Genomic DNA, 57671 nt, shown 5'->3' with positions numbered 1-57671 from the left:
ATGGCGGGCCCGCTGATCGGCATGATGCGCTCGATGGGCGGCGCCATGTTCGGCACGCAGATCGGGCAGGCCGTGGGCGTGCTCGCGGGCGAGGTCGTCGGTTCCACCGACATCGGCCTGCCGCTCGGCCCGGCCGGCAAGGCCGCGCTGCTCCCGGCCAACGTGGAGGCGTTCGGCAAGGACCTCGGCGTGCCCCAGGAGGAGGTGCGGCTGTATCTGGCCCTGCGCGAGGCGGCCCACCAGCGTCTGTTCGCGCACGTGCCGTGGCTGCGCTCGCACCTGTTCGGCGCGGTCGACGGGTACGCGCGCGGGATCAAGGTCGACACCGCCAAGCTGGAGGACGTCGTCGGCCAGTTCGACCCGCAGAACCCCGAACAGCTCCAGGACGCGCTCCAGCAGGGCATGTTCCAGCCGGAGGACACGCCCGAGCAGAAGGCCGCCCTGGCCCGTCTGGAGACCGCTCTGGCGCTCGTCGAGGGCTGGGTGGACGCAGTGGTCCACGCGGCGGCGAAGCCGCGTCTGGCGTCCGCCGACGCCCTGCGTGAGACGCTGCGCCGCCGACGCGCGACCGGCGGTCCGGCGGAGCAGACGTTCGCCACGCTGATCGGCCTGGAGCTGCGCCCGCGCCGGCTGCGCGACGCCTCCCGCCTGTGGGCCTCGCTCACGGACGCGCGCGGGGTCGACGGCCGGGACGGCCTGTGGGCCCACCCGGACATGCTGCCGACGGCCACCGACCTGGACGACCCGGACGGCTTCGTGCACCGCGAGCAGCTGGACTTCTCCGAGCTGGACAAGATGCTGGGCGAGGCGGCGGACGGCTCTCACGGCAGGCCCGACCTGCGCAAGAAGGACGACGACGGCAAGGGCGACGACACCGAGTGAGCCTGCACGACGACGCGGTCCTCGTCCTCAAGGAGCACGAGGGCCAGGGCGAGCTGCGCCGAACCTACCTGGACCACTTGGCCGCCCACCCGGACGGCATGTGGAAGGCCTGTCGTGCGGGCCATCTCACGGCGAGCGCTCTGGTGATCGATCCCTCGCGCGAGCGCGTCCTGCTCACCCTCCACAAGAAGCTGCGCATGTGGCTGCAGATGGGCGGCCACTGCGAGCCGGGCGACGCCTCGCTCGCGGCGGCGGCCCTGCGCGAGGCGGCCGAGGAGTCCGGCGTGCCCGGGCTGGCCCTGCTGCCCGGCGGGCCGGTGCGCCTGGACCGGCATCCGATCCCGGCGCCGTGCCACTGGCACTTCGACGTCCAGTACGCGGCCCTGGCGCCGCACGACGCCGAGCACGCGATCAGCGACGAGTCACTGGACCTGCGCTGGTTCGCCTACGGCGAGGTGGCGGACGTGGCCGACGCGTCGGTCGTACGCCTGCTGGAGGCGACCCGCGCCAGACTCTGAACGGGCAAGGGGTGAGCGCCCGTGCGGCCACCCCTTGCCCGCTGCCCGCGGTTCAGCTCCAGACGTTGCCCTGGTTCTGCCCGCGCGCCCCTTGCTGCCCCATCCCGAACTGGGCGGCGAGGCCCTGCCCGATCACAGCGTTCTGCGGCGGCAGCAGCTCGCTGGGCTGGACCAGCGCGAACCCGGACCCCATGAAGCTCAGCTCCCAGCCCTCACCGGTGTTGCCGCGCCGGCGCCACACCCCCGAGGAGTGCGTCTGCGCCTGCATCTGCACGCGCAGACCGGTGGACCAGGCGACGATCGCGTCCGCGTCGCAGTTGACGTACCTGTCGGGCGTGACCTGCATCAGCAGCGGCGAGCCGGAGGTCATCAGGGCGACCTTGCCGCGCCCGGTGATGTTCAGCTGGTACTTCCCGGAGCCGGAGATGCCGTAGAGGCTGTCGACGGCGATGACCTCGTGGTGCAGCGAGGAGTCCATGGCGAGGACGTAGGAGCTGTCGACGGTCAGTCCGTCCTGCTCGACGTCCATGATGTGCACGTGCTGGGCGAGGTTGGCGAGGTACACCGTGCCCTGTCCGTGACAGCGCATCAGGTCCAGGCCCTCGCCGGTGTACGCACGCGCGCGTGCCTGGTTGTTGCTGCGGTACTCGGCGTCGAACTCGACCAGGCCCTGGTAGGCGACCATGGTGCCCTTGCGGGCGAGGATGTCGTCGTGGCCCTCCAGGCCGACGCGGAGCAGCTGCGAGTTCTGCAGGCTCCAGCGCTCCTGCGTCTGGAGTTCGTTGTACGCGAAAAGCGGGCTCTGCATGGCTTTCTGGCTCCCCCTCAGCCCCGGATCCGGAGGCGGTCGGTGCTGTCCTCGCTGGGCTGGACGACGACGATGCCCTGGCCGGAGAAGGCCATCTGGTAGGCCTCCCCGCTGCCCCGGCCGATCAGCGACTGGGCCTTGAAGCTGCGCTTGCCCTTCACCTTCAGATTGGGCGACCAGGCGACGAGCGCGTCCGGGTCCACGTACGTCTCGTTCTCGCCGCCGCCGCAGTCGACGACGATCGGCGTGCCCCGGGAGGTCAGCGCCACCCAGCCCTGTCCGGAGATCTTCGTGTTCCACAGGCCCTGCCCGGCGAACTTCGCGAGCCCCTTGACCCGTTCCACGCCCCAGCTGAGGTGGGCGTCGAAGGCGAGCAGGTTGGTGGCGTTGACGGAGATGCCGTCGCCGCCCAGGTTGATCACGACGACATCGGCGCCGTAGTCGGCGAGGTAGAGCAGCCCGTCACCGGTGCACTTCATCAGCGGGGCGCCCTCGCCGGTGATCCAGTCCCGGGCGATCTGCCGGACGGCCGGCGGGTTGGGCTCGTACTGGACGAAGCCTTCGTAGGCGACCATCGACCCCACCCGCGCGAGGAGGTCGTTCCCGGTCTGCATGGCGACCTTGAGCATGTGGTTGCCGTGGTTCTCCATGCGGGCGGTGACGGGTGCGGGGGCGAAGCCCGCGAGCGGCTGGTTCATGACGGGCTCCCCTTAGACCTCGTAGGGCTGGACGACGATGAAGTTCCCGGGCGCGCCGCGGAACTGGAGGTTGACGCTCTCGCCGGTGTCGCCCGGGTAGGCGTTGCGGCGCATGCGAACCTGGCTGGAGACGATCACCTGGGAGGCCGCGGACCAGGCCACGACGGCGTTGCAGTCGGCGAAGGTGGTCGGCGTGACCGGCAGGACCACGGGTGTGCCGTGCGTCTTGACCACGATCGTGCCGGTGCCCTGGAACTGCATGGTGAACAGCGCGCCGCCGGGAATGCCGTGGCCCTCGATGCGGCGCACCTCGTGCTGCAGGCTCTCGTCGAAGGCGAGGACGTTCTCCGCGGACACGCAGATCGCGTCGCCCTGGAGCTCGACGGGGTGCAGATGGGTGGAGTTCTCGGCGAGGAAGACCTGGCCCTGGCCGGTGCAGCGCATCAGCTGCATCTCCTGGCCCGTGGCGTGGCCGACGATGCGACCGGCGAACCCGGCGCCCTTGTAGCTGAAATCGACCTTGCCCTGGTAGAGCACCATGCTGCCCTGCCGGGCCAGGACGGGCTGCCCGCCGATGCCGAGGTCGACACGGATCAGCTTCTTGTTCTGCTGCGTCCAGCGCTGCCCGGTGGGCGCCTCCCTGAACTTCTGCAGGGCGACCGACACTCCGGCACCGCCCTGGGGCGCGCCCTGCGGCACTCCGTAGGCGGCGGGCTGCCCGCCGGGGGCCTGGCCGTAGCCGGGCGGCATCGGCGGGGCCGGCTGACCGCCGTAGGAGGGCGGCTGCTGGCCGTAGCCCGGGGGCATGGGAGCGGTCGGCTGACCGCCGTACGACGGCTGCTGGGGTGGCCCGCCGTACGGCTGCCGGGGCTGTCCGTAGGGTGCGGGCGCCGGGGCCGGGGGCGGGACGGTCCCGCCGACGGGCGGGACCATGGGGGCGATGACCGTCGGCGCGCCGTGTACGTTCGGCGCGGGCGCCGGGGCGGGGGGCGGGGTGTGCCCGGGCGCGGGCGTGAAGCCCTGGGGAGGCGTGGCGCCGGGCTGCGGGGCGAAGCCCTGCGCGGGTGCGGCGCCGGCGGGCGGGGCGAACGCCTGGGCTGCGGGCTGCGGGGCGGGAGCCGGCGCGGGAGGCGGAGTCGGGGCCTGGACGGCGGGTGTGGGCTCGGGGGCGGCCGGGACGGCGAACGCCGGCGGGGCGAAGCCGGGGGCGGCGCCGCTCTGCGGCTGCTGCGGGGCGGCTGGCGCCTCCTCCTCCAGCACTTCGCCGCCGAAGTTCTTCAGCAGCGCCTCCAGACCGCCGTCGAAGCCCTGCCCGACCGCGGCGAACCGCCACACGTCCTTCAGGTAGATGTCGCCGAGCATCACGGCCCGCTCGGTGGAGAACTCCGCGCCGTCGAAGGAGTACCGCGCGACCTCCTCGCCGCCCGCCACGATGCGCAGGTAGCCGGGGGCGATCTGCGACATCTGGCCGGCACCGTCGACGGTCGCCGTGAAGGACAGCTTGTGGATGTGGGAAGGGAGCCGGTCGAGTGTGATCCGGAACGACTCCGTGTCGCCCGCCTGGGAGCCCAGCAGCTGGATGGCCTCCTCCGGGGACTTCGGCTGGTTGAAGAAGACGAAGTACCGGTCGTCCGAGAGGCGCTCGTCGGCGTCCAGTCCGAAGCAGCTGATGTCGAAGGTCAGCCCGGGGGCGGAGATCTGCACGCCTACGTACAGATCCGTGCCCGCCGTGAGGTCACTGATCCTGGCCTTGTGGCCGCGTTGGAATTCCCTGGGCATGCGTTACGACCGTCCCCCATCCCGAATGCGAGTGCGTCGCGCCAGGCTAACGGCAAAGCCCGGCATCGGGCGCAGCCGGTACAGACCCGGTACACAACCGCGCCCGGAGGGGGACGGACCGCGCCGGGCTCACTCCGCGCGCGCTCCCGGCACATACGGCAGCCGTTCCGCGGCGACGACCCCTTCGAGGTAGCCGCGGGCCCGCTCGGTGCGCGGGTAGACCTCCAACAGCCGCCAGAAGTCCGGGCCGTGACCGGGCACCAGCAGATGGGCCAGCTCATGGCAGAGGACGTAGTCGACGACGTACTCGGGCATGCCCTGCAGCCGGTGCGAGAGCCGGATGCTGCCCTCCGCCGGGGTGCACGAACCCCAGCGGGTGTTCTGGTTGGTGACCCAGCGCACGGAGGCGGGGCGCGCCCGGCCGTCGAAGTACTGGGCCGACAGCCGCCCGGCACGCTCGGCCAGCTCGGTGTCGCCGAGCACCCGCCTGCTCTCCTGCGCGGCGAGTTTGTCGAGCATGACGGTGATCCAGCGCTGCTCCTCCGCCTTGGACATCCTGGCGGGGATCAGTACGACGGTGCGATCGCCCTCGCGGTACGCGGAGACCGTCCGGCGGCGCCGGGCACTCCTGCGGACCTCGATCGCGCTCGCCCCCGAGCCGCCGGACGGCGGGCTCGTCGTGCTGCGCTGTGGCTTTCCGGCGCTGTGCAGTGGGTCGGCGGGCACGCCCCGACGTTACCCGCTGGGCATGGCCAAAGTCCCGGCTCCGGGACGGTTCGATCCCGATCCCGCACCATGCGTTTGATTTCTGTGATTCCTACGACTGTCCCGTCCATCCGATTTATCCAGCCTCTTACGCCCGGTTTTGTACCCTTTACCTCACGGCCTTTTCGGCCGTCTTATATGACAAACACCCACAGTCTGTGGATAACTCTCGGCACGGAAGACCCCGGCACGGCATGCTGGCAGGCGTCGGCGGAGCGTGACCGGCTCCACCGGCGACAGGATGTCCCGCGATGCTCTCTACGGATACGGGGGGACCAGTCATGCATCCGGTGGTGAAACCCGCGCTGCGGCGCGGCTGGCGTGATCGCGACACCGTGCAGTTCGGAATGACGCCGGCCCACGCGCTGACCCTGGGGCCGATGAATCCGGCCACACGCGACTTCCTGGACCTCCTCAACGGCACCCGCGGACTGCCGCTGCTGCGCGCGGAGGGCCGCCGCATGAACCTGCCGGCCGGTTATGTAGACACCCTGCTGGAACGGCTCACCCGAGCAGGCCTGCTCGACGACGCGCACACCGGCGGACCGGCCGCGGACACCCTGCGCGAGAACACGGACGTCCTGCGACGGCTGCGCCCCGACCTCGCCGCCCTGTCCCTGACCACCACCGAGCCGGGCGGCGCGCTCGCCGGGCTCGCCGCCCGCCGCGCCCAGCGCGTACAGGTGCGGGGCGCAGGACGGGTCGGCGCCGTGCTGGCGTCGGTGCTGTCGGGCGCCGGAGTCGGCGAGATCGACGTGCGCGACCAGGGACGCGTGGAGCCCTGGGACGTGGCACCGGGCGGGCTGCCCGCCGAGTCGCTCGGCGAGCGCCGGGACACCGCCGCGCGCGCCGCCGCGCGCCGCGCGGCACCCGACGGCCCGGCATGCCGCACCCACTCCCCCGGATCCGGCACCCGGGACCCCGGGCTCTCCCTGGTGATCCTCGCCCCCCGGGACGACGTGGCCGTGCACGCACCCGACCCGGCCGAGGCCGAGCCGCTCCTGTCCTCCGGAACGCCCCACCTGTACACCGGCGTCGTCGAAGGCACCGGCGTCGTCGGCCCACTCGTCCTGCCCGGTGAGTCCGGCTGCGCCGGCTGCCTGCACCTCGACCGCACCGACCGGGACCCGGCCTGGCCCCGGCTGACCGCCCAGTGGCGCTGCCCCAGAGCCCGCCGGATCGGGGCCTGCGATGTGACGCTGGCCACGGCGGTCGCCGGCCTGGCCGCCGCACACGCGCTGGCCTTCCTCGACGGGGAGTCGCCGTCCAGCACCGGCACCCGCTGGGAGACGTCCAGGCCCGGCCTGACCTGGCACGCCCGGCCGGTCGCACCGCATCCGGAATGCGGATGCGGTGCCGCGGAGAAACCCGAAGGGGAACACGCATCAACCGGCGGCGAACCGCGGGAGACAATGGCGGTGCAACGGCCGTCGACGGAGCGACCACGCAAGGCAGGCACGGCGCGGCCGACTGGGACTTGGAGGACGCATGTCTGATCTTCCCCGGAAGGCGGTCACCCGTACCGCCAAGCTCGCCGCGCTCCCGCTCGGCTTCGCCGGCCGGGCGACCTGGGGGCTGGGCAAACGGATCGTGGGTGAGTCCGCGGAGATCGTCGGCCGGGAACTGCAACAGCGCACCGCGGAGCAGCTGTTCAAAGTGCTCGGCGAGCTGAAGGGCGGTGCGATGAAGTTCGGGCAGGCCCTGTCCGTCTTCGAGTCGGCGCTGCCCGAGGAGATCGCCGGGCCCTACCGCGCCGCCCTGACCAAGCTCCAGGAGGCGGCGCCGCCGATGCCGACCCGCACGGTGCACGCGGTGCTCGAGGAGCGACTCGGTGCGGACTGGCGGGATCTGTTCGAGGAGTTCGAGGACAAGCCCGCCGCCGCGGCCTCGATCGGCCAGGTGCACCGGGCTGTGTGGCACGACGGCCGCGAGGTCGCGGTCAAGGTGCAGTACCCGGGCGCCGGCGAGGCCCTGCTCTCCGACCTGAACCAACTCAGCCGCTTCGCCCGTCTGCTGGGGCCGCTGATTCCCGGCATGGACATCAAGCCCCTCATCACGGAGCTGAAGGACCGCGTCTCCGAGGAGCTGGACTACGCACTGGAGGCACAGGCCCAGTCGGTCCACGCGGAGGAGTTCGCGGACGACCCGGACGTGGCGGTCCCCGCAGTGGTACACCAGTGCGATCAGGTCCTGGTCACCGAGTGGATCGACGGCATCCCGCTGTCGGAGGTGATCTCGGACGGCACCCCGGAGCAGCGGGACCGCGCCGGCCAGCTCCTGGCCCGGTTCCTCTTCTCGGGCCCGGCCCGCACCGGCCTGCTGCACGCCGACCCGCATCCCGGCAACTTCCGGCTGCTGCCCGGCGGCCCGGCCGGCGAGGACGGCTGGCGCCTCGGCGTCCTGGACTTCGGCACGGTCGACCGGCTGCCCGGGGGACTCCCCCTGCCGATCGGTACCTCACTGCGCATGACACTGGACGGCGAGGCCGAGTCGGTCTACGAGATGCTCTGCACCGAAGGATTCGTGAAGGAGTCCATAGAGCTCGATCCCGACGCGGTCCTCGACTACCTGCTGCCGATCATCGAACCGGCCCGCGTCGAGGCGTTCACCTTCACCCGCACCTGGATGCGCAGCCAGGCCGCCCGCATCGCTGACCCCCGCTCCCCCGCCTACCAGCTGGGCAAACGGCTCAACCTGCCGCCGGCCTACTTGCTGATCCACCGGGTGACGCTGAGCACCATCGGCGTCCTGTGCCAACTGGGCGCGACGGTCCGCCTCCGGGAGGAACTGCAGGAGTGGCTGCCGGGATTCGTCCTCGACGTCCCCGGTGACGAGCCGGCCGAGGGGGAATCGGCGGCGGAGGCGTGATCCGGGGGGCTGGGACGAGGCTTGACCCTGGGGCGCTGGGTCGAGGCTTGATCCTGGGGTGCCGGGACGGGACTTGATCCTGGGGTGCCGGGAGAGGGCGGGGTGTGGGGTGCCCTGAAGCGGGTGCTGTGTGCCTCGGTGGAAGGGGTGGGGTGGGGAGGGGGAGGGTGGGGGGAGGGGCCCCCGGGAGAAGCGGCTCACCACCACTGCGAATCCAGTCGCCCCTCGATCGCCCGCAGGTTCTCCCTCGAGCAGACGTCGCAGAAGTACTGGCGGATGCCGTTCTCCACGGAGCAGGTCCAGGTGACCGGCTGGGGGCCGTCAGCGGGGGTGCCGCAGCGTGCGCACACGAGCATGCGGCGCTCCGGGGTGGAGCCGCCCTGATCACTTCCACCGGGAAGACTCGTCACCTGGCGACGATAACCCCGCCGGCGGCGGATCGCCCGGCACAACGCACCGCGGGGACCGGTCCGTTCGGCCGGACCGGTCCCCGCTCCAGAAGACTTCGCCTCCCGGGCCGGGAGGCCACCGCTTCTGTCGGTGTGATCGTTACTGCATGACCGCCATGGCGAGCGCGCGGCGGGCGCGCAGCGAGGCGCGCTCGGCCCGTCGCTGCATCCGCCGGGCGACCAACAGGCGCACGGCCTGGCGTTCCCGCTCGGCTTCGTGGAGTCGCTCGCGCATATGCGCACGAGCCAGGGCTTCTTGCATGAGTTGCATCTCTCGGGTCCTGTTCTGGCGCGCTTCGGTCGCGCCGGTGGTGGTGACGTCTGGAGTCGCGGAGCCGGCGGGCTCGCTGGTGGACGGCTTCATCGGGGCCTGCTTCTGGGGGTCGTGCGTGAGGGGGCGATCGATCGTTCCTGCGGTGTTCATGCCGTGACCGGGTTCTTCCGCGGGCGGCCACGCGGCCGCTTCCGGGCGACGACGACACCCTGGATGAACAGCTCGCCACCCCAGACGCCCCAGGGCTCACGCCGCTCCTTGGCGCCGGCGAGGCAGGCCTCGATCAGCGGGCAGGTGCGGCAGAGGGACTTGGCGTACTCGACGTCCGCCGGCGACTCGGCGAAGAAGACCTCCGGGTCGTAGGAACGGCAGGGGACGGGTACGCCGAGGTTCTCGATGGCGTCGTCGAGCGCGGTGAGCGCGGTGAGGGGGGTCAAGGTGGAGTCCTCCGTGAGGCCGGGCGGGGGGATCGTTTGCGAAGGCGGTACGGACGGGGCGTGCGCTTCGAGTTGCACGGTTGGTCTTCCTCGTCTGGTCGTTCCGGCCGGTTGACCGGGTGTCGGCTTGGTACCGGGTTCTTTTCCTGTCCCGAGGCCCCTTCGCTCCGTCGTCCCCGTTCGGGGAAAACAGAAGGGCCGCGGATCCCGGATGGGGTTCCGCGGCCCTGAAGGCGCCGGCCTGATCGGATCAGGCTGGATCACTCCAGGGTTCTGGCCCACGGAAGGCCCACATCAGGTGGTGCTGCGTCGTCTGCTTCCGGAATCCGGCACCGGCCGCCGCAAAGGCATAGGCCTGCGCCTGTGCCTCTACCGCTTCCAGTGCCTTGGTCGGTCGCTCATTGCGCTCACGGACGGGAAGACCCGTGAGAGCGAGGGAGGACGCCGGACGGTCGGCACGGATGCCGGACAGACCGGTGCCCTGGTGGGAGGCGCCGAGCATGCACAGGGAGACGGTCGAGCGATCGGTCAGTTTGGCCGTGCTGATGGTGCTGGTGTTGATGCTGATCACTGGACTCGCCTCCTCTCGGCGTCTCAAGGGACTGGGGTGAGCCAGTCCGTTCGGGTATGCAAGTACAACACGGAGTCAGGGCTTTGGAGAAGGCCGCCGCTTCCGTGTCTAGAACCTATGGGGATTGCTGGGGCATGCGCAAACTATTTTTTCGACGAGTTCGCATCAGTCGTCCTCGGTGGCTTCCCGGACGTCGTGGCCTGCGCAGATGGCCAGAACGTCGGTTCCGTAGCTGCGCAGCTTGCGGCTGAGGACGCCGGGGATGCGGGAGAGCTCGGCGGGGTTTTCGGGCCGGGCCTCGGCGATGGCCATCAGGGTGCGGTCGGTGAAGACGCAGAAGTCCGGCTGTCCGCTGTGCTCGGCCTGGACGGCCCGCCATTCCCGCAGCCGTTCGTAGAGCCCTTCGTCCATGTCGGAGGGGCAGTCCTCGCAGCGCATCAGCTTCATCTCGCCCGCGTCGGTGAGGGTGCGGCCGCAGACCCTGCAGCGGGCGGGGGTGCGCTGGGCGCGCCGTTGAACGGTGGCGGTGCTGCCGGGGGTCCCGTGTTCGATGCCTCCGGTGGCGGCTGTGCCGGTGCGGCCGACGGTGGCGGTGGTGCCGGGTCGCAGGCCGTCGAGGAAGTGGCTGGGTCTGCGGTTGGGGCGGTTGCCGGGGGACCGGGACAGCGCCCAGGAGAGGTGGAGCCGTTCCCGTGCGCGGGTGACGCCGACGTAGAGGAGGCGTCGTTCCTCCTCGATTTGCTCGTCGGTTCTGGCGTAGGTGATGGGCAGCATGCCCTCGGCGATGCCGACCAGGAAGACGACGTCCCATTCCAGGCCCTTGGCGGCGTGCAGGGAGGCGAGGGTGACGCCCTGGACGGTGGGGGCGTGCTGGGCGTTCGCCCGTTCGTCCAGTTCGGTCACGAAGTCGCCGAGGGTGGCGCCGGGCCGGGCGGCGGCGAGGTCGTGGGCGAGGTTGACGAGTGCGGCAAGGGATTCCCAGCGCTCTCTGACGGCTCCGGAGCCGGCCGGGGGCTGGGTGGTCCAGCCCTCTCCGGACAGCACGGCACGGACCTGGGAGGGCAGGTCCACGGCGTCGTCCAGCAGGGAGTCGTTGCCGCCGAAGCGGGCGGCGCCGCGCAGGGCGATGCCGGCCTTGCGGATCTCGGGCCGGTCGAAGAAGCGTTCGGCGCCGCGCAGCTGGTAGGGGACGCCGGCGTCGGCGAGGGCCTGTTCGTAGGTTTCGGACTGGGCGTTTGTCCGGAACAGGACTGCTATCTCGGCGGCGGGGACGCCCGCGTCGATCAGTTCGCGGATGCGGCGGGCGGCGCCTTCGGCCTCGGCGGGCTCGTCGGTGTATTCGGTGTAGACCGGTTCGGGGCCGGGGGCGCGTTGGGAGATCAGTTCCAGCCGGTGGTCGGCGGCGCGGCCGCGGGCCTGGGCGAGCAGGCCGTTGGCGAGGTGGACGACCTGGGGGGTGGAGCGGTAGTCACGGACGAGTTTGACGACGGTGGCTCCGGGGTGCCGGGTGCGGAAGTCCAGGAGGTGGTCGGGGGTTGCTCCGGTGAACGAGTAGATGGTCTGGCTGGCGTCGCCGACGACGCAGAGGTTGTCTCGGTCGCCGAGCCACAGGTCCAGCAGCCGCTGCTGCAGGGGGCTGACGTCCTGGTACTCGTCGACGACGAAGTGCTGGTACTGGGCGCGGATCTGTTCGGCGATGTCGTGCCGGTCCTGGAGGATGGCGACGGTCAGCAGCAGGACGTCTTCGAAGTCGATCACCGCTCGGTCGCGTTTGAGGTCTTCGTAGGCCGCGTAGAGGTGGGCGATCTCGGCGGGGTCGCGCGGGGCCTCGCGGCCTGCCTTCGCGGCCGCGTACGGATAGTCGGCGGGGATGGTCTGGGTGACCTTGGACCATTCGATCTCCGCCGTGACGTCCCGCAGCTCGCCCCGGTCGAGCCGGGTGCCCAGGTTTGCGGCCGCCTCGGCGACGAGCTGGACCTTGCGGTCGACGAGCCGGGGCATGCCGCCACCGATCGCTTTCGGCCAGAAGTACTGGAGCTGGCGCAGGGCGGCGGAGTGGAAGGTGCGGGCCTGGACGCCGTGGGCGCCGAGCTGGCGCAGTCGGCCGCGCATCTCGCCGGCGGCGCGGTTGGTGAAGGTGACGGCGAGCACGCTGGAGGGCTGGAGGACGCCCGCGCGCACTCCGTAGGCGATGCGGTGGGTGATCGCCCGCGTCTTGCCGGTGCCCGCTCCGGCCAGGACGCACACCGGGCCGTGCAGGGCGGTGGCCACCGCGCGCTGCTCGGGGTCGAGCCCTTCGAGTACCGCGTCGGCCGTGTCCGGTACCTGCGGGAAGAGGGTGGAGTGCGTTGCTGCTGTCACACCGCCATGCTGCCAGGTCGCCCGGGAGTGCCGTGTCGGTTGTCCACAGGCGGGTACGGATGGTCGTATGAATGCGGCAGGTGTCACAGCCACCTGTGGATACCCCGGGCGGGAATGGCGGGGGGCCGGCGTACGTTCTCCTCCACGACGTTTTTCCGAGCTGCCTGAGGAGCGCGAGAGACATGCAGGGCACTGTGACGATGTACAGCACGACTTGGTGCGGCTACTGCCGGCGGCTGAAGAGCCAGCTTGACCGGGAGGGCATCGCCTACACCGAGATCAACATCGAGCAGGACCCCGAGTCCGCCGCTTTCGTGGAGAAGGCGAATGGCGGAAACCAGACGGTCCCGACGGTGCTCTTCGGGGACGGTACGACGCTGACGAACCCGTCGCTGGCGCAGGTGAAGCAGAAGCTCGCCGCGTGACGCTCCGCGGGTTTCCGCGGTGATCGCAGCAGGGCGGCCCCCGATCGGATCGGGGGCCGCCCTGCTGTGTCTCGGCTGCTGTGTCTCAGACGAAGCTGCGGGTCGGCAGCGGCTTGCCGTACCACATCTCGATCAGGCGGGCCGCGATGGAGATGCCGTAGGGCGGCAGCACCTCGCCGGATTCGAAGGCGTCGTGCAGTTCCTCGCGGGAGAACCAGCGGGCCTCGTGGATCTCGTCGCCGTCCACCTCGATCTCGGTGGAGGTGGCGCGGGCCATGAAGCCGAGCATCAGGCTGGACGGGAAGGGCCAGGGCTGGCTGGCCACGTACTCGACGGGGCCGACGGCGAGGCCGACCTCCTCGGACACCTCGCGTCGCACCGCCTGCTCGATGGACTCGCCGGGTTCGACGAAACCGGCGAGCGTGGAGAAGCGGCCCTCGGGCCAGTGGACCTGGCGGCCGAGGAGGATGCGGTCGTCCGCGTCGGTCACGGCCATGATCACGGCCGGGTCGGTGCGCGGGTAGTGCTCGGCGCCGCAGGCGGGGCAGCGGCGGATGTGGCCGGCGGCGGCGATGACCGTGCGCTCGCCGCAGCGGGAGCAGAACCGGTGGGTGCGCTGCCAGTTCTCGAGGCCGACGGCGTGCACCATGAGGCCGGCGTCGCGCGGCGAGAGCAGCAGGCCGGCCTCGCGCAGCCCGGCGGGGCGTGCGGACTGGTCGATACGGCCGGGCAGCGCGTCCTTCTGGAGGGCGAAGTAGCTGACGCCTTCCTCGTCGATGCCGAGGAAGTAGCGGTGCGCCTCGGTGAGCGGGGCCTCGAACGAGGGTGTCATGACGAGCTCGGTCCGGCCGTCCGGCGTCTCGTCGACGAGTACCTGGCCGCCGGAGACCACGAAGCAGCGGGTCGTGGGGTGGCTCCACGCCGCGGCGAGCCAGGCCTCGTCGAGCCGGTGGTGGGCGGCTCGGTCGATGCCGCTCGGGGCGGTCAGCGAGATGGGTCGATCGGCTGTGTCGTCGGTCCAGGTGGTCACGGGTGCTTCCAACTCCCCCAGTGCAGCGGTTCGTTCGGCGGGCGGTTCGGCGGGACGTGGGCGGGAGGGCACCGGGCCGGGCGCGGGCGAGACGGCGGGGCGGTCCTTCCAGTGTGCCCCGCGCGCGATGTCTCGTACGGCGCCGGCCGGTCAGGTCGTGGGACGCCAGTGCTCGGCCAGGTCCCCCCACAGGTAGGCGCTGGTCTCGACGCCTTTGAGGAGGAGGTCCAGTTCGACCTTCTCGTTCGGGGCGTGCCAGCCGTCGGAGGGGACGGAGATGCCCAGGAAGAGCACCGGGGCGCCGAGGACTTCCTGCAGGTCGGCGGCGGGTCCGGAGCCGCCCTCGCGGGTGAAGCGGACCGGTTTCTCGAAGGCGCGGCCCATGGCGCGGACCACGGACTGCAGTGCGGGGTGGTCGAGCGGGGTCAGGCACGGGCGCGTGGCGGCGCCGAAGACGATCTCATGGCGGATCCCGGCGGGCACCTGTGTCCCGGCCCAGGCGCGGACGGCCTTCTCGAGGTGGTCGGGGTCCTGGCCGGCGACCAGCCGGAAGGACAGCTTCACCATGGCCGAGGAGGGGACGACGGTCTTGCTCCCGGGGCCCTGGTAGCCGCCGCCGATGCCGTTGACCTCGGCGGTCGGGCGGGCCCAGATGCGCTCGAGGGTGCTGTATCCGGCCTCGCCGTGGGTGGCGCGGGACTTGGCGGTGCCCAGCCAGCGCTCCTCGTCGAAGGGCAGTTCGGCGAAGAGTTCGCGTTCGTGGTCGGTCAGCTCGACGATGCCGTCGTAGAAGCCGGGGACCGCCACGCGTGCGTGCTCGTCGTGCAGGGCGGCGACCAGGCGGGCGGCCGCGGTGGCCGGGTTGGGCACGGCACCGCCGAAGGATCCGGAGTGGATGTCCTGGTCGGGGCCGTACAGCCGGATCTCGCACTCGGCGAGGCCGCGCATGCCGGTGCAGACGGTCGGGGTGTCTTCGGCCCACATGCCGGTGTCGGAGACGATCACGGCGTCGGCGGCGAGCCGTCCCGCGTGCTCCTCGACGAGGGCCCGGAAGTGCGGGGAGCCGGACTCCTCCTCGCCCTCGATCAGCAGCTTCAGGTTGACCGCGGGGGCGGTGCGGCCGGTGGCGGCGAGGTGGGCGCGCACGCCGAGTGTGTGGAAGAACACCTGGCCCTTGTCGTCGGCCGCCCCGCGCGCGTAGAGGCGGTTGCCGCTGACGACCGGGTCGAAGGGGTCGCTGTCCCAGCCGTCCTCGCGGGCGGCGGGCTGCACGTCGTGGTGGCCGTAGACGAGGACGGTGGGTGCCGTCGGGTCGTCCGAGGGCCACTCGGCGAAGACGGCGGGGGCGCCGGGGGTCTGCCAGACCTCGGTGGTCGGGAAGCCGGTCTCCGCGAGTGCGGCGGCCAGCCAGTCGGCGCTGCGGCGTACGTCGGGCGCGTGGTCGGGCTGGGCCGACACGGAGGGGATGCGCAGCCATGCCATGAGGTCGTCGAGGAAGGCGGCGCGGTGCTGCTCGATGTACGTGCGGACGGCGCTGTCCGGGGTCTGGCTCATGCTGACGAGCCTATCGGCCCCCGCCGGCATCCTCGGCGGGCGGTTCGTCACACTCAGGTCGCCCGGTGTGCCGTTTCGGAGTGTTCCGCGAGGAGCCGTTCCAGGGCGGCCCGGTCCGGCAGGTCCGGCGGTCGTACGACCTCGCCCGTGCGGACGTACAGGAAGGCGGCCGTGACCGACTCGGGCGGCACGCCCTGCTGCTCGGCCCAGGCCAGCCGGTACACGGCGAGCTGGAGCGGGTCGGCGGTGCGGGTACGGCTGGTCTTCCAGTCGACGATCTCGTACGTCGCCCCGTGGCCGTCGCCGTGCTTGTAGACGGCGTCTATGCGGCCGCGTACGACGCGGCCGGCGAGGTCGAGCTGGAAGGGTGCCTCGACCCGGTAGGGGATGCGCCGGGCGTACTCGCTGCGTTCGAAGGCTTCCTTCAGGGCTTGCAGGTCGTTCTCGTCGGCGATCTCGGCGTCGCTGCCGGGCAGCTCGTCCGGTTCGAGCAGGGGCAGCGTCAGTTCCTCGAAGCGGGCTTCGACCCAGGCGTGGAACCGGGTGCCCCGGCGTGCGGCGGGTTGCGGAGGGCGCGGCATGGGGCGTGCGAGTTCCTGCGCGAGCCCGTCCGGGTCCTCGGCCAGGCGCAGCAGCTGGGATGCGCTGAGCGTGGCGGGCAGCGGTACGTCGGTGACGGCCTGCCGGGCGCGCAGCAGCTCGCCGGTGAGCGCGTCCAGGTCCCGGTCCCAGGAGGCGATGGTGCGAGCCTCCTCCGGGGTGAGGTCGCCGGGGTGCCGCGGCTCGGCGGGGCGGGGGCGGTGCCGTGGGGCGGGCGCCTGGTGCGGGACCGTGGGCCGGCCGGTGCTCCGGTCGTTGCGGTCGGCGGGGGCGCCCGGGGTGGGGGTGTCCGCGTCGTAGGGCGGTTCCGCGTCGTAGGGCGGCTCAGGGGTGTCGTACGGCGGTTCGGCGTACGGATCCATGCCGTAGGGGTCGTCGCCGTAGGGGTCGTCGCCGTAGGGGTCGTCCTCCGGGGGCGGGGGCCAGTCCGGGTCGTCGAGGGCGGCGGGGTCGTGGGGGGCCCGCGGGTGGGCGGTGTCCTGGGCGGTGAGGGCGTCCAGGTGGGCGAGGACGGTCTCGGCGGCGGCGCGGCGGCGGGCCAGGGCGGCGGCGTCCAGCGGGAGCGGCCACACCTGGTCGGTGCCGGCCGTGTGCAGGGCGGGGTTCTCCTCGTCCTCGGCGGGCTCCTCGGCCCACGCCTCGATCTCGCCGCGTCCGGCGGCGCAGTGGTCGTGGAGTGCCTGGAGGAAGCCGGAGGGACCGCGGGGCTTCTTCTGGCTGGGCCCCCACCAGTGGCCGGAGCCGAGCAGGAGGGAGCGGGGGCGGGTGAAGGTGACGTAGCCGAGGCGGAGCTCCTCGGTGTGCTGGTGGTCCTTCATGGCCTCGTGGAAGGCCTTCATGCCGCGCGCGTCCCAGCTGTCGATGTCGGGCAGGGTGTCGCAGTCGCCGCGCAGGGCGTGTGGCACCACCTTGGCCTGCGCCGTCCACTTCTCGCGGCCCTGTGCGCTGGGGAACGTCCCCTTGACCAGTCCGGGAACGGCGACGACGTCCCACTCCAGGCCCTTGGACTTGTGCGCGGTGAGCACCTTGACGGTGTTCTCGCCGCCGGGCAGGGCGTTGTCGAGGCCCTTCTCGTACTGCGCGGCGGTGCGCAGGAACCCGAGGAAGGCGAGGAGGGTGGCCTCGCCGTCACCGGCCGCGAAGGACGCGGCGATGTCCAGGAAGTTGGACAGTGTCTCGCGGCGGCGTGCGGCCAGGGCGTGCGGGGACGCCGACAGCTCCACCTCCAGGCCGGTGACGGCGAGGACGCGGTGCAGGACGTCCATGAGCGGGTCGGACAGGGAACGGCGCAGGTCGCGCAGCTCGGCGGCCAGCCGGGCGAAGCGCACGCGGGCGTCCGGGGAGAACGGCAGCCCGTCGTCGCCCCGGTCCTCGAAGCCGCCTTCCCTGGGCGATTCGAGGAAGGTGTCCAGGGCGTCCGCGAGCGATATCACCTCGGCCGGGTCGACGCCTTCGACGGCGGCGGTGAGCCGGCGGTCCGGGTCGTCGGTGTCGTCCACGCGCGCGTGGGCGACCAGCAGCCGGGCGCGGCGGCCCAGCAGCGCGAGGTCGCGGGGGCCGATGCGCCAGCGCGGGCCGGTCAGCAGGCGTACCAGGGAGGCGTTGGCGCCGGGGTCCTGCAGGACCTCGCAGACGGCGACGAGGTCGGCGACCTCGGGCAGGTGCAGCAGCCCGGACAGGCCGACCACCTCGACCGGGACGTCGCGGGCGACGAGGGCGCCCTGGATCTCGGCGAAGTCGGTCGCCGTACGGCACAGGACGGCGATCTCACCGGGGGCCGTGCCGGTGCGGACGAGGTGGGCGATCGAGCCGGCGATCCAGTCGATCTCCTCGGCGTGGGTGGGCAGCAGGGCGCAGCGGACCGTGCCGTCGTACTCGGCGCCGGGGGCCGGGCGCAGGGCCTCCACGCCCGCGTGCATGGCGCGCAGCGGTTCGGCGAGGCCGTTGGCGAGGTCGAGGAGGCGGCCGCCGCTGCGGCGGTTCTCGCTGAGCGCCTGCCGGGTGGCGGGGCGGCCGTCGGCGTGCGCGAAGTGCGCGGGGAAGTCGTCCAGGTTGGCGACGGAGGCGCCGCGCCAGCCGTAGATGGCCTGGCAGGGGTCGCCGACCGCGGTCACGGGGTGGCCGGTGCCGCCGCCGAACAGGCCGGCCAGCAGGACGCGCTGGGCCACGGAGGTGTCCTGGTACTCGTCCAGGAGCACCACGCGGAACTCCGCGCGCAGCAGCCTGCCCACCTCGGGGATGCCGGCGAGGCGGGCGGACAGGGCGATCTGGTCGCCGAAGTCGAGCAGGTCGCGCTCGCGTTTGGCGGCCCGGTAGCGCCGCACGAGGCCGGCCAGCTCACGGCGTGCGGCGGCCGTCTCGGGGACCTTGCGCAGGTCGGCGTTGGTGAGTGTGGCGCTCCGCAGGAAGCGCAGCAGGTCCGCGTCCCAGGCGCGCAGCTCCTCGGGGTCGACGAGGTGTTCGGCGAGTTCGGAGTCGAGGGCGAGGAGGTCGCTGACGAGGTCGGCGAAGGAGCGGGTCAGCGCGGGGTAGGGGCCGGGGGCCTCGCGGAGCACGCGCGCGGCGAGCTGGTAGCGGGTGGCGTCGGCGAGCAGCCGCGAGCCGGGCTCCAGACCGAGGCGCAGGCCGTGGTCGGTGAGCAGCCGGCCGGCGAAGGAGTGGTACGTCGAGATCACCGGCTCGCCCGGCGGGTTGTCCGGATCGATCACGTCCGGGTCGGTGACGCCGGCCCTGACCAGGGCCTTGCGGACGCGTTCGGCGAGCTCTGCGGCGGCCTTGTTGGTGAAGGTCAGACCGAGGACCTGCTCGGGGGCGACCTGGCCGGTGCCGACCAGCCAGACGACGCGGGCGGCCATCACGGTGGTCTTGCCCGATCCGGCACCGGCGACGATCACCTGCGGGGCGGGCGGCGCGGTGATGCAGGCCGTCTGCTCCGGGGTGAACGGGATGCCGAGGAGCTCTTTGAGCTGCTCGGGATCGGTGATACGGGCGGGCATGTCGCAAAAGGCTAGCGGCGGGCACTGACAGCTGGCGCGGATCGGCCGTCCGGGAAGGAAGAGACGCAGGTCAGCGGCTGTGGTGCTGTGCGTCACCACGGCCCGTGCGGTCGCTCACTCGACCACGTGGCGTCCCTCGGGCCGGGCGCTGCACGAGGCGCGGAACGCGCAGTGCGTGCAGTGCTGGCCGGCGTTCGGTGCGAACCGCTCGTCGAGGACCTTGCCCGCGGCGGTGGCCAGCAGCTCGCCGACCCACTCCCCCGACAGCGGTTCCTGGGTCTGCACCTTGGGCAGGCCGTCGCCGCCGTCGCGCTTGGCGGCGCCCTGCCTGAGGTGCACCAGTTCGGCGCCGCCCGGTTCGGGGCGCACGCCGTCGAAGGCCTCGTCGACGGCTCCTTCACGGACGGCGAGCTGGTAGACCGCGAGCTGGGGGTGGCGGGCCACCTCGGCGGCGCTGGGTGCCTGTTTGCCGGTCTTGAAGTCCACCACGTAGGCGCGGCCCTCGCCGTCCGTCTCCACTCGGTCCATCTGGCCGCGGATGCGGACCTCGTAGTCGCCCGCTTCGAGGGTGACGTCGAAGTCCTGTTCGCTCGCCACGGGGGTGCGTGTGCCGTTCAGGACGTGCCAGTTCAGGAACCGTTCGAGCGCCACGCGCGCGTTGTCCTTCTCCTGCTGCGACTTCCAGGGCGCGTCGAACGCGAGCGCGTTCCACACCGAGTCCAGGCGTTCCATGAGGACGTCCAGGTCGGCCGGGCTGCGGCCGGAGGCGACCTCGTCCGCGAGGACGTGGACGACGTTGCCGAAGCCCTGCGCGGTGGTGGCCGGGGCGTCGGCCTTCACCTCGCGGCCCAGGAACCACTGGAGCGCGCAGGTGTTGGCGAGCTGGTCCAGGGCGCTGCCGGAGAGCACGACCGGCCGGTCGCGGTGGCGCAGCGGCACCTTGCTCTCGGTCGGGTCGTGCATGCCCCACCAGCGGTAGGGGTGCGCGGACGGCACCAGGGGGCGGCCGTCCTCGTCGGCGACGGCGGCGAGCCGGGCCAGGCGGCGGGCGGCGGCCTCCCTCAGCGCTGCGGACGCACGCGGGTCGACCGTGGTGGCGCGCAGCTCGGCGACGAGCGCGGCCACGGACAGCGGGCGCCGGGGCCGGCCGGTGACGTCCTTGGGCTCCACTCCGAGCTCGGTGAGGAACCGGGAGGGCTGATCGCCGTCGTCGGCCGGTGCCTTGACGGCGGTGACGACCAGGCGTTCACGCGCGCGCGTGGCGGCGACGTAGAACAGCCGGCGCTCCTCGGCGAGCAGCGCGCCCGGGGTGAGCGGTTCGGCGAGTCCGTCGCGGCCGATCCGGTCGGCCTCCAGCAGGGAACCGCGGCGGCGCAGGTCGGGCCAGAGGCCCTCCTGGACGCCGGCGACGACGACCAGCCGCCACTCCAGGCCCTTGGAGCGGTGAGCGGTCATCAGGCGGACGGCGTCGGGGCGTACGGCACGGCGGGTGAGGGTGTCGGCGGCGATGTCCTCGGCCTCGACCTCCTCCAGGAAGTTCAGCGCGCCGCGGCCTCCGGTGCGCTCCTCGGCGCGCGCGGCGGTGGCGAACAGCGCGCACACGGCGTCCAGGTCCCGGTCGGCGTTGCGGCCGGCCGCGCCGCCGCGCCGGGCGGCCCGCTCCAGGCGTGCGGGCCAGGGCGTGCCCTCCCACAGGTCCCACAGCGCCTCCTCGGCCGTACCGCCGCCCGCGAGCCGTTCACGGGCCTTGCGCAGCAGCGCGCCGAGGCGCTGCGCCCCGCGGGCGTAGGCCGGATCGTGCACGGCGAGGCGCTCGGGTTCGGCGAGCGCCCGTGCGAGCAGGACGTCGGAGGGGGGCGGCAGCGGGTTGCCCGCGGCCCGTTCCTCCTCGCGCAGGGCACGCCCGAGGCGGCGCAGGTCGGCCGGGTCCATGCCGGCGAGAGGGGAGGCGAGCAGGGTGAGTGCGGTCTCGGTGTCGAGCCAGGAGGCGGTGTCCGGGGCCTGCTCCGTCGGGTCACCGACGGCGGCTTCGCCCCGCAGCGGGCCGGCCTCCTGGGCGTCGGCCTCTGCGGGACCGGCTCGCCGAGCCCCGGCGTCGTCCGCGCCGGCCTCACCATCGTCCGCGTCGTCCGCGTCAGCCTCTGCGGGACCGGCTCGCCGAGCCCTGGCGTCGTCCGCGTCGGCCTCACCCTCGTCCGCGTCGTCCGCGTCAGCCTCTGCGGGCGCCGCCTCTTCCGGTGCCCCCGCCGATTGATCCCGGACGTCTTCTGCCCCGGCTTCCCCAGCCCCGGCTCCTTCCGTCTCCTCGGGCCGCCCGGCCTCCGCCACGGCCACCGCGCGCAGGGCGGTGAGCAGGGGCGCGACGGCCGGCTCGTGGCGCAGGGGCAGGTCGTCGCCGTCGATGTCCAGCGGGACGCCGGCCGCGGTGAGGGCACGGCGGAGGGTGGGCAGGGCGCGGGCGCCGGCCCGGACCAGGACGGCCATGTCGCTCCAGGCGACGCCGTCCTCCAGGTGCGCGCGGCGCAGGATGTCCGCGATGTTGTCCACTTCCGTGCCGGCCGTCGGATACGTGTAGACCTCGACGCGGCCCCCGTCCCGTATGGCGGCCGGCTCGCGGTGGGCGCGCACCTTGTCGGCCGGCAGCCGGGGCAGCGGCATCCGCCGGGTGATCAGGCGCGTGGCGGCCAGCAGGGCGGCGCCGGAGCGGCGGGAGGCGCGCAGCACCTCGACGGGGGCCGGGCGGCCGTCCGCGCACGTGAAGGCCGCCGGGAAGTCGAGGATGCCGTTCACGTCGGCGCCGCGGAAGGCGTAGATCGACTGGTCGGGGTCGCCCAGGGCGACCAGGGTGCGACCGCCGCCGGCCAGCGCGTGCAGGAGCCGTACCTGGGCGGGGTCGGTGTCCTGGTACTCGTCGACGTACACGGCGTCGTAGCGGGCGGCGAGCCGGACGGCGGTCTCCGGGCGGCGGGCGAGCAGGACCGCGCGGTGGACCAGTTCCGCGTAGTCGATCACGCCCTGCATGTCGAGGACGTCGAGGTACTCGGCGAGGAAGGTCGCGGCGGCGCCCCAGTCGGGGCGGCCGATGCGGCGGGCGAAGGCGCCCAGCTCGTCCGGGCCCAGGCCCAGCTCGCGGCTGCGGGCGAGGACCGCGCGGACCTCGTCGGCGAAGCCGCGCGTGGTCAGGCAGGCGCGCAGCTCGTCGGGCCAGCGCACATGGGTCAGTCCGAGGCGCTGCAGTTCCGGCTGCCCTGCGAGCAGCTCGCGGACGGTGACGTCCTGCTCGGGGCCGGAGAGCAGGCGCAGCGGCTCGGTGAACAGACCGCTGTCCTGGTGGGCTCGCACCAGGGCGTAACAGTAGGAGTGGAAGGTGGTGGCGCGGGGTGCGCGGGAGGCACCGATGCGCAGGGCCATGCGGTCGCGGAGATCGACGGCGGCCCTGCGGCTGAACGTCAGCACCAGGATGCGTTCGGGGTCGGCGCCCCGGGCGATCCGGGCGGCCACGGATTCGACGAGGGTGGTGGTCTTGCCGGTGCCGGGACCGGCGAGGACCAGCAGCGGTCCGCTGCCGTGGTCAACCACGGCACGCTGTGCCGCGTCCAGAGGAGGGGGGACCACTACGGCCGGCGGGGTACGGACCAGCCGGTAAGCGCCACGGCTCCCCTGCCGCACCGGGGGGTGCGGCAGGCGCCTGGTGGAGGAAGAAGAGGAGCTCACGTGGTTGGCCGGTCCTGGGGTGCGTGCTGGTGGGCGGGCGGTCACGGGGGCGGGGCGGTGGCCGCGGGGTGAGAGGGACGCGTGCAGCCGACGCTACGCCGCCACACCGGACGCAAGCAGTGCTTCCGCTTCTTCCCTCGTGGCCCTGGGGCCCCGTGGGTCCCCCGACCCACGAACGTACGTCATGCCACAGACGTCCCCCCAGTCACCCGTACGGGCCACGGGTTCTCACCGAGGGCCTCCGATGGCGGAAGCTGTCAGGTGTGACCCTCCGCGCCCGCCCCGCCGTCCCATCGGGCCCGCCGCATGTCGAGCCGCGGCAGATGCCCCTCGGCGCTCCTGGCCGCCTCCTTCAGCGGCGTGCCCTCGGCGCGGTAGTGGGCGAGCGCGCGCAATTCGTGGCCGGGCAGCAGCGCCCCGTCGGCGCGTACGACCCGCCACCACGGCACGGCGCCTCCGTAGAGCGACATCACCCGGCCGACCTGGCGCGGTCCGCCTTCCTCGAGCCACTCGGCGACGTCGCCGTACGTCATGACCCGCCCCGGAGGGATCCGCTCGGCGACCTCGAGGACCCGCTCGGCGTACACGGGCAGCGCGTGCGCGTACTCCTCGCGGGTGTCCTCGGCAGGGCTCTGCTCGCTCATTCGTCCCATCCTGCCGCACCCCACCGACATCGCGGCGCCCCCCGTGAGGAGCGGCCCTCTCGCTCCGGAACGGCGCTTGCGGCAGACTGTGCGCCCGCGCATCCACACCCTGATGCCCGCGTGTGTCGGTGGGGCATGCCACCATCGTGCGGGCGGTGACTGGTGATACGAGACCAAGAAGAGACCATGAAGCAGCAGGGAGTGCACCCCGACGGCGAGGCGGGCACCCCTGACGCCGCCGCGCGCCCCGACACCGCCGCCGGCGCGGCCAAGAGCAGCGGAGATCCGCAGCAGGAAGGCTCCGGTGCACGTCGGCACGAGGGCACGCAGGACGCCGGCACGCGCGCGCACGAGACCGGGGGCCCGGGCGTGCGTCCGGGTGGCGCGCCCCGGGAAGGCGACGACACACGCGCACCCACGGGCACCGAAAGCGACGGCTCAGGCACGCGTACGGGCGCCGAAAGCGACGACACACGCGCGCGTACGGGCGACGCAGCCCGCGGAAGCGACGAGCCACGCGCACGCGAGGACGGTGCGGACGACGCCAGGGAGGCGCGCGTCCGCCAGGAGTCGTCCCCCGACCGCGGTCCCTGCGCGGACGACGACCCGCACGCCGAAGCCGTGGAGGGCGACGAACCGCTGCTTCCCGCGCGCGTGCACCGCCCCTCCGATCTCATGCGGCTCCTGGTGGGCGTGCTCGCCATCGCGGTCCTGCTGGCGATCGCCGCGTTCGCGCACGGCACCACCTCGGGTTTCGAACAGGACATCCACAAGGGGACCGGACAGGCCCCCGACCTGCTGATCAAGATCGCGGGCCTGGCGTCCAGCATCGCGATCCTGCTGGTGCCGGTGGCCTTCGCGATCGAACGGCTGATCAAACGCGACGGGCTGCGCATCGCCGACGGCGTCCTCGCGGCCGTCCTCGCCCACGGAGTGACCCTCGCGGCCGACCTGTGGGTGGCGCGGGCCGCCCCGGGCTCGATCCAGGAGGCGCTCACCCAGCCCTCCCCGAGCGACATCCACGTCCTGACCGACCCGGTGCACGGCTATCTGGCCCCCGTCATCGCCTACATGACGGCCGTCGGCATGTCCCGCCGGCCCAGATGGCGCGCGGTGCTGTGGATCGTGCTGCTCCTCGACGCGTTCTCCATGCTGGTCACCGGCTACACGACACCGTTCTCGATCATCCTGACGGTGCTGATCGGCTGGACCATCGCCTACGGCACGCTGTACGCGGTCGGCTCCCCCAACGTCCGCCCGACCGGGCAGACCCTGATGGCGGGCCTGCGGCACGTCGGCTTCCACCCCGTGAGCGCGGCCCGCGAGGAGGCCGTGGAGACGGAGAACGGCGACCGCGGCCGGCGCTACTTCGTCACCCTGGAGGACGGCCCGCCGCTGGACGTCACGGTCGTGGACCGGGAACAGCAGGCGCAGGGCTTCTTCTATCGCGCGTGGCGCAATCTCACCCTGCGCGGTTTCGCCACCCGCTCCAGCCTCCAGTCGCTGCGCCAGGCGCTGGAACAGGAGGCGCTGCTGGCGTACGCGGCGATCGCCGCCGGCGCCAACGCGCCCAAGCTGATCGCCACCTCCGAACTCGGCCCCGACGCCGTCATGCTCGTCTACGAGCACACCGGCGGGCGCATGCTGGACTCGCTGGCCGACGAGGAGATCACCGACGAGCTGCTGCGCAACTCCTGGCACCAGGTGCGGGCGCTGCAGTCGCGGCGTATCGCGCACCGCAGGCTGGCAGGTGACGCGATTCTGGTGGATCGTTCCGGCAGGGTGATTCTCACCGAGCTGCGCGGTGGTGAGATCGCGGCCGGCGAGCTGCTGCTGCGCATGGACGTGGCCCAGCTGGTCACGACACTCGCCCTGCGGGTGGGGGCCGAGCGTGCGGTGGCCTCGGCGGTCGGGGTGCTCGGACCCGACGCGGTCGCCGACTGTCTGCCGATGCTGCAGCCGATCGCGCTGACCCGCTCCACGCGTGCGACGCTGCGCCGGCTGGCGCGGGAGCGCGCCGAGCGCGAACGGGAAGCGGTCCTGGAGGCGTCCCGGCAGGCCAAGCAGGCCCGCCTGGAGGAGGCGGCGGAAACGAGCCCGGCCGACGCCGAGAAGCCCGGCAAGAAGGCGGTTCGCGCCGAGCAGCGCGCGGAGCGGCGGGCCATCGACGAGGCCCTCGACGAGGCACGCGAGGAGGACCTGCTCACCCAGATCCGCCACCAGGTGCTGCGGATCAGGCCGCAGGCCCCCGTGGAGCCGGCCCGGCTGGAGCGGGTGCGGCCGCGCACCCTCATCAGCTTCATCGCGGGTGCGATCGGCGCCTACTACCTGCTGACGCAGCTCACCCACATCGAGTTCGGCACACTGTTCGCGCAGGCCCAGTGGGGCTGGGTGGCCGCCGCGGTGCTGTTCTCCGCGCTCAGTTACGTCGCCGCCGCGATGGCGCTGCTGGGGTTCGTGCCGGAGCGGGTGCCGTTCCTGAGGACCGTGGCGGCACAGGTCGCCGGGTCCTTCGTGAAGATCGTGGCGCCGGCCGCGGTGGGTGGAGTCGCCCTCAACACGCGCTTCCTGCAGCGCTCCGGCGTGCGCGCGGGTCTCGCGGTGGCGAGCGTCGGAGCGTCGCAGCTGTTCGGGCTCGGCTGTCACATCCTGATGCTGCTGTCCTTCGGCTACCTGACCGGCACCGAGAAGACGCCCTCCCTGTCGCCGTCCCGGACGGTCATCGCCGGCCTGCTGACCGTGGCGGTGCTGGTGCTCGTGGTGACCTCGGTGCCGTTCCTGCGGAAATTCGTCGTCACGCGCGTGCGGTCGCTGTTCGCCGGTGTCGTACCGCGCATGCTCGACGTGCTGCAGCGACCGCAGAAACTCGTCACCGGCATCGGCGGCATGCTCCTGCTGACGGCCTGCTTCGTGATGTGCCTGGACGCCTCGATCCGGGCGTTCGGCGGCGGCTCGGTCTCGCTGAGCATCGCCAGCGTCGCCGTCGTCTTCCTGGCCGGCAACGCGCTCGGGTCCGCGGCGCCCACCCCGGGCGGCGTGGGCGCGGTGGAGGCGAGCCTCACGCTCGGTCTGATCGCCTTCGGCCTGCCCAAGGAGGTCGCCGCCCCGGCCGTCCTGCTGTACCGACTGCTGACGCTGTGGCTGCCGGTGCTGCCGGGCTGGCTGGCCTTCAACCAGCTCACCCGCAAGGGAGCCTTGTAGGCAGGCCCCACCGCCACGGACAGGGGTGCCGAAGGGAACGGGCGGGCCCGAGGGCCCGGCAAACGCGCGCCGCCGCCTGCCCGCACGGTGTGCGTGTACCTCGTACGGCACGCGCCCCGCGCGTCCCGGCGTGTGCGCCAGGAGGATGGAAGCATGGCGAACCCCTCCCGGCTGCGCACCGCCGCTCTGACCACGGCTGCCGTGCTGCTGTCCGCTCTCCTGACCGGATGCGGTGACGGAACGCAGCCCGGCGACCTCACCGGGCAGCAGCTGGACTGGAAGGAGTGCCCGGCACCGTCCGAGGCCGAGGGCGGAGGGAGCGCCCCGACCCCGCTGCCGAGCGGCGGCACATGGCAGTGCGCCACGATGATGGCGCCGCTGGACTGGAGCAGGCCCAAGGGCGCCACGATCCCCATCGCCCTGATCCGCGCCAAGGCCAGCGGTCCGGCGAGCGAACGGATCGGCTCGCTCGTGTTCAACTTCGGCGGCCCCGGTGGCAGCGGGATCAGCACACTGCCCGCGTTCGGCGACGACTACGCCGCCCTGCGCACCCGCTACGACCTGGTCAGCTTCGACCCGCGCGGAGTCGGCCGCAGCGCACCGGTGAAGTGCGAGAGCGACGCCCAGCTGGACGCGTTCTTCCAGCAGGACGCGACCCCCGACGACAGTGCCGAGCGCACCGCTCTGCTGGACCGCACCAAGCAGTTCAACGCGGCCTGCGAGAAGAACTCCAGGAAGATCCTGCCGCACGTGGCGACCACGGACGCGGCCCGCGACATGGACCTGATGCGCCAGGTCCTCGGCGACGCCAAGCTGCACTACTTCGGCATCTCCTACGGCACCGAACTCGGCGGGGTGTACGCCCACCTGTTCCCCAAGAACGTCGGCCGGGCCGTGCTCGACGGCGTCATCGACCCCACGCAGAACCCCGAGCAGAGCTCGCTCGGACAGGCCAGGGGCTTCCAGCTGGCGCTGGACAACTTCGCCGAGGACTGCACCTCGAAGACCACGGAGTGCCCGATCGGCGACACGCCGCAGGAGGTGAAGGACCACATCGCGAAACTGCTGAACGACCTGGACAAGACGCCGATCCCCGGCATCGCGCCACGACGGCTCACCCAGAGCGCCGCGACCAACGGCATCGCACAGTCCCTGTACTCCAAGGACTTCTGGGAGTACCTGACCGAGGGACTGGAGCAGGCGTACGGCGGCGACGGCAGGATCCTCATGCTGCTGTCCGACGCGATGAACGGCCGCAGCGAGGACGGCGAGTACAGCAACATCACCGCGGCGAACATCGCCATCAACTGCGCCGACGAGAAGCCGCGCTACACCGCCGACCACGTCCAGCACGCGCTGCCCGAATTCCGCGCCGCGTCCCCGCTGTTCGGGGACTACCTCGCCTGGGGGCTGGTCAGCTGCACCGACTGGCCGGTGGCGGGCGCCGCCGATCACCCCGACGTCAGCGCGCCCGGTTCGGCGCCCATCCTCGTCGTCGGCAACACCGGCGACCCGGCGACCCCGTACGAGGGCGCGAAGAAGATGGTGGAGGCGCTCGGCAAGGGCGTCGCCGTCGAGCTGACGTACAAGGGCCAGGGGCACGGCGCGTACGACACCAAGAACAAGTGCGTGCAGAACGCGGTCAACGCCTACCTGCTGGAAGGGAAGCAGCCGAAGACCGGCACGGTCTGCTCCTGAAACCGGCTCGCGTCAGGTGACGGTTCGCTGCGGGCCGATCAGGAGGAGGGCGACGTCGTCGCTGCGCGGTGCGGATCGCCGAGCGCGGGCGATCAGACTGTCGGCGAGGGCGCCCACGGGCTGGTCCTCGGTGTGCGCGAGCCGGCGAGGGCGGTGATCGCGTCCTCGATGTCCGTGCCGGGGGCTTCGACGAGTCCGTCGGTGTACAGGGCGAGCATGGCACCGGGCGGCAGTGGGACGTGCGTCGCCGGGTAGTCGGCGGCGCGGTCGATGCCGAGCAGGAGGCCGGGCGGCGGCTGGAGGACCTCGGTGTGACCGTCCGGGAGGACCCAGCACGTCCGGGCCGGATCCCGGGGAGCGGGCGTCAGCGGCCGTGTGGGGCACGCTTCACCTTCCCGTGCAGCACCGGTCACCTTCCCGTGCAGCACCGGCCGGCGATCTCCGTGTCTGCCGGGCGGGCTGGAGGCCGTGTCTGCGCCGATGCCCGGGACCGAACCGACCTGCGTACCGGCCGCTCCCGGCCGGCGAGCACCGCCCGGCGCGGCAGCTGGGTCGCGTACGTCCCACCGCCCGCCGATGGCGCGGGAGCGCGGTACCCGGCAGCGACGAGAGGGCGGCTCCGGCAGCGCGATACCGGACCGGCCGCACCTGGCGCCACCCATATACGGACGATACGCCCGGTATCCCCAGACGGCAGTGCGCCGACGCCCCCCGCTCAGTGAGGCGGCGCCCACGTGAAATGCCCGGGGTGTGCGTCCGCCGTGCCGGGTGCAGGGATGATCTGTGCCGACGGCCACAGCGAACGGGACGCACATGGGCGCATACTGAGCCATGACAAAGTCTGCTGCGCCGAAGCGTCATCTGCCTACCAGCCCCTTCAAGGCCCCGGTCACACCGGCTCCCAAGCACTTCGCCCTGGGCGACCAGGTCACCCACGACGTGTACGGCCTCGGCCGGGTCGTCGGCATCGAGGACGGAGTCGCGGCGCTCGTGGACTTCGGCTCGGCACAGATGCGGATCTTGAGCCCGTACGCCAAGATGACCAAGCTGTAGGACCGCTGCGCCCGGTCACGGCACATCCGGGTCCCTCACGGACCGGTAACGAAAGAGAGTCTTCTCATCGATCTGACGTCGCTGTTCTCCGCCCCGGAAGGGCAACCCCGCCGCTCCCCGGCGGGATCGCCGCCTCCGGCGACCAATCCGTTCCAGGCCCCTGACTTCGGTCCGGACGAGGCCTGGCCGCTCGAGGAGGCTCAGGAGCCCGCCTCGGGCACACGTGCGGCGCGGCCCAAGGCCGCCTAGCGCCACGCATGACGGTGGCTCCGGCGACCGGCCGCGGGCGGCAGGGCCGGGGCGCCGTCCGTGCTGCCCGACACTGTCAGCGGGGCGCGGCCGGCACCCCGCGGACGCCGAGTGCGGGCACCACTGGGTCCTGAGCTCACGAGGACGCCCGACGTCGACCGCCCACGACAGAAGCCCACGGCATCTGATCTGGTCAGAGCCGTGGGCTTCGTCGGCCTCGCCGGTCGGCGAGGCCGGTGATCAGTACACCGGCAAGTCAGGCCATGTACCGGATGACCTGCATGTTTCCTTCATTCTCCCTCCCCCTGGGCCGTCGTCGGGCCGTCATCGGTGACCGGGCCGTCCGCGAAGGCACGGTTCACGGCCTCCCGTGTCCGCTTCTCGCTGCTGGGCATCAGGTGCGTGTACGTCCGCAGGGTGAAGCCCGGGTCGTGGTGCCCCAGGTACTGGGAGACAGCCTTGATGCTCTCCCCTGCGTCCAGCAATACGGATGCATAGAAGTGCCTCAGCGCGTGCATCCCGCTTGCCCGGCCGCGAGCGACGTCCGCCGCATCAAGAGCCGGGCGCCAAGTCAAGCGGTTGAAGTCGTTGCGGTTGACCGGACGGCCCTGATCCCGATGGAAGAGCAAGGATGCCGTCACGGGCGGACCGTCGACTGATGGGGTAGGCCCAGGCTTTCCAGCCGGACTGTCCGGCCGCGGCGGCGAGGTCGTGCAGGTGGGCGAAGGACAGGGCGCCGGCGACGGGTTCGCGACCCACCGTCTTCCCGTCGAGGGGTGTCGGCTCGCCCTCGGTGGTCACTCCTTTCCGGAGTACCCCGGCGAGGGGTGGTGACCGTGGCCCGCTCGATCCGACCGGACGCCGTCCTCGTCTGCTCGAACTCCGGGCTCCGCTTCGCTGAGGGCCGTCCCGGCTGGCCTGGTGCTGGTTCCTCATCGCCCTGGTCGCCTCCCTCGGCGCCAACGTCGCCACCGCCGGATACGACGAGGTAGAGATCCTGTCCATCACCGTGCCCGAGCCGGGCATCTCCGGTGAGCTGGCCATGGGCACGCCGGTCGCGCTCACGGGCCTGATCGCCCGGCCGTGGGAGGTGCCGGGCGGCGGCTCGGGCAGCGACGCGGCCAGGGACGAGCTGACGGGGGCCCCCTCGCCTGGGAGAGCGGCAAAGCTGCCCTTGCCCTGCCTGGGCTGTGATGAGCGCGTCGGCCAGGACGAGGGTGGCGGTGATCTCCTAGCGGACCTTGCAGCGGTGGGTGCGGGCGGCCAGCTGGGCGGCGGACTGGATGCCTTCGACGTGGCTGCCTCGTGTGACCGGCTGCGGCACTCGTTCGCCCTGTACGGCGTCACCTCCCGCGACGGCGATGACCTACCAGGGCGCCGCCATGGTGTTGACCAAGGTCGGCGAAACCGACCTCGCATGGATCGCTGCCGACCGCGGATTGGCTGCCGCCCAGCAGTCCGACAACATGGCCGTGACCGGGTCACTCTTCCGCTCCGTGGCTCACTGCCTCCTCTCCAACGGCCGATTCGATGCCGCCGTGCAGCTCGTCGGCGACGCGGCCGACTGCCTTCGCCCCGCACTCAGGGACGCCGATGCGGAGTTCCTGTCGATCTACGGGACGCTCTTCCTCGCGGGATCGATCGCTGCCGCCCGTGCCGACGACCGAGCCACTGCCAGCACATTCCTCGCCGAAGCAGACCAAGCAGCGCAGCGGCTTGGACGAGACGCCAACCACATGTGGACGGCGTTCGGGCCCACCAACGTCGCCATTCATCGCGTCGCTACGGCGGCCGAGCTGGGAGACATGCAGGTGGCCATGGACCTCGGCCCACAGATCGACACCAACGGCCTGCCCATCGAGCGCCGGACGCGCCATAACCTCGAAGTAGCCCGAGCACTCAGCGCGCACAACCGGACGGACGACGCCCTGTCGTGATCCTCGAAGCCGAGCAGTGGGCACCGGAACAGGTCCACAGCCACTACCTCGCCCGTGAGCTTGTGCTCACCTGGGTGCGGAACCAGCATGGCCGACCGAGCCGGACACTGGCGGAGCTCGCCGACGGCTGCACGTCGTCTGAGGTAGGTAGGCTCGGCTGCATGGCAGCGAGTGAGTACGAAGCGAAGATGGCGCATCCGCGCATGGCCGCGGGTGCGCTCTTCTTTGATGCCGGCGGGCGGGTCCTCATGGTGGAGCCCACCTACCAGGAGTACTGGGATCGAGGGCGGCCAGCTCACGCCGGAAGTCCTGGCCGGGGTGACCTTGCAGGCCGACGAGCTGAAGAGCTTCGAGTTCCTGTCCCCCGACGAGATCACCGACCGCACGATTCCGCGCCTGGCACGACGGATCCTTGCCGCCGTTGAGGCCCGATCATCAGGGACCGCACCGATCTACCTCGAACATGGGCAACAGCCCAACAGTGTTGCCGCGTAGCGGCACGGGAGCCGCCGTCCCCTGATCGCTGTCGAGTCTCAGTTGATGGTTGACGGGTTGGCGTCGCGTGATGCTTGACGTCTGACCTAGGCAGTCAGTCTTCCAACTGGTCGAAGGTCTCCACTGCGGAGCGGTAGGTGCCCTGTTCCGACACGGCGGGGTTGATGAGGACGACGAAGTCGGAGAGAGCAGTCTCGGACGGCGTGCCATCGTCGTTGACGCTGCCCGGTTCGTCCTCCCACGCAATCAAGTGGATCACTACCGAATAGCGGCCCACCGACAGATCGCACTGGACGGTTCCAGGCCATGCTTCGGCCCCCACCGCCTCGATGCCGCTGAGCCACACCTGTCCCGACGAATGGAGAAGGTAGGCGTCCGAGGTAACGAGGCGGTGCCTGCTCTCCCGCTCTGTCAGCTGCGCAAGCAGACCGACGCCACCTATCCTGACCAGCACCCCGAACACACCGTCACTTCGGATGTTGATGGGAACGAGGGCGCCGGCACGGATATGCCGTTCAACGTCCTCGTCCTCGCCGAGCTGCGGGTCCCAGGTGTCGTAATCAACGATGCTGGTGAAGCGCTGCGGGTCCCACAGAGCGAGCATTCCGGCGTCGGTTGCCACCGTGGACACGGTCTCGACAGTGCGCAGTGAAGCAGTCATCTGGGAATCCTGCCACGCGGCCCCGACGGTGACTCCGCCATCCCTCCACGCACCCAGGGCAGACGCATACAGCCAAGCCGAGGCAAGCGGTGTCAAGCATCAGGTGAAGCCACAACGTCAAGCATCAACCGAGCCAAGACACCGTCCCCTGATCGCTGTGCGGTGCGAATTTCCCTACATCATCAAGGCTCGCTTCGCTCGCTGGTCCGGCGGCCAACGGCGCTCTTGGAGCATCGCCAACCCGACCGCCGTACCCTCCGCCCAAGCGCATCAACGGCCGCGCCCGGCCCCCATGCCACCGCCACCACGATCCGGCCTCAGGAAGGGAAAGACGCAACAGCAGCTCGACCCCAACGCCCCGGCACCGGGGCCACCGCGAACCCCTTTCCACCCGGTTGCCTACACCCAGTAGGTCGGATCAGGACCCGAGGGCCGCGCCAAGCGCGGCGGCGCCGGCCGGTCGCCGCCGCGCCGCCTCATCTGTCTTCGCCACCGGCCGCACGTCGCCGCCCGTCCGTCGCCGCACGCAGCGGCCACATTCCAACACGGGCACGGGGCCAACGGTGATCCCCAACGGTGCAGGTCAAAGACGCTTTGTGTCACCGAAAGAGGCCGGATCGTGGTGGCGGTGGCATGCGGGCCGACGCTGCCAGATGCGCGGACGTTCGTACGGCCCGCTGATCCCGCACCAGGCCACCGGTCGGACGGCGGCCGTTGCCATGAGAGGGGGAGAACCCGCGGTGGCCGCACCGTATGGGCGGCTAACGGTCAGAACGATGCCTCCGGCGGGGGATCGGCCGGCACCGGGATGGTGGGGGCGCCGTCGCCGACTGCGGGCCCGTCGTAGCTGATGCTGGGGGCTCGCATCCCGCACACCATCGACCCAGGCAGAGCCGAGCAGACGCGGCCCCTGGCGTCCAGGTCGTACGTACAGTGCCGCGCTCCACCTGGACGCCAGGAACCACGCCCGCTCAACGGTGTGTGGGTCGACGGCGTACGGGATGCGAGCTGGGGTGAGTGGTGGGTTGAGGAGGTACGCACCGTCAGCGCTCACCGGAGACAGCTATTGGAAAACCGGCTTTGCGGCGCGGTCGGTCTCGTCCTGCACGAGCAGGGAAAGCAGGGAGGCCACGGGCAGGCCGGCTTCTGCCGGGTGGCGCAACACCTTGTCCGGCTCGATGCGGTAGGTGTTCGTGCGCCCATCACGGGTGTGGGAGAGGTAACCGTCCTGCTCGAGGTCGGCAATGATGCGCTGGACGGCGCGCTCCGTGAGCCGGCAGCGGGCAGCGATGTCGCGGATCCGGACGTTCGGGTTGTCAGCGATGGCCGCCAGTACGCGCGCGTGGCTGGTGATGAACGTCCATCCGCTGTGAGGTTCCGGCACTCCAACCATGCTCAGCATCTTAGAGGGCCCCTTATTGACGAAGCCAGATACATGACATACTTTTCCGGTAAGTGCTGACGTGGTCCGCGCTGAAGCGCCACGGAAGGAACCCCAAAGGTGTCCAGGGAAGAGGCCGTCATGCCAATGCTCATGAGCAACGCCGGCGCGGAGCAGAACGCGGACCAAGCCAGAGACCATGCCCCGGAAGCTAAGCCGGACCCGTACGAATGGCGCGGCACCTGGGTCGTCGCTGCCCACGGCTCCTACGACATGCACTCGATCCAGCCTCTGACCGACGCCCTGAACGCCGCCGCCAGGAAGCATCCCAAGGTGATCCTGGACGCCTCCGGTGTCGACTTCGCGGACTCCACATTCCTCAATCTGTTGATCCTCACTCACCAAACAGGCACCCTGCGCGTGGCCGCGCCGCCGGAGCAGCTTCAGCGACTGCTCGCCATCACCGGAGCCGACACCGTCCTAGAGATACGAGAGACTCTGTACGACGCCGCCGTCTCCTGAGCCCCTCCACTGAAGAGCCTGGACGCTCGCCGACCCATGCAGCACCGCGGTGAAAGGCTGCGGATCACCATGCAAGAGTGCCCTGACGCCGACCGCGAGAATCTCGACCTGCGCAACCAGATCGAGCAGCTGAAGCAGGCGATCGATTCCCACGCCGTCATCGACCAAGCGATCGGCGTCGTAATCGCCTACAGCGGCGTGCAACCACAGCAAGGGTGGACAGTCCTCAAGGAAGTCTCACAGCACACCAACGTCAAGCTGCGAGAAGTCGCAGCGCACGTCGTGCAGTGGCCGCAGTGCAAGCGGCTTCCCCCGGAGATCCGCAGGGCTCTGGATGCTTCACTGGAGCGCCAACGACTCTCTCGCCTTCCATCACCCCACCCCCCAGAGGACAGCTCATAGGGGCATCGAACCGACGCCTTGACGCGGCCATTGAGACTCCACCGGCCTCGGGAAGCCGGACGCGATCGGGTTTACTCCGAATAGCTGCCGCCTCTAATCTGCGTAAAAGCCCCATAAGCCTCATATCGCTTTGTTGGATCACTGAGGAGGGCCCCTCATGGCCCATGCAGCCCACGCCGCTCCCCGGCCTTTGCCTCGCGCCAACCCGGCCCTGGCCCGCGGCTGCGAAATGTGTCTGGGGTGGGGGACCGTGATCACCGATGAGGGGCAGCACGAACTGTGCCCGGCTTGCCAGACAGATGCGCGCGAGGCTGGGCCGATTGCAGATGCGCCGCCTACCCACGGGCAGGCTTGATCGCTGCCGGACCCGGGCTGACGTCGCTGACCGTAGGCAATCGGTGCCCCGTGCGTGATGTGCGAGCCTTGGCAGCGAGCTAGGGCCGACAGACACGACTGGACGGGAGGACGCGATGCGGCAGGCCTACCACGAGCAGCTGGCGTCGATCAGCGAGGGCCTGATGGAGATGGCGAACATGGTCGGCTCGGCCATGGGTATGGCCACGACCGCCCTCTTGGACGCCGATCTGCAGCTTGCCGAGAGCGTGATCTCAGGCAACGCGAAGGTTGATGACCTCCAGCGTGACTTGGAGGACCGGGCGATTGCGGTTCTGGCGCGGCAGCAGCCGGTTGCCACGGACCTGCGGACCGTGGTCACCTCGCTGCGCATAAGTGCAGACCTGGAGCGCTGTGGGGTTCTGGCCCAGCATGTGGCCAAGCTGGCCCGGATGCGCTTCCCTCAGGAGGCGGTGCCGCGCGATCTGCGCCGCACGATTTTGGAGATGGGCCAGCTCGCGCAGCGTCTGATGGCGCAGGCCGCCGAGGTACTCCTCACCCACGACGTCGACGCGGCCCTCCACTTGGAGAAGGACGACGACCGCATGGACGAACTGCACCGCACGATCTTCCAGCACCTGATGGATGAGCGGTGGCATCACGGTGTGGCGACGGCCGTGGATGTCACGCTGGTCGGCCGCTACTACGAACGGTTCGCCGACCATGCGGTAGCGGTCGCTCAGCGCGTGGTCTACCTGGTCACCGGCGAGCGTGCAGACGAACTGCCCCTAGACGGTCTCGCGTGATCTTCACCAGGGTCGGTAGGGACCACCTTGCCGGGTTCCGCGTCGCGCGGTGCCTGGCACACGTAGCCGGCCGAGCTACGGTTCGGCCCCTTTCGGCGGGCGTAGCGTTGGCGGTCCGAGTTCCGGCGGCCGTTGTGCACGGCCTTGCTCGGGCCAGAACGCACCGGGGAGGTTGGGTCGAGTACGAGCCGCATGCAGGCGCCGTCCCTTGCCGGTCGGCCCCCCTCACGCTTGCCATTGCGACTCAGCCGACGTTGACTACAGACCGCGCTTCTTGTTCCAGTCGCTGATGTACCACGCGTAAGCGATGTTGCCGATTCCTCCAGTGAACAGGAACAGCACCACGTGAACCATGGCGGACTGGCGTCGTCGACCGTAACCCCCGGCGAAGGCGGCCGCAGAGGCAGAAGCAGCAACGTTGTTGTTGATGATGATCGGCTGCGGCGCCTGGGGCTGCTGAGGGGGTACAGGCTACGGTGCGGACATTCTGCGCCTATCGGTTGATCGTTCAAGTAAGGCTTAAAGATAGAGTGAAGATCGGCCTGCGTGAAGACACGGGATGATCACATTCGGAGCGGGTGAGTCCTTTGGGGGGCGCGCTGTCCACACTCGTTCGGTGAACCAGAGCACTGACAGCCGACGAGTGATCCCCTCTGGGCCGTCCCTGGTCGTCCGAGGCCGCTCAGTGGCGACAGGCGGCGACTACTAACGACAGTCGTAGCGAGCGGCAGCCGCAGGCGGGCCGGGCCGTCTCTGGGCCGTGCGAGGACGCCCGACGCCGACCGACAACGACAAAAGCCCACGGCATCTGATCTGGTCAGAGCCGTGGGCTTCGTCAGCCTCGCTGGTGAGCGAGACCCTTGGTCAGTACACCGGCTTGTGCGGTTCGATCTGGTTGACCCAGCCGATGACGCCGCCGCCGACGTGGACGGCGTCGGAGAAGCCCGCGGACTTCAGGACGGCGAGGACTTCCGCACTGCGGACACCCGTCTTGCAATGCAGGACGATCTTCTTGTCCTGCGGGAGGCCCTCGAGGGCGGTGCCCATGAGGAACTCGTTCTTGGGGATCAGCCTGGCGCCAGGGATGGAGACGATCTCGTACTCGTTCGGCTCGCGGACGTCGATGATCTCGATGTTCTCGCCCTCGTCGATCCACTCCTTGAGCTGCTTGGGAGTGATCGTGGAGTCGGCGGCCGCCGCCTGGGCCTCCTCGGAGACGACGCCGCAGAAGGCCTCGTAGTCGATGAGCTCGGTGACGGTCGGATTCTCGCCGCAGACCGCGCAGTTCGGGTCCTTGCGGACCTTGACCTGGCGGTACGTCATCTCCAGGGCGTCGTAGATCATAAGGCGGCCGACCAGCGGCTCGCCGATGCCCGCGAGGAGCTTGATGGCCTCGTTGACCTGGATGGAGCCGATGGACGCGCAGAGCACGCCCAGGACGCCGCCCTCGGCGCAGGAGGGGACCATGCCCGGGGGCGGGGGCTCCGGGTAGAGGCAGCGGTAGCAGGGGCCGTGCTCGGACCAGAAGACGGAGGCCTGCCCGTCGAAACGGTAGATCGAACCCCAGACATACGGCTTGTTCAGCAGCACGCACGCGTCGTTGACCAGGTAGCGGGTCGCGAAGTTGTCGGTGCCGTCGACGATCAGGTCGTACTGGCTGAAGATGTCCATCACGTTGTCGGCCTCGAGCCGCTCCTCGTGAAGGACCACATTCACGTACGGGTTGATGCCCTTGACCGAGTCACGGGCGGACTCGGCCTTGGAGCGGCCGATGTCGGACTGGCTGTGGATGATCTGACGCTGCAGGTTGGACTCGTCGACCTCGTCGAACTCCACGATGCCGAGGGTGCCCACGCCGGCGGCGGCCAGGTACATCAGCGCCGGCGAGCCCAGGCCACCGGCGCCCACGCACAGCACCTTGGCGTTCTTCAGCCGCTTCTGCCCGTCCATGCCCACGTCGGGGATGATCAGGTGGCGGGAGTACCTGCGGACCTCGTCTACGGTGAGCTCAGGAGCTGGCTCGACCAGGGGTGGCAGCGACACGGGGACTCCGTTGGTCGGTCGATCACTACGGTTGTTCTCCCCGTAACACTGCCACGGCCTTTTTCATTCCGAGACACCTGTTCCGACACGCGAGACGATTTCGTCCCAGTAGCCGGGCATCGTCTCCCAGGGATCGGCGCGGCCGCCGCGATCGGTGCGGTCGGTGAAGTAGATCGTCGCCGCGCCCTGCCAGCGGGCGATGCGCAGCGCCTCCTCCAGGTGCCCGCGCGGTACGCCGTGCACGAAGTGGCAGAAGCGGTCCGGTGGGTAGTCGGCGGTCCACTCGGCGACCTGCGACCAGCGGTAGTCGGACCAGGAGCCGGCGAAGGTCACCAGCTGGTCGGCGGTCTCGGCGTAGCCGGGGTGCGGGTGGCCGCCGTGGCCGAGGACGATGTGTGCGGAGTCACTGATCGCCCGCAGCGTGGTGACCGCACGGCGGACCTCGGGGAGCGCGGTGCGGTCGAGAGGGCAGCGGTCCAGCAGGAAGCCGTCGACGCGGTACCAGTCGAGGTGCCGGTGGGCGTCGGCGAGCAGGTCGGCGAAGGCGCGGGCGCCGTGGGTGAGGTCCAGGTGGCCCAGGACGCGGACGCCCGCGTCCCGCAGCCGGCTCGCCGCTTCCAGGCAGTGCGGGTCGGGGCGGGTGCCCGGTCCGCCCGCCACGTCGAGGACCACCCAGTCCAGCGGGGTGCCCGGGCGGGCGAGTTCGGCCCACTGGGCGGGGGCGACGAGCGGGTGGGCGTAGCCGGGGATGCCGAGGGCGGTGCGCAGACCGGTGCCCGGCGCACCGGCGGTGGTGCTGGTCAGATGCGGCATGCCGCCTCCATCCAGATGTCGGCCAGGGATTCCTCGAGGTTGATGCGGGGCCGCCAGCCGAGCCGGTCGCGTGCGGTGCGCACGTCTGCCTGCTGCCAGCTGCCGCAGCCGTCCGGGTACGGGTAGGGCACCGGCGCCGCGTGGTCGGAGTCGGCGCGCGGGTGGCCGATGGCGCTGCGCAGGGGGCCGGGCGGGGCGTCGAGTTCGTGCAGGGCGCCGCCGTAGCCCGCCACGCGCGCGAGGACGGCGGCGGCGTCGCGGAGCCGGACGGCGCGGCCGGAGCCGATGTTGATGACGCCCTGCGCGGCGGAGAGCGAGGCGGCGTGCACGGCGCGGGCGACGTCGCGTACGTCGACGAAGTCGCGCTGGGCGCCGAGGCCGCCGAGTTTGAGTTCGCCGTCGCCGGACTGCATGGCGCGGCGCATGGCCTCGGCGAGCCGGCCCAGTGGGGAGCCGGCCGGGGTGCCGGGGCCGGCCGGCGAGAAGACCCGCAGCACGACGGCGTCCAGGCCGGAACCAAGGACCAGTTCGGTCGCGGCGAGCTTGCTGACGCCGTAGGGGCCGCCGGGCCGCGGGACGGCGTCCTCAGCGGTGGAGGAGCCGGGCTGGCTCGGCCCGTACTCGGCGCTGCACCCGATCTGGACCAGACGGGCGCCGCAGCCGCTGCGGCGCAGGGCCTCGCAGACGGTGGCGACGGCCACGGTGTTGTGCCGGGTGAGTTCGCGGGCGCCGCCGCGGATGGCACCGGCGCAGTTGATGACGACCCCGGGGTGGACCGCGTCGAGGAAGCGGGTGAGTGCGCCGGGGCTGCCGGAGGCGAGGTCGAAGCGGACGTCGGCGTCGTCGCCGCGGCCGAGCGCGGTGAGCTGGACGGCCGGGTCGGCGAGCAGACGGTCGGCGACGAAGCGGCCGATGTATCCGTTGGCTCCGATCAGCAGGACCCTCATCGGTCGGCTCCCGGGGTGTGCACGGCGGCTCGGCCGACGGGGCTGACGCGACCGGCCGGACCGTGGCCGGTGTGGCTCGCACGGCAAGGGTGATCGACATGGCCGTGGCTCACATGGCGAGGGTGATCGACATGGCCGACGCGACCCAGGGGACCGGCCGGTCCGGCCGGCCGGGAGGGCGTGACGGCCCGCGAGGGCGCGGTGGAGCTGCCCGCGGCCGGGGCGGTCGATCGGGCGGTTTCCCGGGCTCCGGCTCCGGTGGACCCGGCGTCTCCTGCGCCCACGGCTGCCGCGGGCGCGTCGGCGGTTCCCGGGGTTCCGGGCGCTCCGGACGCTCCGGGTCGGGAGGTGGTCATCTGGCTTCTCCTTCAAAAGGGGTGATGCGGGCGCCTCCGGCGGCGGTCCGGGCCGGTGGCTGAAGGTTCACTCGGGGGCTCCCGTGGGTGCGTGCGCCGAGGCCTGGGTGAGGGTGCGGCCGGCGTGGACCAGCAGGGCCAGTGCAGCGGTGCCGCAGGCGAGGGCCGGGACGGCGGCCTCGCCGCAGGCGTTCACGAGGGTGCGGACGGGGGCGGCCAGCACCGCGCAACCGGGCAGCCTCGCGGCCAGCGGCAGAGCCAGGCCCACCGCCTCGGTGGCCGCCGCGGCACCGAGGGCCACGGCCGGGGCGTGCCGGTGGTGGTGCACGGTGAGCAGGCGGGCGAGCAGCAGCAGCGCGCCCAGGGCCAGGGTCTGCGGGTAGGCCACGGGTTCGTGCAGGACGCCGGCGCAGGCCAGGAGCAGTACGGTGAGCGCGCCCAGGAACAGGGCGAACGTGCCGAAGAGCAACGGTTTGACGGCGGCGGTGAAGTCCTCCAGGCCCCGGCTGTCGGCGAGCCTGCGGCGGGCGCCCGCGCCGAGCAGGTGGGCGCACCAGGCAGCCGGGGCGCAGGCCAGGGCGAGGGCCAGCGCGGGTGCGGCGGGGGTGGGCCAGGGTCCGTCCGGGGCGCCGGTCGGCAGGGCGTCGGGGCCGCCCGTCAGCACGGCGTGGAGGAGACCGTCCCCGAGGAGGGCGTAGCCGAGCAGCCAGAGGCTCCACGCGCGCGCGCCGTGCGTCGTGCGCCACGCGCGCGTGGCGGACGGGCCGGCGAGCGGGCCGCGGCGCAGTGCGGCACGCGTGGCGAGGGCCGCGGCGAGGACGCCGGTGACGGCGAGAAGACGGAGGTGGCCGTGGGTGAGGCGCAGTCCGGCCACGGTGGCCGCGCCGAGCACGCCGGGCAGCAGGGTGAGCAGGATCCAGTCGGCGCGGATGCGAGGCACGGGCAGGGGCTCGGTGTCCCGGCCTTGCTCACCGCCTCGCGGCACGCGCGCGTAGAGCTCCTCCGCGAGCGAGAAGACGTCCCGGTGGCGGAATCGGGCGGCGGTCCGGTCGGTGACGCCGTGCGCCTCCAGTCCGGCGGCGATCTCCAGCGGGTCCACGGCCCGCTCGCACAGCTCACGGTGCCGGTGCAGCAGGGCTTTCACAGGGTCGGCGGCTCCCCGCCGGGGCGCGGGGCCGCGCCGGCCGCCGGTTTCGGGGGCGGGCACGGCGCCCCTGGCCGGCGGCGCGGCGGCCTCCGACCGTGCCGGGGCCTCTCCCGTCGCTCGTTGCTTCACCGGCCACTCCCCCGGCCGTGCGTCCCGGGGACCGGCGCTGCCGGGCGTCGCCGGGTGGTCCGCCCCACCCGGCTCACTGAGCGCCCTGGTCCCGGCGGCACGGGAGATCGCGTCCGCGCCCGGCTCTCCTGGTTCCACCATCACGCTCCCTCCGCAGCGGCCAGTGGTGTGGGGCGTACCGGTGGGGCCGTGGCCCAGCCGGGGACGGCCCGGGGCAGGACGCGGGCCGTGGGACCGGTCCAGCGGCCGGGGACGTGGGACTCGGCGGGGGTGGCGAACGGCAGGGGGTCGCCGGCCTCGTCGAGGACGACCCGGCGCACCGGACAGTGCGAGACGATCCGCAGGTAAATGCTGTGAAATGCCGCGATGTTCTGCTCGACGGTGAACAGTTCGAGCGCGCGGGCGCGCGCGGCGGCGCCGAGGCGCTCACGGCGCTCGGGATCGCGCAGCAGCGCCACGCACGCCTCGGCGAGCGCCCGCGGATTGCGCGGGGGTACGACGAGTCCCGTGCCCCCGATGACCTCGACCACCGCGCCGACGTCGGTGGACACCGTGGCCCGGCCGCAGAACATGGCCTCGACGAGGCCGATCGGGAAGCCCTCGACCACGCTGGACAGCACGACGACCGCGCCGGCGGCGTACGCCTCGGGCAGCGTGGGGGTCTCCGGGCCGCCGATCTCCTCGAAGGAGACAGGGTTGTCGCCGACGGCGTGCACGCCCTCCGCCTCGTCCGGGAACAACTGCGCGGCGAGCGCCCGGCAGTGCCCCAGGTAGGCCGCACCCTCCGGGCCCCCGGTGGTGCCGACGATCCTGAGCCGCGCCTTGGGCTCCTCCTTGCGGACCTCGGCGAAGGCGTGCAGCAGCGAGATCAGGTCCTTGGCGGGTTCGACGCGCCCGACCCACACCAGCGTGTCCGGGTCGGCACGGTCGGGGCCCTCGCCGACCTCGGTGAAGCGGGTGGCGTCCATGCCCGGGTGGACGGTGCGGATCCTGGCCCGGTCGGCGCCGCACCGTTCCTGCCAGCGGCGGGCGTGGGCGTTGCCGGGGGTGAGGACCTCGGCGCGCCGGTAGACCTCGGCGGCCAGCCGGGCCTCGAAGGCGCCGAGCAGCGCGCGTACGGCGGGGGCGGCGGCGTCGGGGCGCAGGGTCAGGTAGTGCGAGCGGAGCCGCACGCCGTACTCGGTGACGAGCAGCGGCACGTCGCAGAAGTGCCGGGCGAGCAACCCGGGGAGGGCGGCGGAGCCGCCGGCGGCGGCGTGGCAGAGGTCGGCCGCGCCGAGGCCGTCGTCGCCGTACCAGTCGAGGGAAAGGGGCCGCAGGGCGCGTTCGAGGCGCGCGGTGACGGTCAGCAGGTCGGGCACGCGCGCCTCGCGCGCGGCACGCGGCGCACCGGAGGCGCGGCAGGCGCGTTCAAGGGTGCGTACGGCGGCGTCCGAGCGGAGCGCGCCGACCAGTCCGCCCTCGTCGCGGGCGAGTTCGGCGAGGCCGTAGAGCGCGCTGCCGAAACGGTCCGCCAGGTCGGCGGACGTCCCGTCGGGGTCGGCCCCGGTGCCGGCGCACACGGCCGCGAGCAACTCGCCGTAGCACTCGGTGAAGCGCCGGCGCGCGCGGCGCCCGTGAGCGACCCCGTCGTCCTCGGCCGTCCACAACGGCGCCGTACGCACCCTGCCGACCTGCGGCGGGAGGGCGACCCAGCCCTCGTCCTCCTGGTGCCGGCTGCGGCTGAGCGCGTAGATGTCGAACTCGTGCTGGGCGAGCCCGCGTACGAGCCGGTCGCACCAGAGCCCGGCGTCACCGCTCACATACGGGTAGCCACCCTCCGTAAGCAGTCCGATGCGCACGTGTGCACCCCCGATCTCCTGTCCGGTGAGCCGCCGTTCGTCCGGCGGTTCGCAGCGGGACGAACGTAAGGGGACAAGGCGGTGGTGCGACGGACGGTTGTCCGTCGCACCACCAAAAGGGGTGAACGGTCGTAACTTTCGCGTGCGGGTCGCGTTCGGTCGCGCTAAGGCTTCACACAGCGATCATCCCTGCGCGAAACGTCACGCCGCCGCCGGTTCGTGCCGCGCCGCGCGCCGCTGGGCCGCCAGCCGGGGGTCGAGCGCGGGCACAGCGGCGAGGAGCTGCCCGGTGTACGGCTCGCGCGGGCTGTCGTACACGTCGTCCGCCGGCCCGTGTTCGACGACGCGGCCCCGGCGCATCACCGCCACCCGGTCGCTCACCTGCCGTACCACGGCCAGATCGTGGGCGATGAAGACGAGCGCGAGGCCGAGTTCCCGCTGGAGCTCGCCGAGCAGCTCCACGACCTGGGCCTGCGTGGTGACGTCGAGCGCGGAGACGGGTTCGTCGCACACGATGACGCGCGGTTCGGCGGCGAGCGCCCGGGCGATGCCGATGCGCTGGCACTGGCCGCCGCTGAACTCGTGCGGGTAGCGGTCGTAGTGCGCCGCTTCGAGTCCCACGCGCTCCAGCAGTTCCGTCACGCGCCCCCGGACGCGCTCCTCGTCCCGTTCTCCCCGCGCGCGGAGCGGGTCGGCGATGGACTCGCCCACACTGCGGCGCGGGTTGAGGGAGGAGACGGGGTCCTGGAAGACCATCTGGACGGCCGGGTTCACGCCGGTGTGCGGGCGCCCCGCGTAGCGGATCGCGCCGGCGGTCGGCTCCAGGAGCCCGACCAGCATGCGGCCGAGCGTGGTCTTGCCGCTGCCGCTCTCTCCGACCACGCCGAGGGTCTCGCCCCGGCGGACGGTCAGCGAGACGTCCTCCACCGCCGCGAACGCCTGCCGGCCGCGCCCGAACTCGCGCCGCACGCCGATGGCCTCCAGCACGACCTCGTCGGTGGCCCGGGAGCCGGTGCGGCGGCTGTCCAGGCGCGGGACGGCGTCGAGGAGTTCACGGGTGTAGGCCTCGGCGGGCGCCGCGAGGACCGTGCCGACGGGGCCGTGCTCGACGAGCCTGCCGTGCCGCATGACGAGGATGTCGTCCACGCTCTCGGCGGCGACGCCCACGTCATGGGTGACGAGCAGCAGGCCCATGCCGGTCTCCTCGCGCAGCGTGTGCAGCAGGTCGAGGATCTGGGCCTGGACGGTGACGTCGAGGGCGGTGGTCGGCTCGTCGGCGATCAGCAGGTCGGGTTCGCAGGCGAGGGCCATCGCGATGAGCGCGCGCTGGCGCATGCCGCCGCTGAACTCGTGCGGACGGGACCGGGACCGCCGTGCCGCGTCCGCGATTCCAACCCTGTCCAGCACCTCGACGGCACGCGCGCGTGCGGCGCGGCGCGACACGCGCGTGTGCACGCGGTGGACCTCGGCGATCTGGTCGCCGATCGCGTAGTACGGGTCCAGCGAGGACAGGGGGTCCTGGAAGACCATGGCGGCCCTGGTGCCGCGCAGCCGCCGCAACTCCTCCTCACCGGCCGCCTGTACGTCCGTGCCAGCCACCCGCACCGAGCCGGTGAGGCGGGCTCCGGTGCCGCGGTGCAGGCCCAGCAGGGCGCCGGCGACCGTGGACTTCCCGGAGCCGGACTCGCCGACGAGGGCCAGCGCGGCACCCCGCGCCAGGCTGAAGGAGAGTCCGTCCACGGCCCGCAGCGGGCCGAACTCGACGGTCAGATCCGTCACTTCCACCAGGCTCATGCGAGCACCACCCGTCGGTCGGCCACCGCGTACAGGACGTCCGCGAGGGCGTTGGCGAGGACCACGAAGAAGCCGATGACCAGCACCGTGCCGACGACCACCGGCAGGTCGACGACCTTGACCGCGTGCACCAGTTCCTGGCCGATGCCGGGCAGGCCGAACAGGGTCTCGGTGAGGACGGCGCCGCCGACGGCGGAGCCGACGTTGTTGGCGTTCAGCGCGATCACGGGGGCCAGCGCGCCGCGCAGGGCGTGCCGGCCGACGACGGAGCGCTCCGCGACGCCGTACGCCCGGAAGGTGCGGATGTGGTCCTCGGCGAGGGTCTCCAGCATGGCGGCGCGGGTGAGCCGGGCGAAGGCCGCCGCTTCGATCAGGGCGAGCGAGAGCCACGGCAACAGCAGGTTCCACGCCCACTGTTCCGGGTCGTCGGAGAAGTTCGCGTACTGCGGGAAGGGCAGCACCTGCAGTTCGCCGCAGACGACGATCATCAGCACGAGGCCGATGACGAAGACGGGTGTCGCCGTGCCGGCGAGGGTGACGGCGGTCAGCATGCGCTCGGAGACCCGGCCGCGCCGCCACGCGGACAGCACACCGGTGCCGACGCCGAGGATCAGCCACAGCACCATCGCGCCGAGGACGAGGGACAGGCTGACGGGCAGCTTGGCCAGGATGATGTCCAGCACCTGCTGGTCGGTCTGGTACGACCGCCCCAGACAGGGCGCAGCGCAGTGCACGACCGAGGTGCCGGTGGAGTAGTCCTGGCCGGCGAGCAGGCCCACCAGGAAGTGCCAGTAGCGGAGGTACAGCGGGTCGCCGAGTTTCAGCTGCTGGGCGACCTGGTGGACCTGTTCCGGTGAGCAGCGCGGGCCGCAGGTGATCTGGGCGACGTTGCCGGGGGTGACGTAGAAGACGACGTAGACAATCACCGAGATGGCGAGCAGGGTGACCACCGCGCCCACGACGCGGCGCAGCAGGAAGCCGCCGAGGCCGCTCATGCGGTCGCCTCCTTCTTCTCGGCCGGACTCCTGTGCGGGTCCTTGCGGCCGGTGCCGACGCGTAGACGCGAGGCGGCACGCGGGTCGAGGGCGGTGCGCACGCCGTCGCCGAGGACGGTGAGGGCGAGAACGGTGACGAACAGGGCGCCGGCCGGCAGCAGCAGGTACTGGGGCGCGGCCTGGTACCAGACGTCGGCGTCGGTCAGCATCTGCCCCCAGGACGGGGTGGGCGGCTTCACGCCCACGCCGAGGAAGGACAGCGCCGCCTCGACGGAGATGTTCGTGGGCACCAGCAGCGCCGCGTAGGTGATGACGGGCGCGGCGAGGCCCGGCAGCAGTTCGCGGCGTGCCACCCGCCAGGCCCCCCAGCCGCTCAGCCGGGCGGCCAAGACGTGGTCGAGCCCCTTGAGGGTGAGGGTCTGGGCCCGGACGATCTTCGCGATGTTGCCCCAGGCGATCAGACCGATGACGAGGGTGACCAGGACGGGGCGCGGGAAACCGGACGGCACGATCGCCAGCAGCGCCAACGACATGATCATGAGGGGCATCGAGACGATGATGTCCGTGGCCCGGCTCAACAGTTGATCAACCCATCGGTTGCCGAGTGCGGACGCCACACCGACCGCGACCCCGATGGCGACCTGCACCAGCGTGGCCGCGAGCGCGACGCCCAGCGACACCCGCGCGCCGCAGACGAGCCGCGCGAACAGGTCGCGGCCGGTCTGGGGTTCGACGCCCAGCCAGTGGTCGGCGCCGACGCCGCCGAGGGAGCCGATGGGCACGCCTCCGCGCGCGGAGTCGATCAGCGACGGGTGATAGGTGGTGGGGTCCTGGCCCTCCAGCGCGGTGAGCAGCGGCGCGGCGAGCGCGACCAGGACGAGGAGCGCGACGACGGCCGCGGCGACCAGGGCGGCGCGCTGCGCGCGCAGCCGCCGCCAGAACTGACGTGCCCCCGAGGCCGTCGGCACGGACGCGTCCGTGCCGACGGCCTCGAAGGCGGCAAGTGCCTCGCTCACGGCGCTACTTCACCGCGACCTGGGAGATGTCGAGGACGCCGGTCCAGTCGCTGATGACGATGCCCCTGACGTCCTTGCCGTACAGACGCTTGTAGACCGGGTGGAACAGCGGGACGACGAGGGCCTTCTCGCCGATCTTCTTGTCCAGGGCGCCCCATCGCCTGGCGGCCGCGTCAAGATCGGTCAACTTGTTGATCGCGTCAATCTCGTCATTGACCGACGTGTCGTTGAGCAGGCCCGTGTTGAAGTTCGCGCCGTCCTTGACGATCTGCCGGCCGTCGAAGATGGGGGCCAGGAAGGGACCGCCCGAGGGCCAGTCGGCACCCCAGTGGGCGAGGAAGAACCCGGGCTCGGTCTTCACACTGTGGATCTTGTCCCGGTAGTCGTTGTCCTCCAGCCCCTGCAGCTTGACCGCGATGCCGGCCTTCTTGAGCGCGTCCTGGAGCGCGGTCGCGATCTCCGGGCTGGTCTCGAAGTCCTTGGCGTTGGAATGGGTCAGCGTCACGGTGAGCCCGTTCTTGTGACCGGCCTGCGCCAGCAGTTCCCTGGCCTTGGCCGGGTCGCCCGACGCGCCGGCCGGGAACGGGTCGTACGGCGTGTAGCCGAAGGACTTCTGGTCGGGCAGGAAGGTGGTGGCCGACTCGGCGAGCGCGCTGCCGCCGGCCGCGTTGACCACCGAGGACCGGTCGACGGCGTACGCGATCGCCTCCCGCACCTTGGGGTTGTCGAACGGCTTCACGGTCGGGTTGAACGCGATGTAGTTCGTGTAGCCGAAGTGCCCGGTGCCCACGCGCGAGGCCAGTTCCTTGTCACCGGCGACCTCGGCGAGTTCGGCCGGGCCGAGGTTGGTGTCCGTGGTGACGGCGGCGGCGTCCGCTCCCTGGGACGCGGACAGCCGCTGGTTGATCACGGAGGAGTCGAGTCCGGAGCGGACGTCGACGGTGTCGGGGTAGGCCTTGCGCTCGTCGTCCGTGGCGGCCGACCAGTAGGTGTTGCGCTCCAGGAGCAGGTGCTCGCCGTCGTTCTCGTTCTTCACGACCTTGTAGGGGCCGGACGAGATCGGGTGCTCCTCGTACTTGGTTCCGGTGTCCTTGCTCTTCGGCACCGGGGCGAACTGCGTCTGCGTGGCCAGGTAGGGGAACTCGCCCTCGGGCTTGTTCAGGTGGAAGACGATGGTCCGCGCGTCCGGCGTCCCGATCGCCGACAGCCCCTTCTCGTCCTTGTACGGGCCCTGGTAGTGGGCCGCGCCGACCAGCCAGTCCCGCAGGTAGGGCGCACCGCCCGAGAGTTCGGGGGCGAAGGAACGCTCGATGCCGTACTTGACGTCGGCCGAGGTGATCGGTGTGCCGTCCTCGTACTTGAGGCCCTTCTTCAGGGTGTACGTCCACACGGTCGCGTCCTTGTTGGGGCGTCCGGTGTCGGTGGCGAGGTCGGGGACGACCTCGGCGCCGGCCGGCCCGTTCTCACGGTTGCGCGTGGTGAGGGTGCGGAAGACCAGTGAAGGGACGTTTCCGCCGCCGGAGGTGTAGAGGCGGGCGGGGTCGAAGTCGGTCTGCGGCTCGGAGTTCAGCACCGTGAGAGTGCCGCCCTTGTGGGGCGTGGAGTCGCCACCGGAGCCCTTGGCATCGTTGTCCTTCGGGCCGCAGGCGGCGGCGCCCGCTGCCAGGACCAGGCCGACGGATGCCGCTGCCACGCGGCGCGCTTTGACGGACGGTTGACGCATCGGAATGACGACCTCTCGGGGGAATGACGGGACTCTGATCGAGGATTTCTCGCAGAGTGAGACATGTGGACGAGGAGTGAGACGGCTGCGAGCAGACGTCGGCCCCGGCGCCGGGTCGTCGAAAAGCCCGTGGCCCCGTGACACGGTCACGGGGGGGGTGAGCGAAAAGAGAAGTCGCGACGCGAACGCCGGAGAGGCGGCGTCAGCGACAGTGGATGTCGGCCACGCAGAGTGCGCTCACGCCGATGAGCGTCAGCTCGATGGCTGCGTTCTCACGGGCGGCATGACGGGACCACATGCACAGGAATATGAATGAACTCGGAGCTCATGTCAATGTGACATGAGCAGCGCCTGTCAACTCCCGGGATAAGGCCAGGGGTTGGGCAGACAGTGGATTCCGTCATGGTCCAGGAACTTGGTCTGCTGCTGCATGACGGGCGCGAGTTCGCCGTCCTTCTGGCAGGTCACGTGGCCGTGACCGAGGCGGTGACCGACCTCGTGGTTGATCAGCATCTGCCGGTAGGCATGGATCTTGTCCCCGTACGTCTTGCTGCCCTGCGCCCACCTGTACGCATTGATCATCACTCGGTCGGTGGCCGCCGAGTCGCAGGAGACGTTGTCCTCCGTGGTGTCCAGCCCGGACTTGGCGCACCACTTGGCGGTCGTACCGGGGCTGGCCAGCGTGATCACGAAGTCGGGCTTGCCGGAGGAGATCCGCTCGAAGGTGCGGGTGCCGCCGTGGCCCCAGCTGCGGTCGTCGTTCAGGGTCTTCTGCACGGCCTCGGCGAACAGCTGGCCGTCCAGGCCCAGCCCCTGCTCGATGTCCACGCGGTAGGTGTACTTCTGCCCCTTGCCGGGCGCCTCGGCAAAACCGGGCACGGTGCCGAACTTCCCCGAGCCCTTCAGCGTGGCGCTGAGCGGGTACTTCCGGTCCATCTTCTGCTCGTACGACAGCGTGACCGCGCCGGGCGCGGCCGATGGGGCCGCCCCGCCGGGAGTGAGGGCGTCACGGGCCTGGTCGGTGGCGGACCGCGACCGTACGCCGCCCTCGTCGTGCGACCCGGTCACCTGGCCGGCGACGACCACCGCGAGCACGGTGGTGACGGCGGCCGCGGCGATACCGGTGAAGGCCCGCCCCTTGCCACCGGACCGCTGTGCGGGCAGGGCGACGGGCGGCTCGCCCTCGCCGCCCGGTTGCGGCGCGCCGGCCGGGTGCTCCTCGGCCGGGCGGGGCCCGCCGGTGCGGGGCTCGAAGACGTCGATGTCGCCGTCGGGATCGTCGTCGACGCCGACGCCGCGTCCTCCGGCGAAGGCCTCGAGGTACTCCTGCCGAGGGCCGGCCGACCGCTGCCGTGGAAAAACGGCACCGGGTGCGGGCGCCCCCGCGAGCTCACCCCAGCCCCCGCCGGCTTCCCGCTGCTCGGGATGCCCACCACGAGTGGGAGCGCCCTCACGCAGTCGAGGGACCCCGTGAGCGGGCGTGCCGTCGGGAAGACGCGGCACACCCTGCGCGGGCGTCCCGTCGCCGGAACGCGGGACCCCGTGCGCGGGGGTGCCGTCGGGAAGCCCAGGGACCCCATGCGCGGGCGTCCCGCCGGGGAACCGGGGCACACCGCGCGCCGGAGTGCCGGGCGCGAAGCGCGGCATGCCATGAGCGGGCGTACCGTCCGGGAACGCCGACGGGCCGTGCGGGCCAGGCGGCGAATACCCCGCGGCACCACCGGCCCCACCCGGCGAATACCCCCCGGCACCTCCAGCCCCCCGTGTCGAGCCGGTGGGGCCGCCTGCCGCGTCGCCCGTCGGTGCCTGGCGCTGCCCCGGCAGCGGCGGCTGCCCGCCGCGCGCACCGGCCACGCCGGACGAGCCGGCCGGCGCACCGGGCGCGGACACGGCGCTCGGAGCACCCGGGCCCCCCGGAGCACCGGCAGGACCCTGAGCGCCACCCCGGCGACTCGGAGCACCCGGTGCGCCCGGCGCACTCCCCTGGCCCGGAGCACCCCTGCCGTCGGCCGAGCGGGTGCTCGTCGGCTGCCTGGGCCCGTTCGTTATGTCCGCGGAGTCGTCCTTGGGGGACGGGCCGCGGCGGCTGTGGCGTCCCACGCCGGCCTCAGCTCCCGGTGTCCGAGTCGGTGACGGCGTCCCCGGCGTCCGCGAGGAGTTCCCGGAACGCCGTGGCCACCACGTCCGGGTACTCCATCATCGCCACGTGCCCGGCGTCCGGCAGGGACAGCAGGCGGGAGTCACGGAAGGCACGGGCGGCCCGGCGGGCCATGCGGAAGCCGACCAGCTGGTCGCGGCCGCCGTAGATCAGCAGGGTCGGCGCGAGCACACGCTCGGCCTGCCGCCACAGCCCGTGCTGCCCGCCGAGCGTGTAGGCGTTGACGATCCCGCGCGCGGAGCGGGCCATCGCGTCCCAGAAGTACGGCAGCTGCAGTCGCCGTTCCAGCTCGTCGACGGCGTCCTGGAACGCCTCGGGCGACACCCGCGAGGGGTCGCCGTAGCACAGCGCCATGACACCGTGCACCCGCTGCTCGGCGGTCCACTCCCTGGTGAACCGGGTGAACAGGGCGGCGACACCGGGCACGCCGAGCAGGGCGGTCGGTGCCGCGGTCCGCTGGATGCGCAGCTCCGGGAGGGCCGGCGACACGAGCGTGAGCGTACGGACGAGATCGGGGCGTACGGCGGCCACGCGCGTGGCGACCGCGCCGCCGAGCGAGTTGCCGAACAGGTGGACCGGTCCGCGGCCGGCCGAGTCGAGATAGCGGATGACCGCGCGCGCGTGCCCCGTGACCGAGTAGTTCCCGTCGTCCGGGGGTGGGGAGTCACCGAAGCCGGGAAGGTCGACCGCCTCGCTGTCGACGACCTCGTCCAGCTCCGCCATCAGCGACGACCAGTTCTGCGAGGAACCGCCGAGCCCGTGGACGTACAGCGCGGGCGGCAGGCCCTGGCGTGCGGGACGGCGGGACCGGATCGACAGGGTGACCCCGGGCAGTCCCACGGACCGCAGCCGCTCGCCCTCGCCGACCCGGACGGGCGCCACCCTCGGAAGCACACTGGCGGCCGACAGGGAGGGCGACTCGGTCGAAGACATGCGGCAATGTTACGAGGTGATCACGCCGGGGTTCGTGTGTTCGCCGTCACAGAGTGAATCATGGGGAACGGGTAACCGGGCCGCACGGGACGCGGCGGGTGAACAAGGGCGACGAACGGCCGAGACGGCATGGCGTCCGGATCAGCTGTCTCCTAGGCTCGTACACAGGGCACCCGCAAGTGGCCCCTGCTGCTTCCAGGGACGTTCGTAGGAAGGGAGCCCACCATGGCCTATGACCCCACCGAACCGGACATGATCGAGGACCTGGAGGCCGACACGGTCCCGGAGATCGACGTGGAAGCGCCCGAAGGGGACGCTGCCGAGCAGCACGCCGACATCAGGCCGGACCGTGACGACCCCCTGACGGGCGTGGACCCGGGCCGCGCGAACGAGGCCGATCTGGCCGAACAGGCGCGCGTGGTCTCGCTCGACGAGGACGACTACCGCTGACCTCGCAGGGCTTCCACGGCCGCGCAAGGGGTCCACTGCAGCTTTCGCCGCCGTCCGGTACGTGAAATTCTGCGCTCGCACCGCGCACACCATGGTTACCGAAAAGTACGATGGCCGCGCGGGTGACACCGCGATATGGACGACTTTGGGAGGCGGCGTGACAGCCATCGAGCAAACTGAGGCAGCACGCCCGCGTGGCACCCGACTGCCGCGCCGAGCCCGACGGAACCAGCTGCTGGGCGCCGCCCAGGAGGTTTTCGTCGCGCAGGGCTACCACGCTGCGGCGATGGACGACATCGCCGAGCGGGCGGGCGTGAGCAAGCCGGTGCTCTACCAGCACTTCCCCGGCAAGCTCGACCTCTATCTGGCGCTGCTGGACCAGCACTGCGAGTCGCTGATCCAGGCCGTACGCAACGCGCTGGCGTCGACGACCGACAACAAACAGCGCGTCCGGGCGACCATGGACGCGTATTTCGCCTACGTCGAGGACGACGGCGGCGCCTTCCGGCTGGTCTTCGAGTCGGACCTGACGAACGAGCCCGCGGTGCGCGAGCGCGTCGACAAGGTCACCAACGACTGCGCCGAGGCGATCTGCGACGTCATCGCCGAGGACACCGGCCTCTCGCGCGCGGAGTCGATGCTGCTCGCCTCCGGCCTCGGCGGTCTCGCCCAGGTGGTGGCCCGGTCCTGGCTGCACAGCGACCGCAGCGTGCCGCGCGACCAGGCGGTGCAGCTGCTGACCTCGCTGGCCTGGAGGGGCATCGCCGGCTTCCCGCTGCACGGCACCGAACACCACTGACGGCCGTTCGTTCCCGCGCGCTGTTCGCTGACGGCGTTCCGGCCCACAGCGTGCGGGTCCCCTCACCGGACTAATGTGTGCTGCGTACGGCGCGGAAGATCGCGCACATCACTGACCGTCGGAGGGACATAGCCGTGGAGGTCAAGATCGGCGTGCAGCACGCGCCCCGCGAGATCGTTCTGGAGAGCGGTCTGAGCGTCGACGAGGTCGAGCGCGCGGTGTCCGAGGCCCTGGCCGGGAAGACGCAGCTCCTCAGCCTCGAGGACGAGAAGGGCCGCAAGGTCCTGATTCCCACGGACCGCCTCGCGTACGTGGAGATCGGCGCGCCGACCGTGCGCAAGGTGGGCTTCGGCACGCTGTAGGCCGACGTCGTGCGGAAGGGCCCGGCGGCCGCGAGCCGCCGGGCCCTTCCGTATGGGTGGTGCACACAGGTGGAGCACACCTCCTGCACAGCGGAGGATTGCACTCCGCAGGTCACGGGTATGACGGGCTACGACCGTCAAGGCAGACGTGCCGTGGGAGGGACCTGAAAATGATCCTGGAAGCACTCGCATCCGCCGTGCTCGGTCTCGTCCTCGCCTGGGCGGCGGCGCACCGTCTGTCCCACCGCTTGCCGGCCCGCCCCCTGGTGTTCTGCACGGGCATCGCCGGCGCCCTCTTCGGGGACTTCGTCACCCACACCGCACTGGGCTCCGGCGCCGGCTGGCTGAGCCTCCTGGGCGCCGCGGCGATCTCGGCGGCCTCCCTGTCCCTCCTCCTGCGCCCGACGGGCCGCCTGCGCCGATCAGCGACGGCGTAGCCACGGCGCCTCGGCACAGGACGCGGACAGCGACCGCCTGAGCGCGCGGGGGAACTGCGCGAACAGCCCCCACGCACCCGCAGCCGCGATCAGAGGGCACCCACCGCCACGGAGCGCACCGGCTCTCAGGCCGCGAGGCCCAGCGCAGCCATCCGCTTGGTGTGGGCCTCGGTGATCCGCGAGAACATCTTTCCGACCTCCGCGAGGTCGAACCCGTCGGCGACCCCGCCCACGAGCATCGTCGACAGGGCGTCCCGGTCGGCGACGACCCGCTGGGACTGCGACAGCGCCTCGCCCATCAGCCGCCGCGCCCACAGCGCCAGCCGGCCCCCGACCCGCGGATCGGCGTCGATGGCGGCCCGCACCTTCTCCACCGCGAACTCGGCGTGACCGGTGTCGTCGAGAACGGCGAGAACCAGCTCACGGGTGTCGGAGTCGAGCCGCGCCGCGACCTCCCGGTAGAAGTCGGAGGCGATCGAGTCACCGACGTACGCCTTGACCAGGCCCTCCAGCCAGTCCGAGGGCGCGGTCTGCTTGTGGAAGCCGTCCAGCGCCGCGACGAACGGGTCCATCGCCGCCGTCGGCTCCTCGCCGATCTCCGTCAGCCGGTTCCGCAGCCGCTCGAAGTGGTGGAACTCGGCCGAGGCCATCTTCGCCAGCTCCGCCTTGTCCGCGAGGGTCGGCGCCAGCTTCGCGTCCTCCGCGAGCCGCTCGAACGCCGCCAGCTCCCCGTACGCGAGCGCGCCGAGCAGATCCACGACGGCGGCGCGATACTGCGGGTCGGCGGAGGCCTGCGTCCAGTCCTGGGCGGCGACACCGGTGGGTTCGGCGGAGGCGGCGGACGCGTTCTCAGGCTTGTCAGAGCTAGTCATGAGGCGCACAATAGCCCGCTCGCGTGACCTCGGAGGGCCCTGACCGATCAGTGTGACCACGACGACGTGACCGAATCGGCCATCGCATGTGCGCGAATCCGGGGTATGGTGGTAATGCGCCTGCCTGAGTGCGCCGAGGATGTTCGACGCCTCCCGACAGGCCGCACGCATGAGGATGCCCGGTCGGTGGCCCGATCGGCTCCGACCCGACAGCCCTCCCTGGCCGTACGGCACAGTACGTACGACGACCGGAGGGACACCCTCAGCGGTACGAGCGCTAGAGCGTCGGCAGAGGTCCCGTGTCATACGGCTTGCCCGAGTGGTTCGCCCGTACGGCGGCCGACGTCCCCGGCACGGTCGCACATGACCCCCGCGCTCGCCTCGCACCGCGCACACAGAAGAGGCATGACCCTGACTACGACGTTTCGTGAACTCGGAATCCTTCCCGAGACCGCCGAGGCCCTGGAGGCCGTCGGCATCATCACTCCCTTCCCCATCCAGGAGATGACGCTCCCCGTCGCACTGTCCGGCACGGACGTCATCGGCCAGGCCAAGACCGGCACCGGCAAGACGCTGGGCTTCGGTCTTCCGCTCCTCGAGCGCGTGACCGTCCCCGCCGACGTCGAGGCCGGACGCGCCGCCCCCGAGGCTCTCACCGACGCCCCGCAGGCCCTCGTCGTGGTCCCCACGCGCGAGTTGTGCACCCAGGTCACCAACGACCTGCTGACCGCGGGCAAGGTCCGCAACGTGCGCGTCACCGCGATCTACGGCGGCCGGGCCTACGAGCCCCAGGTGGAGGCGCTGAAGAAGGGCGTCGACGTGGTCGTCGGCACCCCGGGCCGGCTGCTGGACCTGGCGGGCCAGAAGAAGCTCGACCTCAAGCACGTCAAGTGCCTGGTGCTCGACGAGGCCGACGAGATGCTCGACCTGGGCTTCCTGCCCGACGTCGAGAAGATCATCAACATGCTGCCGGTCAGGCGCCAGACCATGCTGTTCTCGGCGACCATGCCGGGCGCGGTCATCGGCCTCGCGCGCCGCTACATGTCCCGGCCCACGCACATCCGCGCCACCGCGCCGGACGACGAGGGCGCGACGGTCGCGAACATCAAGCAGTTCGTGTACCGCGGTCACTCCATGGACAAGCCGGAGATGGTCGCCCGCATCCTGCAGGCCGACGGCCGCGGGCTGGCGATGATCTTCTGCCGCACCAAGCGCACGGCCGCCGACATCGCCGAGCAGCTCCAGCGCCGCGGGTTCGCCTCCGGCGCGGTCCACGGAGACCTCGGGCAGGGCGCCCGCGAGCAGGCGCTGCGCGCCTTCCGCAACGGCAAGGTCGACGTCCTGGTGTGCACCGACGTCGCCGCGCGCGGCATCGACGTCGAGGGCGTGACCCACGTCATCAACTACCAGACGCCCGAGGACGAGAAGACCTACCTGCACCGGATCGGCCGTACGGGCCGCGCGGGCGCCAAGGGCACGGCGATCACGTTCGTCGACTGGGACGAGATCCCGCGCTGGCAGCTGATCAACAAGGCGCTGGAGCTGGGATTCAACGAGCCGGTGGAGACGTACTCGTCGTCCCCGCACCTGTTCTCCGACCTCGGCATCCCCGAGGGCACCAAGGGCATCCTGCCGCGTTCCGAGCGGACCCGGGCGGGTCTGGAGGCGGAGGAGCTCGAGGACCTGGGCGAGACCGGCGGGCGTGGCGCCCGCGGCCGTGGTGGCCGCGGTGAGCGTGGCGGGCGTGCCGAGTCCGGCGCCGCCGAGCGCGAGCGTTCGACCCGTACGCCGCGCGATCGCCGCCGCACCCGCAACGGAGCACCGGTCGACGCCGCTGCGCCCACCGCCGTGCCGACCGCCGAGTCCGGCACCGCGGAGGCCGCCGGCGTGGAGGAGCCCCGGGGTCCGCGCACCCTGCGCCGCCGTCGCCGTACGCGTGGCGGGGCGCCGGCGCGGCCGGTGACGGCCGCCGAGGCGGGTGAGACCCCCGAGGTCGCCGTGGAGACGGTGCAGACCGTGGAGGGACCGGCCGCCGAGCTGGAGACCCAGCAGAAGCCGCGCCGCCGCCGCACCCGCAAGTCGGCGGAGCCGGCCGTGACCGAGACGGCACCCGAGGCCGCCGCGCCCGTGGCGGAGACGGCACCTGCCGCCGTCGAGCCTCAGGCCGAGGCGGCGCCGGCGCAGGCTGCGGCGGCGATGCCGCGCCGCCGCACGCGCAAGTCGGCCGAGGCCGCCGCCGAGGCCGCCGTGGCCACGGCCGAGGGCACTGCGGAGGCCGCCCCGGCGACCAAGCCGCGCCGTACCCGGAAGGCTGCCGCCGCGGTCACCGAGGCGGCACCGGTGGCCACGGAGACGCCGGCCACGGAGGCCGAGGCCAAGCCGCGCCGCACCCGGAAGACGGCCGCCGCCACCGCCGAGGCCGCCGTGGAGACGGCCGAAGGCACCGAGGCCAAGCCCCGCCGCACCCGGAAGAAGGCCACCGCCGCACCGGAGACGACCGAGGCCACGGCCGAGGGCACGAGCGACGGCACGACGGAGGCCGCACCGGCGACCAAGCCGCGCCGCACCCGCAAGACGGCCGCTGCCGTCGTCGAGGCGGACGCGGAAGCGGAAGCCGAGGCCAAGCCCCGCCGCACCCGCAAGAAGGCCGCCGCCGCACCGGAGACGACCGAGGCCACGGCCGAGGGCACGAGCGACGGCACGACGGAGGCCGCACCGGCGACCAAGCCGCGCCGCACCCGCAAG

General features: G+C 72.0%; 48 protein-coding genes and 2 pseudogenes (1 of these 50 cut by a window edge). 18 read left to right on the top strand and 32 right to left on the bottom strand.

The features are described from left to right. Window positions 1-882: the 3' portion of a zinc-dependent metalloprotease gene (locus ABZ919_RS30140; protein ID WP_361253758.1), read on the top strand. 561 nt of this gene lie to the left of the window's left edge; the window shows 882 of its 1443 coding nt (coding positions 562-1443); the start codon falls outside the window, past its left edge; the stop codon is at window positions 880-882. Further along, on the top strand, window positions 879-1400 hold the full coding sequence (locus tag ABZ919_RS30135; RefSeq protein ID WP_361253756.1) for an NUDIX domain-containing protein: 522 nt from the start codon (window positions 879-881) through the stop codon (window positions 1398-1400). The genes ABZ919_RS30140 and ABZ919_RS30135 overlap by 4 nt, the downstream gene beginning before the upstream one ends. Window positions 1401-1452: 52 nt before the next feature. Here ABZ919_RS30135 and ABZ919_RS30130 read toward each other — a convergent pair whose 3' ends face one another. From ABZ919_RS30130 to ABZ919_RS30115, 4 genes are all read right to left on the bottom strand, one after another. Beyond that, window positions 1453-2208 carry an AIM24 family protein gene (locus tag ABZ919_RS30130; protein WP_361253755.1) on the bottom strand — a complete coding sequence of 252 codons (756 nt, stop codon included), beginning with the start codon at window positions 2206-2208 and terminating at the stop codon, window positions 1453-1455. Window positions 2209-2225: 17 nt separating this feature from the next. Continuing rightward, window positions 2226-2906: an AIM24 family protein gene (locus tag ABZ919_RS30125; RefSeq protein ID WP_361253753.1), complete on the bottom strand. Its 681-nt coding sequence runs from the start codon at window positions 2904-2906 to the stop codon at window positions 2226-2228. A gap of 12 nt (window positions 2907-2918) precedes the next feature. Then, the gene (locus ABZ919_RS30120) at window positions 2919-4685 is read right to left on the bottom strand and encodes a TerD family protein (RefSeq protein WP_361253751.1); all 1767 of its coding nucleotides are present in this window, start codon (window positions 4683-4685) and stop codon (window positions 2919-2921) included. A gap of 129 nt (window positions 4686-4814) precedes the next feature. Next, complete coding sequence (locus ABZ919_RS30115) at window positions 4815-5411, bottom strand: M48 family metallopeptidase (protein WP_361253749.1); 597 nt, start codon at window positions 5409-5411, stop codon at window positions 4815-4817. Window positions 5412-5731: 320 nt separating this feature from the next. Between ABZ919_RS30115 and ABZ919_RS30110 the strand changes: the two genes are divergently transcribed. Together ABZ919_RS30110 and ABZ919_RS30105 are read left to right on the top strand one after the other, a co-directional pair. Continuing rightward, on the top strand, window positions 5732-6946 hold the full coding sequence (locus tag ABZ919_RS30110) for a TOMM precursor leader peptide-binding protein (protein ID WP_361253747.1): 1215 nt from the start codon (window positions 5732-5734) through the stop codon (window positions 6944-6946). Next, window positions 6939-8318 carry an AarF/ABC1/UbiB kinase family protein gene (locus ABZ919_RS30105; RefSeq protein WP_361253745.1) on the top strand — a complete coding sequence of 460 codons (1380 nt, stop codon included), beginning with the start codon at window positions 6939-6941 and terminating at the stop codon, window positions 8316-8318. Before ABZ919_RS30110 ends, ABZ919_RS30105 begins: the two co-directional genes overlap by 8 nt. A gap of 197 nt (window positions 8319-8515) precedes the next feature. On the opposite strand, the gene ABZ919_RS30100 is transcribed toward ABZ919_RS30105, so the two are convergent. The 5 genes from ABZ919_RS30100 to ABZ919_RS30080 form a co-directional block, all read right to left on the bottom strand. Next, window positions 8516-8728 carry a hypothetical protein gene (locus ABZ919_RS30100; protein ID WP_361253743.1) on the bottom strand — a complete coding sequence of 71 codons (213 nt, stop codon included), beginning with the start codon at window positions 8726-8728 and terminating at the stop codon, window positions 8516-8518. A 139-nt stretch (window positions 8729-8867) separates the two neighbouring features. Continuing rightward, window positions 8868-9191 carry a hypothetical protein gene (locus ABZ919_RS30095; protein ID WP_361253741.1) on the bottom strand — a complete coding sequence of 108 codons (324 nt, stop codon included), beginning with the start codon at window positions 9189-9191 and terminating at the stop codon, window positions 8868-8870. Next, window positions 9188-9556: a WhiB family transcriptional regulator gene (locus ABZ919_RS30090; protein WP_361253739.1), complete on the bottom strand. Its 369-nt coding sequence runs from the start codon at window positions 9554-9556 to the stop codon at window positions 9188-9190. Before ABZ919_RS30090 ends, ABZ919_RS30095 begins: the two co-directional genes overlap by 4 nt. Window positions 9557-9728: 172 nt before the next feature. After that, window positions 9729-10049 (bottom strand): hypothetical protein, encoded by a 321-nt coding sequence (locus ABZ919_RS30085; protein ID WP_361253737.1) that lies wholly within the window; start codon window positions 10047-10049, stop codon window positions 9729-9731. 165 nt (window positions 10050-10214) lie between these two features. Then, complete coding sequence (locus ABZ919_RS30080; RefSeq protein WP_361253735.1) at window positions 10215-12410, bottom strand: ATP-dependent DNA helicase UvrD2; 2196 nt, start codon at window positions 12408-12410, stop codon at window positions 10215-10217. A 182-nt stretch (window positions 12411-12592) separates the two neighbouring features. Between ABZ919_RS30080 and ABZ919_RS30075 the strand changes: the two genes are divergently transcribed. Next, on the top strand, window positions 12593-12835 hold the full coding sequence (locus ABZ919_RS30075; protein WP_351608420.1) for a mycoredoxin: 243 nt from the start codon (window positions 12593-12595) through the stop codon (window positions 12833-12835). An 85-nt stretch (window positions 12836-12920) separates the two neighbouring features. On the opposite strand, the gene nudC is transcribed toward ABZ919_RS30075, so the two are convergent. From nudC to ABZ919_RS30050, 5 genes are all read right to left on the bottom strand, one after another. Further along, the gene (nudC, locus tag ABZ919_RS30070; protein ID WP_361253733.1) at window positions 12921-13865 is read right to left on the bottom strand and encodes an NAD(+) diphosphatase; all 945 of its coding nucleotides are present in this window, start codon (window positions 13863-13865) and stop codon (window positions 12921-12923) included. Window positions 13866-14015: 150 nt separating this feature from the next. Next, entirely contained in the window at window positions 14016-15419 is a 1404-nt protein-coding gene (locus tag ABZ919_RS30065; RefSeq protein WP_361253731.1) for a dipeptidase, read from the bottom strand. A gap of 53 nt (window positions 15420-15472) precedes the next feature. After that, window positions 15473-19015, bottom strand: coding sequence for a UvrD-helicase domain-containing protein (locus ABZ919_RS30060; protein WP_361253729.1), 3543 nt, complete (start codon window positions 19013-19015; stop codon window positions 15473-15475). Between the two features lie 114 nt (window positions 19016-19129). Beyond that, complete coding sequence (locus ABZ919_RS30055) at window positions 19130-22684, bottom strand: ATP-dependent DNA helicase (protein ID WP_361253883.1); 3555 nt, start codon at window positions 22682-22684, stop codon at window positions 19130-19132. Between the two features lie 302 nt (window positions 22685-22986). Beyond that, a complete protein-coding gene (locus tag ABZ919_RS30050) occupies window positions 22987-23373 on the bottom strand; it encodes an MGMT family protein (RefSeq protein WP_361253727.1) in 387 nt (128 codons plus the stop codon). A gap of 186 nt (window positions 23374-23559) precedes the next feature. Here ABZ919_RS30050 and ABZ919_RS30045 point away from each other — a divergent pair, with 186 nt between their 5' ends. Together ABZ919_RS30045 and ABZ919_RS30040 are read left to right on the top strand one after the other, a co-directional pair. Next, the gene (locus tag ABZ919_RS30045) at window positions 23560-26574 is read left to right on the top strand and encodes a lysylphosphatidylglycerol synthase domain-containing protein (protein ID WP_361253725.1); all 3015 of its coding nucleotides are present in this window, start codon (window positions 23560-23562) and stop codon (window positions 26572-26574) included. A 153-nt stretch (window positions 26575-26727) separates the two neighbouring features. Next, complete coding sequence (locus ABZ919_RS30040; protein WP_361253723.1) at window positions 26728-28272, top strand: alpha/beta hydrolase; 1545 nt, start codon at window positions 26728-26730, stop codon at window positions 28270-28272. 92 nt (window positions 28273-28364) lie between these two features. On the opposite strand, the gene ABZ919_RS30035 is transcribed toward ABZ919_RS30040, so the two are convergent. Next, window positions 28365-28700 (bottom strand): SpoIIE family protein phosphatase, encoded by a 336-nt coding sequence (locus tag ABZ919_RS30035; RefSeq protein ID WP_361253721.1) that lies wholly within the window; start codon window positions 28698-28700, stop codon window positions 28365-28367. A gap of 403 nt (window positions 28701-29103) precedes the next feature. Between ABZ919_RS30035 and ABZ919_RS30030 the strand changes: the two genes are divergently transcribed. Further along, window positions 29104-29325: a hypothetical protein gene (locus ABZ919_RS30030; protein WP_361253719.1), complete on the top strand. Its 222-nt coding sequence runs from the start codon at window positions 29104-29106 to the stop codon at window positions 29323-29325. Between the two features lie 539 nt (window positions 29326-29864). On the opposite strand, the pseudogene ABZ919_RS30025 reads toward ABZ919_RS30030, so the two are convergent. Together ABZ919_RS30025 and ABZ919_RS30020 are read right to left on the bottom strand one after the other, a co-directional pair. After that, window positions 29865-30233, bottom strand: a pseudogene (locus ABZ919_RS30025) (tyrosine-type recombinase/integrase); the annotation flags it as partial. After that, window positions 30229-30333, bottom strand: a pseudogene (locus ABZ919_RS30020) (DUF2637 domain-containing protein); the annotation flags it as partial. The pseudogenes ABZ919_RS30020 and ABZ919_RS30025, both read right to left, overlap by 5 nt. 602 nt (window positions 30334-30935) lie before the next feature. Between ABZ919_RS30020 and ABZ919_RS30015 the strand changes: the two are divergent. Both ABZ919_RS30015 and ABZ919_RS30010 read left to right on the top strand, forming a co-directional pair. Next, the gene (locus tag ABZ919_RS30015) at window positions 30936-31511 is read left to right on the top strand and encodes a hypothetical protein (RefSeq protein WP_361253718.1); all 576 of its coding nucleotides are present in this window, start codon (window positions 30936-30938) and stop codon (window positions 31509-31511) included. Window positions 31512-31829: 318 nt separating this feature from the next. Beyond that, on the top strand, window positions 31830-32006 hold the full coding sequence (locus tag ABZ919_RS30010) for a hypothetical protein (protein WP_361253716.1): 177 nt from the start codon (window positions 31830-31832) through the stop codon (window positions 32004-32006). A gap of 94 nt (window positions 32007-32100) precedes the next feature. Here ABZ919_RS30010 and ABZ919_RS30005 read toward each other — a convergent pair whose 3' ends face one another. Continuing rightward, the gene (locus ABZ919_RS30005) at window positions 32101-32667 is read right to left on the bottom strand and encodes a hypothetical protein (protein ID WP_361253715.1); all 567 of its coding nucleotides are present in this window, start codon (window positions 32665-32667) and stop codon (window positions 32101-32103) included. A gap of 1063 nt (window positions 32668-33730) precedes the next feature. Continuing rightward, window positions 33731-34060, bottom strand: coding sequence for a helix-turn-helix domain-containing protein (locus tag ABZ919_RS30000; RefSeq protein WP_361253713.1), 330 nt, complete (start codon window positions 34058-34060; stop codon window positions 33731-33733). Between the two features lie 108 nt (window positions 34061-34168). Between ABZ919_RS30000 and ABZ919_RS29995 the strand changes: the two genes are divergently transcribed. The 3 genes from ABZ919_RS29995 (at window position 34169) to phoU (ending at window position 36111) form a co-directional block, all read left to right on the top strand. Continuing rightward, the gene (locus ABZ919_RS29995) at window positions 34169-34570 is read left to right on the top strand and encodes an STAS domain-containing protein (protein ID WP_361253711.1); all 402 of its coding nucleotides are present in this window, start codon (window positions 34169-34171) and stop codon (window positions 34568-34570) included. Between the two features lie 36 nt (window positions 34571-34606). Continuing rightward, entirely contained in the window at window positions 34607-34972 is a 366-nt protein-coding gene (locus ABZ919_RS29990; protein ID WP_361253709.1) for an ANTAR domain-containing protein, read from the top strand. Window positions 34973-35442: 470 nt separating this feature from the next. Then, window positions 35443-36111, top strand: coding sequence for a phosphate signaling complex protein PhoU (phoU, locus tag ABZ919_RS29985; protein WP_361253707.1), 669 nt, complete (start codon window positions 35443-35445; stop codon window positions 36109-36111). Between the two features lie 864 nt (window positions 36112-36975). Here the strand turns inward: phoU and moeZ are convergent. The 12 genes from moeZ to ABZ919_RS29925 all read right to left on the bottom strand — a co-directional run bounded on the left by moeZ (window position 36976) and on the right by ABZ919_RS29925 (window position 52006). After that, window positions 36976-38154 carry an adenylyltransferase/sulfurtransferase MoeZ gene (gene moeZ, locus ABZ919_RS29980; protein ID WP_361253705.1) on the bottom strand — a complete coding sequence of 393 codons (1179 nt, stop codon included), beginning with the start codon at window positions 38152-38154 and terminating at the stop codon, window positions 36976-36978. A gap of 63 nt (window positions 38155-38217) precedes the next feature. Further along, the gene (locus ABZ919_RS29975) at window positions 38218-38967 is read right to left on the bottom strand and encodes a spherulation-specific family 4 protein (RefSeq protein WP_361253703.1); all 750 of its coding nucleotides are present in this window, start codon (window positions 38965-38967) and stop codon (window positions 38218-38220) included. Beyond that, window positions 38955-39914, bottom strand: coding sequence for an NAD-dependent epimerase/dehydratase family protein (locus ABZ919_RS29970; protein ID WP_361253701.1), 960 nt, complete (start codon window positions 39912-39914; stop codon window positions 38955-38957). Before ABZ919_RS29970 ends, ABZ919_RS29975 begins: the two co-directional genes overlap by 13 nt. Before the next feature lie 423 nt (window positions 39915-40337). After that, window positions 40338-41546, bottom strand: coding sequence for a hypothetical protein (locus tag ABZ919_RS29965; RefSeq protein ID WP_361253699.1), 1209 nt, complete (start codon window positions 41544-41546; stop codon window positions 40338-40340). 140 nt (window positions 41547-41686) lie between these two features. Beyond that, the gene (locus ABZ919_RS29960) at window positions 41687-43387 is read right to left on the bottom strand and encodes a DUF3492 domain-containing protein (RefSeq protein ID WP_361253697.1); all 1701 of its coding nucleotides are present in this window, start codon (window positions 43385-43387) and stop codon (window positions 41687-41689) included. 201 nt (window positions 43388-43588) lie between these two features. Beyond that, on the bottom strand, window positions 43589-45181 hold the full coding sequence (locus tag ABZ919_RS29955; protein ID WP_361253695.1) for an ABC transporter ATP-binding protein: 1593 nt from the start codon (window positions 45179-45181) through the stop codon (window positions 43589-43591). Then, a complete protein-coding gene (locus tag ABZ919_RS29950) occupies window positions 45178-46176 on the bottom strand; it encodes an ABC transporter permease (protein ID WP_361253693.1) in 999 nt (332 codons plus the stop codon). The genes ABZ919_RS29955 and ABZ919_RS29950 overlap by 4 nt, the downstream gene beginning before the upstream one ends. After that, window positions 46173-47192: an ABC transporter permease gene (locus ABZ919_RS29945; RefSeq protein ID WP_361253691.1), complete on the bottom strand. Its 1020-nt coding sequence runs from the start codon at window positions 47190-47192 to the stop codon at window positions 46173-46175. The genes ABZ919_RS29950 and ABZ919_RS29945 overlap by 4 nt, the downstream gene beginning before the upstream one ends. Before the next feature lie 4 nt (window positions 47193-47196). After that, window positions 47197-48915, bottom strand: coding sequence for an ABC transporter substrate-binding protein (locus ABZ919_RS29940; protein WP_361253689.1), 1719 nt, complete (start codon window positions 48913-48915; stop codon window positions 47197-47199). A 202-nt stretch (window positions 48916-49117) separates the two neighbouring features. After that, window positions 49118-49213, bottom strand: a complete 96-nt coding sequence (locus ABZ919_RS29935; RefSeq protein WP_361253687.1) for an Ms4533A family Cys-rich leader peptide — start codon at window positions 49211-49213, stop codon at window positions 49118-49120. A gap of 56 nt (window positions 49214-49269) precedes the next feature. Further along, window positions 49270-50562, bottom strand: a complete 1293-nt coding sequence (locus ABZ919_RS29930; RefSeq protein WP_361253685.1) for a DUF3152 domain-containing protein — start codon at window positions 50560-50562, stop codon at window positions 49270-49272. 460 nt (window positions 50563-51022) lie between these two features. Continuing rightward, the gene (locus tag ABZ919_RS29925) at window positions 51023-52006 is read right to left on the bottom strand and encodes an alpha/beta hydrolase (protein WP_361253683.1); all 984 of its coding nucleotides are present in this window, start codon (window positions 52004-52006) and stop codon (window positions 51023-51025) included. 225 nt (window positions 52007-52231) lie between these two features. On the opposite strand from ABZ919_RS29925, the gene ABZ919_RS29920 reads away from it, so the two are divergent. The 4 genes from ABZ919_RS29920 (at window position 52232) to ABZ919_RS29905 (ending at window position 54054) form a co-directional block, all read left to right on the top strand. Then, complete coding sequence (locus ABZ919_RS29920) at window positions 52232-52456, top strand: hypothetical protein (protein ID WP_361253681.1); 225 nt, start codon at window positions 52232-52234, stop codon at window positions 52454-52456. 157 nt (window positions 52457-52613) lie between these two features. After that, window positions 52614-53255: a TetR/AcrR family transcriptional regulator gene (locus ABZ919_RS29915; RefSeq protein WP_037886738.1), complete on the top strand. Its 642-nt coding sequence runs from the start codon at window positions 52614-52616 to the stop codon at window positions 53253-53255. Window positions 53256-53389: 134 nt separating this feature from the next. After that, on the top strand, window positions 53390-53617 hold the full coding sequence (locus ABZ919_RS29910) for a DUF3107 domain-containing protein (protein ID WP_361253679.1): 228 nt from the start codon (window positions 53390-53392) through the stop codon (window positions 53615-53617). 170 nt (window positions 53618-53787) lie between these two features. Next, a complete protein-coding gene (locus ABZ919_RS29905) occupies window positions 53788-54054 on the top strand; it encodes a hypothetical protein (RefSeq protein WP_361253677.1) in 267 nt (88 codons plus the stop codon). Between the two features lie 125 nt (window positions 54055-54179). On the opposite strand, the gene ABZ919_RS29900 is transcribed toward ABZ919_RS29905, so the two are convergent. After that, window positions 54180-54935: a ferritin-like fold-containing protein gene (locus ABZ919_RS29900; protein WP_361253675.1), complete on the bottom strand. Its 756-nt coding sequence runs from the start codon at window positions 54933-54935 to the stop codon at window positions 54180-54182. Between the two features lie 495 nt (window positions 54936-55430). On the opposite strand from ABZ919_RS29900, the gene ABZ919_RS29895 reads away from it, so the two are divergent. Then, window positions 55431-57671 (top strand): DEAD/DEAH box helicase (locus tag ABZ919_RS29895; protein ID WP_361253882.1); only part of this gene is annotated, 2241 nt, incomplete at its 3' end.

This window comes from Streptomyces sp. NPDC046759 (genome assembly GCF_040645475.1).
In the GTDB taxonomy this organism is placed as follows: domain Bacteria; phylum Actinomycetota; class Actinomycetes; order Streptomycetales; family Streptomycetaceae; genus Streptomyces.
The sequence above is the reverse complement of the archived record's forward strand: the minus strand, read 5'-3'. Positions and strand labels throughout refer to the sequence as shown.

Bases quoted from the DNA above. Each gene is read 5' to 3' on its own strand.
- ABZ919_RS30030 (WP_361253719.1), top strand. From the start codon at position 29,104: ATGACAAAGTCTGCTGCGCCGAAGCGTCATCTGCCTACCAGCCCCTTC.
- ABZ919_RS29970 (WP_361253701.1), bottom strand. From the start codon at position 39,914: ATGAGGGTCCTGCTGATCGGAGCCAACGGATACATCGGCCGCTTCGTC.
- ABZ919_RS29920 (WP_361253681.1), top strand. From the start codon at position 52,232: ATGGCCTATGACCCCACCGAACCGGACATGATCGAGGACCTGGAGGCC.
- ABZ919_RS30075 (WP_351608420.1), top strand. From the start codon at position 12,593: ATGCAGGGCACTGTGACGATGTACAGCACGACTTGGTGCGGCTACTGC.
- ABZ919_RS30005 (WP_361253715.1), bottom strand. From the start codon at position 32,667: ATGACTGCTTCACTGCGCACTGTCGAGACCGTGTCCACGGTGGCAACC.
- ABZ919_RS29990 (WP_361253709.1), top strand. From the start codon at position 34,607: ATGCAGCACCGCGGTGAAAGGCTGCGGATCACCATGCAAGAGTGCCCT.
- ABZ919_RS30050 (WP_361253727.1), bottom strand. From the start codon at position 23,373: ATGAGCGAGCAGAGCCCTGCCGAGGACACCCGCGAGGAGTACGCGCAC.
- ABZ919_RS30125 (WP_361253753.1), bottom strand. From the start codon at position 2,906: ATGAACCAGCCGCTCGCGGGCTTCGCCCCCGCACCCGTCACCGCCCGC.
- ABZ919_RS29955 (WP_361253695.1), bottom strand. From the start codon at position 45,181: ATGAGCCTGGTGGAAGTGACGGATCTGACCGTCGAGTTCGGCCCGCTG.
- ABZ919_RS29940 (WP_361253689.1), bottom strand. From the start codon at position 48,915: ATGCGTCAACCGTCCGTCAAAGCGCGCCGCGTGGCAGCGGCATCCGTC.
- ABZ919_RS30130 (WP_361253755.1), bottom strand. From the start codon at position 2,208: ATGCAGAGCCCGCTTTTCGCGTACAACGAACTCCAGACGCAGGAGCGC.
- ABZ919_RS29935 (WP_361253687.1), bottom strand. From the start codon at position 49,213: ATGTGGTCCCGTCATGCCGCCCGTGAGAACGCAGCCATCGAGCTGACG.
- ABZ919_RS30040 (WP_361253723.1), top strand. From the start codon at position 26,728: ATGGCGAACCCCTCCCGGCTGCGCACCGCCGCTCTGACCACGGCTGCC.
- ABZ919_RS30105 (WP_361253745.1), top strand. From the start codon at position 6,939: ATGTCTGATCTTCCCCGGAAGGCGGTCACCCGTACCGCCAAGCTCGCC.
- ABZ919_RS30045 (WP_361253725.1), top strand. From the start codon at position 23,560: ATGAAGCAGCAGGGAGTGCACCCCGACGGCGAGGCGGGCACCCCTGAC.
- ABZ919_RS30095 (WP_361253741.1), bottom strand. From the start codon at position 9,191: ATGAACACCGCAGGAACGATCGATCGCCCCCTCACGCACGACCCCCAG.
- ABZ919_RS30065 (WP_361253731.1), bottom strand. From the start codon at position 15,419: ATGAGCCAGACCCCGGACAGCGCCGTCCGCACGTACATCGAGCAGCAC.
- ABZ919_RS30000 (WP_361253713.1), bottom strand. From the start codon at position 34,060: ATGGTTGGAGTGCCGGAACCTCACAGCGGATGGACGTTCATCACCAGC.
- ABZ919_RS30060 (WP_361253729.1), bottom strand. From the start codon at position 19,015: ATGCCCGCCCGTATCACCGATCCCGAGCAGCTCAAAGAGCTCCTCGGC.
- phoU (WP_361253707.1), top strand. From the start codon at position 35,443: ATGCGGCAGGCCTACCACGAGCAGCTGGCGTCGATCAGCGAGGGCCTG.
- ABZ919_RS29930 (WP_361253685.1), bottom strand. From the start codon at position 50,562: ATGCCGCGCTTCGCGCCCGGCACTCCGGCGCGCGGTGTGCCCCGGTTC.
- ABZ919_RS29925 (WP_361253683.1), bottom strand. From the start codon at position 52,006: ATGTCTTCGACCGAGTCGCCCTCCCTGTCGGCCGCCAGTGTGCTTCCG.
- ABZ919_RS30110 (WP_361253747.1), top strand. From the start codon at position 5,732: ATGCATCCGGTGGTGAAACCCGCGCTGCGGCGCGGCTGGCGTGATCGC.
- ABZ919_RS29905 (WP_361253677.1), top strand. From the start codon at position 53,788: ATGATCCTGGAAGCACTCGCATCCGCCGTGCTCGGTCTCGTCCTCGCC.
- ABZ919_RS29950 (WP_361253693.1), bottom strand. From the start codon at position 46,176: ATGAGCGGCCTCGGCGGCTTCCTGCTGCGCCGCGTCGTGGGCGCGGTG.
- ABZ919_RS30015 (WP_361253718.1), top strand. From the start codon at position 30,936: ATGACCTACCAGGGCGCCGCCATGGTGTTGACCAAGGTCGGCGAAACC.
- ABZ919_RS30120 (WP_361253751.1), bottom strand. From the start codon at position 4,685: ATGCCCAGGGAATTCCAACGCGGCCACAAGGCCAGGATCAGTGACCTC.
- ABZ919_RS29975 (WP_361253703.1), bottom strand. From the start codon at position 38,967: ATGCCGCATCTGACCAGCACCACCGCCGGTGCGCCGGGCACCGGTCTG.